This is a genomic window from Commensalibacter oyaizuii (assembly GCF_029953265.1).
Classification (GTDB): domain Bacteria; phylum Pseudomonadota; class Alphaproteobacteria; order Acetobacterales; family Acetobacteraceae; genus Commensalibacter; species Commensalibacter oyaizuii.
Genome location: NZ_JASBAO010000001.1, coordinates 1,387,843 through 1,435,000, shown reverse-complemented (window position 1 = coordinate 1,435,000; position 47,158 = coordinate 1,387,843). Strand labels below are relative to the sequence as shown.

38 protein-coding genes, 4 tRNA genes, 2 rRNA genes and 1 pseudogene (2 of these 45 running past the window's edge) are annotated in these 47,158 nt (G+C 39.4%); 27 read left to right on the top strand and 18 right to left on the bottom strand.

Annotated features, from left to right (window positions below):
* The 3 genes from QJV27_RS06395 to QJV27_RS06385 form a co-directional block, all read left to right on the top strand.
* Positions 1–2,230: ribosomal RNA gene (locus QJV27_RS06395) — 23S ribosomal RNA — on the top strand; it begins 508 nt to the left of the window's first position.
* 105 nt (positions 2,231–2,335) lie between these two features.
* A 5S ribosomal RNA gene (gene rrf / locus QJV27_RS06390) occupies positions 2,336–2,451 on the top strand.
* Positions 2,452–2,726: 275 nt separating this feature from the next.
* Positions 2,727–2,803, top strand: a tRNA-Met gene (locus QJV27_RS06385).
* Between the two features lie 38 nt (positions 2,804–2,841).
* Here QJV27_RS06385 and QJV27_RS06380 read toward each other — a convergent pair.
* Positions 2,842–3,132, bottom strand: a complete 291-nt coding sequence (locus tag QJV27_RS06380; RefSeq protein ID WP_281448110.1) for a hypothetical protein — start codon at positions 3,130–3,132, stop codon at positions 2,842–2,844.
* A 328-nt stretch (positions 3,133–3,460) separates the two neighbouring features.
* Here QJV27_RS06380 and QJV27_RS06375 point away from each other — a divergent pair, with 328 nt between their 5' ends.
* Positions 3,461–3,718 (top strand): hypothetical protein, encoded by a 258-nt coding sequence (locus tag QJV27_RS06375; protein WP_281448109.1) that lies wholly within the window; start codon positions 3,461–3,463, stop codon positions 3,716–3,718.
* A gap of 403 nt (positions 3,719–4,121) precedes the next feature.
* Here the strand turns inward: QJV27_RS06375 and QJV27_RS06370 are convergent.
* Positions 4,122–4,197: transfer RNA gene (locus QJV27_RS06370), tRNA-Thr, on the bottom strand.
* 182 nt (positions 4,198–4,379) lie between these two features.
* On the opposite strand from QJV27_RS06370, the gene QJV27_RS06365 reads away from it, so the two are divergent.
* The 3 genes from QJV27_RS06365 to QJV27_RS06355 are packed head-to-tail and all read left to right on the top strand — an operon-like array spanning position 4,380 to position 8,119.
* Entirely contained in the window at positions 4,380–5,735 is a 1,356-nt protein-coding gene (locus tag QJV27_RS06365; protein WP_281448108.1) for a paraquat-inducible protein A, read from the top strand.
* Between the two features lie 45 nt (positions 5,736–5,780).
* A complete protein-coding gene (locus QJV27_RS06360) occupies positions 5,781–7,472 on the top strand; it encodes a PqiB family protein (RefSeq protein WP_281448107.1) in 1,692 nt (563 codons plus the stop codon).
* A complete protein-coding gene (locus tag QJV27_RS06355; RefSeq protein ID WP_281448106.1) occupies positions 7,472–8,119 on the top strand; it encodes a PqiC family protein in 648 nt (215 codons plus the stop codon). The genes QJV27_RS06360 and QJV27_RS06355 overlap by 1 nt, the downstream gene beginning before the upstream one ends.
* Before the next feature lie 361 nt (positions 8,120–8,480).
* Here QJV27_RS06355 and QJV27_RS06350 read toward each other — a convergent pair whose 3' ends face one another.
* From QJV27_RS06350 to QJV27_RS06325, 6 genes and pseudogenes are all read right to left on the bottom strand, one after another.
* A complete protein-coding gene (locus QJV27_RS06350; protein ID WP_281448105.1) occupies positions 8,481–9,155 on the bottom strand; it encodes a zinc-binding dehydrogenase in 675 nt (224 codons plus the stop codon).
* 491 nt (positions 9,156–9,646) lie between these two features.
* Positions 9,647–9,958 carry a DUF4334 domain-containing protein gene (locus QJV27_RS06345; protein ID WP_346771197.1) on the bottom strand — a complete coding sequence of 104 codons (312 nt, stop codon included), beginning with the start codon at positions 9,956–9,958 and terminating at the stop codon, positions 9,647–9,649.
* Positions 9,932–10,030 (bottom strand): annotated as a pseudogene (locus tag QJV27_RS06340) (GXWXG domain-containing protein); the annotation flags it as partial. The pseudogene QJV27_RS06340 and the gene QJV27_RS06345, both read right to left, overlap by 27 nt.
* A gap of 695 nt (positions 10,031–10,725) precedes the next feature.
* Complete coding sequence (nusG, locus tag QJV27_RS06335; protein ID WP_281448104.1) at positions 10,726–11,256, bottom strand: transcription termination/antitermination protein NusG; 531 nt, start codon at positions 11,254–11,256, stop codon at positions 10,726–10,728.
* 7 nt (positions 11,257–11,263) lie between these two features.
* On the bottom strand, positions 11,264–11,458 hold the full coding sequence (secE, locus tag QJV27_RS06330; protein ID WP_281448103.1) for a preprotein translocase subunit SecE: 195 nt from the start codon (positions 11,456–11,458) through the stop codon (positions 11,264–11,266).
* Between the two features lie 110 nt (positions 11,459–11,568).
* Positions 11,569–11,645 (bottom strand) — tRNA-Trp (locus tag QJV27_RS06325).
* Between the two features lie 236 nt (positions 11,646–11,881).
* Here QJV27_RS06325 and QJV27_RS06320 point away from each other — a divergent pair.
* The 7 genes from QJV27_RS06320 (at position 11,882) to atpC (ending at position 18,254) form a co-directional block, all read left to right on the top strand.
* Positions 11,882–11,955: transfer RNA gene (locus QJV27_RS06320), tRNA-Gly, on the top strand.
* A gap of 111 nt (positions 11,956–12,066) precedes the next feature.
* Complete coding sequence (locus QJV27_RS06315) at positions 12,067–12,429, top strand: DUF7832 domain-containing protein (RefSeq protein WP_281448102.1); 363 nt, start codon at positions 12,067–12,069, stop codon at positions 12,427–12,429.
* Between the two features lie 803 nt (positions 12,430–13,232).
* On the top strand, positions 13,233–13,802 hold the full coding sequence (gene atpH / locus QJV27_RS06310) for an ATP synthase F1 subunit delta (protein ID WP_281448984.1): 570 nt from the start codon (positions 13,233–13,235) through the stop codon (positions 13,800–13,802).
* Positions 13,802–15,340, top strand: a complete 1,539-nt coding sequence (gene atpA, locus QJV27_RS06305) for a F0F1 ATP synthase subunit alpha (protein ID WP_281448101.1) — start codon at positions 13,802–13,804, stop codon at positions 15,338–15,340. The genes atpH and atpA overlap by 1 nt, the downstream gene beginning before the upstream one ends.
* An 11-nt stretch (positions 15,341–15,351) precedes the next feature.
* Entirely contained in the window at positions 15,352–16,269 is a 918-nt protein-coding gene (locus QJV27_RS06300; protein ID WP_281448100.1) for a F0F1 ATP synthase subunit gamma, read from the top strand.
* Between the two features lie 35 nt (positions 16,270–16,304).
* Positions 16,305–17,807 carry a F0F1 ATP synthase subunit beta gene (atpD, locus tag QJV27_RS06295; protein ID WP_281448099.1) on the top strand — a complete coding sequence of 501 codons (1,503 nt, stop codon included), beginning with the start codon at positions 16,305–16,307 and terminating at the stop codon, positions 17,805–17,807.
* A 30-nt stretch (positions 17,808–17,837) separates the two neighbouring features.
* A complete protein-coding gene (gene atpC / locus QJV27_RS06290) occupies positions 17,838–18,254 on the top strand; it encodes an ATP synthase F1 subunit epsilon (RefSeq protein ID WP_281448098.1) in 417 nt (138 codons plus the stop codon).
* 27 nt (positions 18,255–18,281) lie between these two features.
* On the opposite strand, the gene queF is transcribed toward atpC, so the two are convergent.
* A complete protein-coding gene (gene queF / locus QJV27_RS06285; RefSeq protein ID WP_281448097.1) occupies positions 18,282–18,749 on the bottom strand; it encodes a preQ(1) synthase in 468 nt (155 codons plus the stop codon).
* A gap of 128 nt (positions 18,750–18,877) precedes the next feature.
* On the opposite strand from queF, the gene QJV27_RS06280 reads away from it, so the two are divergent.
* The 4 genes from QJV27_RS06280 (at position 18,878) to QJV27_RS06265 (ending at position 22,485) form a co-directional block, all read left to right on the top strand.
* A complete protein-coding gene (locus QJV27_RS06280) occupies positions 18,878–19,705 on the top strand; it encodes a glycosyltransferase family 32 protein (RefSeq protein ID WP_281448096.1) in 828 nt (275 codons plus the stop codon).
* Between the two features lie 136 nt (positions 19,706–19,841).
* Positions 19,842–20,651 (top strand): glycosyltransferase family 32 protein, encoded by an 810-nt coding sequence (locus QJV27_RS06275; RefSeq protein WP_281448095.1) that lies wholly within the window; start codon positions 19,842–19,844, stop codon positions 20,649–20,651.
* A 9-nt stretch (positions 20,652–20,660) separates the two neighbouring features.
* The gene (gene rnd / locus QJV27_RS06270) at positions 20,661–21,836 is read left to right on the top strand and encodes a ribonuclease D (RefSeq protein WP_281448094.1); all 1,176 of its coding nucleotides are present in this window, start codon (positions 20,661–20,663) and stop codon (positions 21,834–21,836) included.
* 82 nt (positions 21,837–21,918) lie between these two features.
* Complete coding sequence (locus QJV27_RS06265; protein WP_281448093.1) at positions 21,919–22,485, top strand: GcrA family cell cycle regulator; 567 nt, start codon at positions 21,919–21,921, stop codon at positions 22,483–22,485.
* A gap of 70 nt (positions 22,486–22,555) precedes the next feature.
* On the opposite strand, the gene QJV27_RS06260 is transcribed toward QJV27_RS06265, so the two are convergent.
* Positions 22,556–23,107, bottom strand: a complete 552-nt coding sequence (locus QJV27_RS06260) for a bactofilin family protein (RefSeq protein ID WP_281448092.1) — start codon at positions 23,105–23,107, stop codon at positions 22,556–22,558.
* A 273-nt stretch (positions 23,108–23,380) separates the two neighbouring features.
* Here QJV27_RS06260 and QJV27_RS06255 point away from each other — a divergent pair, with 273 nt between their 5' ends.
* The 3 genes from QJV27_RS06255 to QJV27_RS06245 all read left to right on the top strand — a co-directional run bounded on the left by QJV27_RS06255 (position 23,381) and on the right by QJV27_RS06245 (position 26,950).
* Positions 23,381–24,409 carry an adenosine kinase gene (locus tag QJV27_RS06255; RefSeq protein WP_281448091.1) on the top strand — a complete coding sequence of 343 codons (1,029 nt, stop codon included), beginning with the start codon at positions 23,381–23,383 and terminating at the stop codon, positions 24,407–24,409.
* A 107-nt stretch (positions 24,410–24,516) separates the two neighbouring features.
* The gene (gene typA, locus QJV27_RS06250; protein ID WP_281448090.1) at positions 24,517–26,337 is read left to right on the top strand and encodes a translational GTPase TypA; all 1,821 of its coding nucleotides are present in this window, start codon (positions 24,517–24,519) and stop codon (positions 26,335–26,337) included.
* Positions 26,338–26,641: 304 nt separating this feature from the next.
* A complete protein-coding gene (locus QJV27_RS06245) occupies positions 26,642–26,950 on the top strand; it encodes a hypothetical protein (RefSeq protein ID WP_281448089.1) in 309 nt (102 codons plus the stop codon).
* Positions 26,951–27,074: 124 nt separating this feature from the next.
* On the opposite strand, the gene alr is transcribed toward QJV27_RS06245, so the two are convergent.
* A complete protein-coding gene (alr, locus tag QJV27_RS06240; protein ID WP_281448088.1) occupies positions 27,075–28,208 on the bottom strand; it encodes an alanine racemase in 1,134 nt (377 codons plus the stop codon).
* A 21-nt stretch (positions 28,209–28,229) separates the two neighbouring features.
* Entirely contained in the window at positions 28,230–29,249 is a 1,020-nt protein-coding gene (locus QJV27_RS06235) for an NAD(P)/FAD-dependent oxidoreductase (protein ID WP_281448087.1), read from the bottom strand.
* 392 nt (positions 29,250–29,641) lie between these two features.
* Here QJV27_RS06235 and tsaE point away from each other — a divergent pair, with 392 nt between their 5' ends.
* The 4 genes from tsaE to trxA all read left to right on the top strand — a co-directional run bounded on the left by tsaE (position 29,642) and on the right by trxA (position 37,115).
* Complete coding sequence (gene tsaE, locus QJV27_RS06230; protein ID WP_281448086.1) at positions 29,642–30,088, top strand: tRNA (adenosine(37)-N6)-threonylcarbamoyltransferase complex ATPase subunit type 1 TsaE; 447 nt, start codon at positions 29,642–29,644, stop codon at positions 30,086–30,088.
* A gap of 9 nt (positions 30,089–30,097) precedes the next feature.
* Positions 30,098–33,148: a double-strand break repair protein AddB gene (gene addB, locus QJV27_RS06225; protein ID WP_281448085.1), complete on the top strand. Its 3,051-nt coding sequence runs from the start codon at positions 30,098–30,100 to the stop codon at positions 33,146–33,148.
* Between the two features lie 5 nt (positions 33,149–33,153).
* Entirely contained in the window at positions 33,154–36,726 is a 3,573-nt protein-coding gene (gene addA / locus QJV27_RS06220) for a double-strand break repair helicase AddA (RefSeq protein ID WP_281448084.1), read from the top strand.
* 62 nt (positions 36,727–36,788) lie between these two features.
* Positions 36,789–37,115: a thioredoxin gene (trxA, locus tag QJV27_RS06215; RefSeq protein WP_281448083.1), complete on the top strand. Its 327-nt coding sequence runs from the start codon at positions 36,789–36,791 to the stop codon at positions 37,113–37,115.
* 7 nt (positions 37,116–37,122) lie between these two features.
* Here trxA and hpnK read toward each other — a convergent pair whose 3' ends face one another.
* The 5 genes from hpnK to dxs form a co-directional block, all read right to left on the bottom strand.
* Complete coding sequence (gene hpnK, locus QJV27_RS06210) at positions 37,123–37,983, bottom strand: hopanoid biosynthesis-associated protein HpnK (RefSeq protein ID WP_281448082.1); 861 nt, start codon at positions 37,981–37,983, stop codon at positions 37,123–37,125.
* A gap of 28 nt (positions 37,984–38,011) precedes the next feature.
* Complete coding sequence (gene hpnJ, locus QJV27_RS06205; protein WP_281448081.1) at positions 38,012–39,436, bottom strand: hopanoid biosynthesis associated radical SAM protein HpnJ; 1,425 nt, start codon at positions 39,434–39,436, stop codon at positions 38,012–38,014.
* A 72-nt stretch (positions 39,437–39,508) separates the two neighbouring features.
* Positions 39,509–40,690: a bacteriohopanetetrol glucosamine biosynthesis glycosyltransferase HpnI gene (hpnI, locus tag QJV27_RS06200; RefSeq protein WP_281448080.1), complete on the bottom strand. Its 1,182-nt coding sequence runs from the start codon at positions 40,688–40,690 to the stop codon at positions 39,509–39,511.
* 13 nt (positions 40,691–40,703) lie between these two features.
* The gene (locus QJV27_RS06195) at positions 40,704–41,369 is read right to left on the bottom strand and encodes an MlaC/ttg2D family ABC transporter substrate-binding protein (RefSeq protein WP_281448079.1); all 666 of its coding nucleotides are present in this window, start codon (positions 41,367–41,369) and stop codon (positions 40,704–40,706) included.
* A 16-nt stretch (positions 41,370–41,385) separates the two neighbouring features.
* A complete protein-coding gene (dxs, locus tag QJV27_RS06190; RefSeq protein WP_281448078.1) occupies positions 41,386–43,434 on the bottom strand; it encodes a 1-deoxy-D-xylulose-5-phosphate synthase in 2,049 nt (682 codons plus the stop codon).
* Positions 43,435–43,852: 418 nt separating this feature from the next.
* Between dxs and hpnH the strand changes: the two genes are divergently transcribed.
* Together hpnH and QJV27_RS06180 are read left to right on the top strand one after the other, a co-directional pair.
* Positions 43,853–45,040 carry an adenosyl-hopene transferase HpnH gene (gene hpnH / locus QJV27_RS06185; protein ID WP_281448077.1) on the top strand — a complete coding sequence of 396 codons (1,188 nt, stop codon included), beginning with the start codon at positions 43,853–43,855 and terminating at the stop codon, positions 45,038–45,040.
* A 259-nt stretch (positions 45,041–45,299) separates the two neighbouring features.
* Positions 45,300–46,589: a hemolysin family protein gene (locus QJV27_RS06180; protein WP_281448076.1), complete on the top strand. Its 1,290-nt coding sequence runs from the start codon at positions 45,300–45,302 to the stop codon at positions 46,587–46,589.
* A 56-nt stretch (positions 46,590–46,645) separates the two neighbouring features.
* Here the strand turns inward: QJV27_RS06180 and QJV27_RS06175 are convergent, their stop codons facing one another.
* Positions 46,646–47,158 carry the 3' end of a lytic transglycosylase domain-containing protein gene (locus QJV27_RS06175; protein WP_281448075.1) on the bottom strand. 1,344 nt of this gene lie beyond the right edge of the window, so only the last 513 of its 1,857 coding nucleotides appear in the window; the start codon falls outside the window, past its right edge; the stop codon is at positions 46,646–46,648.

Genomic DNA, 47,158 nt, shown 5'->3' with positions numbered 1-47,158 from the left:
CAAACAGCTGGAGCCTCATATGGGGTGACAGCGTACCTTTTGTATAATGGGTCAGCGAGTTTCTGTTTGCAGCAAGCTTAAGCCGGTAGGTGTAGGCGCAGCGAAAGCGAGTCTGAATAGGGCATTAGTTGCTGGCAGAAGACCCGAAACCAAGTGATCTAGCCATGGCCAGGTTGAAGGTGCGGTAACACGCACTGGAGGACCGAACCCACGTCTGTTGAAAAAGACGGGGATGAGCTGTGGCTAGGGGTGAAAGGCCAATCAAACTTGGAAATAGCTGGTTCTCCGCGAAATCTATTGAGGTAGAACGTCAAGTATTACCTTGGGGGGTAGAGCACTGAATGGGCTCGGGGGTCCCAAAGACCTACCAAACCTAATCAAACTCCGAATACCCAAGAGTATGAGCTTGGCAGACAGACAGTGGGTGCTAAGGTCCATTGTCGAGAGGGAAACAGCCCAGACCACCAGCTAAGGCCCCCAAATGATAACTAAGTGGGAAAGGATGTGGGGATTCCAAAACAACCAGGAGGTTGGCTTAGAAGCAGCCATCCTTTAAAGAAAGCGTAATAGCTCACTGGTCTAAATAAGAAACCCTGCGCCGAAGATGTAACGGGGCTAAAGTTATCTGCCGAAGCTGTGGGTGCATAATTTATTATGCGCGGTAGCGGAGCGTTCTGTAAGTCTGTGAAGAAGACGGGGTGACCCTCTTTGGAGATATCAGAAGTGCGAATGCTGACATGAGTAGCGACAAACAGTGCGAGAAACACTGTCGCCGAAAGTCCAAGGGTTCCTGCGCCAGGTTAATCCACGCAGGGTTAGTCGGCCCCTAAGGCGAGGGCGAAAGCCGTAGTCGATGGAAATCAGGTTAATATTCCTGAACCTGCTAGAAGTGACGAATACAATATGTTGTCAGATCTTATCGGATTGATCTGGCTTTTGGAGTATTCCAGGAAATAGCTCTAGCATATAGACCGTACCCGAAACCGACACAGGTGGACTGGTAGAGAATACCAAGGCGCTTGAGAGAACGATGCTGAAGGAACTAGGCAAATTACTTGCGTAACTTCGGGATAAGCAAGACCGGGTCGTGGGCAACCATGATCAGGTGGCACAGAGCAGGGGGTAGCGACTGTTTAGTAAAAACACAGGGCTCTGCAAAGTCGAAAGACGACGTATAGGGTCTGACGCCTGCCCGGTGCCGGAAGGTTAAGAGGAGGTGTGCAAGCACTGAATTGAAGCCCCGGTAAACGGCGGCCGTAACTATAACGGTCCTAAGGTAGCGAAATTCCTTGTCGGGTAAGTTCCGACCTGCACGAATGGCGTAACGACTTCCCCGCTGTCTCCAGCATCGGCTCAGCGAAATTGAATTCCCCGTGAAGATGCGGGGTATCCGCGGTCAGACGGAAAGACCCTATGAACCTTTACTGCAACTTTGTAGTGGCATCAGGAAAACGCTGTGTAGGATAGGTGGGAGGCTTTGAAGCAAAGGCGCCAGTCTTTGTGGAGCCATCCTTGAAATACCACCCTGAGTTTTTTTGATGTCTAACCATATCCAGTAAGCCTGGATTGGGACCCTGCATGGTGGGCAGTTTGACTGGGGCGGTCGCCTCCCAAAAAGTAACGGAGGCGCGCGATGGTGGGCTCAAGCCGGTCGGACATCGGCTGTTGAGTGCAATGGCATAAGCCCGCCTGACTGCGAGAGTGACAGCTCGAGCAGAGACGAAAGTCGGCCATAGTGATCCGGTGGTTCCACGTGGAAGGGCCATCGCTCAACGGATAAAAGGTACTCTAGGGATAACAGGCTGATCTCCCCCAAGAGTCCACATCGACGGGGAGGTTTGGCACCTCGATGTCGGCTCATCACATCCTGGGGCTGGAGCAGGTCCCAAGGGTTCGGCTGTTCGCCGATTAAAGTGGTACGTGAGCTGGGTTTAGAACGTCGTGAGACAGTTCGGTCCCTATCTGCCGTGGATGTCGAGACTTGAGAGGATTTGCCCCTAGTACGAGAGGACCGGGGTGAACATACCTCTGGTGTACCGGTTGTTGCGCCAGCAGCACCGCCGGGTAGCTAAGTATGGAAAGGATAACCGCTGAAAGCATCTAAGCGGGAAACCCCCCTCAAAACCAGGTCTCATTACGGGCCGTGATAGACCATCACGTTAATAGGTCAGGTGTGAAAGCATGGAAACATGTGCAGCTAACTGATACTAATCGCCCTTGCACTTACTCTACTAAACACACATACACTCATATCAGTCACTCTTATAAAACTATCCAATCAAATTAACCAACCATAAACTCACAATACCAATAAACAAAAGGGTATATTAGATGACCTGGTGGCAATGGCGGGGAGTGAACCACCCGATCCCATCCCGAACTCGGCCGTGAAAACCCCCAGCGCCCATGATACTATGTCTTAAGGCATGGGAAAGTAGGTCGCCGCCAGGTCTTCTAATATACCCATTTAAAAATTACACTATAATCCAACACGTTAATCACCATCAATTAACCAGCATCCACTCACGGATTATAAATATCAATCTTCATTAATAATTATTCCATTAATGATTAAAAAAATTAACCATCTGAATAAGCCTTCATTAACAATTTAGCGCAATTCAGATCTATAATATAACTGAGCTCACCATCTAAAAAATAACTCAGTTACCTATATGCCATTGGGAAAACTTATGAACCCAAATCACTCAGGCATATACACCCAATGCGGGGTGGAGCAGCCCGGTAGCTCGTCAGGCTCATAACCTGAAGGTCAGAGGTTCAAATCCTCTCCCCGCTCCCATTATAAAAATAGGGCGGAAGAGAGATAGTTAAGTTAAATTAACTCTGTAGTGAAATACCTTCAACAGGCCAGTTACCGATAATACCTGTCACACCACTATAAATCTGTTTTGCAGCATTAAATAACGATATTACATCAAGCGGTGTAAAGCTTTCAATAGCTAGACCAATGCCTTGTCCAAGAGTGGAAAGTGCACTTGTCAAGCTAGTGCTACTTTTAATAAAATATTCAAGGGCTTTTCCAGCAATATACCCCACTCCAGAGCCTATACTTGCGTATATGCCGCTTCCTGAAACGTTTTTGATTTCGTGTGTAGATAATTCACGCATTGTTGCATTCCTAAAAAATTAATCTAAAAAAGCAACTAGCAAAATAATTTTATAAAATCAATATGGTATCGTTACTAAATTTGTAATGATATTTTGTTGTCATTATGGCACGAGTAAATTGTATATTTTTCATCATAAAAAACATAATATGATGTTATTAAAGTTTCATAACAGCTATAATTCTTTTATAATATTACAATCGTTATGATTTAAGAGTGCATATCTTAAAGAAGATTAAAAATTAAGGTATATTGAGTTAATCATGATAATATTGTTTTGACACGCTAAGCATCTTATATTTGGATTATTAAAGAGAGTATATCGATAGGTGTTTTATAAATTAATATTTGTAGGGATTGCCATTTTAATGTTAGGTGGATGTAATCCCGAGATGGGGCGATTGCCATTTGAAAGTGATGTTGGATGTTTGCGCAAAGAACTTTCATCACCTGATCAACCTTCTTTTCAAATGGCTGCGAATTTTTGTCAGAAAACAGATCATGGCGTGCCTTTACCTTTGAATCTTAAAAATGCAATTGATTTACAAATGCGAGCTGAGCAAGCAAATATTGCATATACTCAGTGAGAGTGATCGAAATTGTACGCTTTGCTAGGACGGTGACTATTGTATTTTATTAATATGTTTTAATATTTTTAGTAGCTATATTTTTTAGTTTGCGGGCTATTTTGAATGATAAATAAGGCAAATTGGCAAAGAGCAAATATCATTTATTTTTATATATTTATATTAACTATTTGAAACATTTATATGTTTTAAATATGTTGATTTTGGCAATTAAATTACAAAAGGATCTTGTAAGGATCGAATTTTAAATATAAAGTTCGTTAATATTTAATACGTTTTGTTAACGTAATTTGTGTATATCTTGAATAATGATGAGGCAGCAAATTATTGATGAATCAATATCCCTCAATCTTAAGTTATTGTGTAAGACGAGATAGAAAAATTACTTTAGAAATCAAATATATGGTGCCGACACTCGGAATTGAACCGAGGACCTACTGATTACGAATCAGTTGCTCTTCCATCTGAGCTATGTCGGCATAACCTTGCTGTTTATATAGGAGCTAAGCATATACTTCAAGAGTTAAAGTATTTTTTATGTGTTTTATAATGGAAGAATAAGATACTATTACTATAACTTTGAACCTATCAAATTTTAAAATACTAATTTAATTCAGTATGGCTTAGATTAATATATTTCGTAATTTGCAGAGGAACCCTGGTGTCTGAGAGCAACAAGACAAATAATACAATATGGTTAGTTCATGATGTTATTGAATGTCCTTCTTGTGGACTTGTTCAACAATATCCAGAAATACGGCATGGCGAGTTAACAGCTTGTCATCGATGTGGACGGGAATTGTTTCGTCACCCTGTTACAAAGGAATGGTCTGTTTCATTTGCTTTTGCAATATCATCGTTAATTTTATATTTAATGATGATTTCCTTTCCTTTGCTGTCTATTAATATTTATGGACGAACCAATACATTGGGGGTCTTTAACGGAACAATAGAATTTATTCACCAGGGATGGGGTTCAGTTGGGTTATTGGTAGGGGCTGCGATTGTAGTGTTTCCTATCATTACAATCTCATTGATGATAGCAATTTTGTCATATGCATTAAGAAAAGAATTGCCCAATTTTTTCCCTAAATTGTTGCATATTTATAAGGTAATCAGACCATGGTCGATGGTAGAAGTTTATATTTTAGGGATTTTTGTTGCTTATACTAAATTGATTAGCATGGCACACGTAGAATTAGATTATTCACTGTACGCGGTCATTTTACTTATGATAAGTATGAGTGTTACTGATGCATGCGTTGATTTTGCTGCTTTATGGGCACGTTGCCCTATAAAATCTGTAACTATGACAGATCAAGAAAGGGAATTGCAGATCAAGAAATATCAATCCGCGCAATTTCCTGATAATGATCATGTTATTTCGTGTGAGTGTTGCCAACTGGTATTTGTGACTGAACAACCAGTTGGATACGAAGATTCTGTTGCAACATGTCCAAGATGCGGGACGATGCTTCATAAACGTAAAGTAAATAGTATTAATCGCTCACTGGCATTGTTGGTTGCGGCCTTTATTTTCTATATTCCTGCTAATTTATATCCGATCATGAGTATGACAATGATGGGTAAAGAAAGCAGTCATCGTATTTTTGGGGGTGTTGTAGAGCTGTGGCAAAGTCACATGGTGCCTTTGGCATTATTGGTATTCGTTGCAAGTATTGCCGTACCAGTTTTAAAAATATCAGGGATTGCTATGATGATTGGTGCCAGCTTAATGCGATCAAAACGATGGTTAATCGCGCGCTCTAAGGCTTTTCAAGTTATAAGCTTTATTGGGCGATGGTCTATGATTGATGTATTTATGATCTCAATTCTCATTGCTCTGATTAAGTTTGAAGCACTTGCAAATGTGCAGGCTAATGCGGGGATTGTCATGTTTGCTGCGGTTGTTGTTTTGACAATTTTTGCTGCGGATGTATTTGATCCACGGTTAATGTGGGATCATGCAGGGATGAATGAAGGTGTAAAACCGCAATCGAATCAAGAGTTAAAATAGATAGTGATCATTATCGAATATGTTGTAAAAAATAAGTAAATAAATATGTCTGAAAAAAATACGTATCAAGCGCCACTGGCCACATCTCGTAAAGTAAGATTTTCCCTAGTATGGGTGATTCCGATTTTAGTGGCAATTTTGGCGGTATATCTAGGATGGAAAGCTATTTATAATGCTGGGCCCACCATTACTGTAACCTTTGAAACAGCCGATGGAATAGTTAGTGAACAAACACAAGTAAAAAATAAATCTGTTGTGTTGGGTACTGTCAAAAGCGTTTCATTAAGCAAAGATATGCGTCACGTTGATGTACAAATTGCGATGACCCGAAGGGCTGCACCATTTATTACCAGTAATGCCAAATTTTGGGTTGTGCGTCCTCGCTTTAATGGTGCAAATATCTCAGGTTTGGAAACATTGATTAGTGGGGCTTATATTGCGTTTGATCCCGGTCACTATCAAACGGGTAAACGACAACGTCAATTCAAAGGCTTAGAATCTCCTCCGGGAATTCGATCCGATCAGCCAGGGACAACCTATACTTTGGCAACAGAGAGCCTAGGATCTTTGGGAGAAGGGGCTCCTATTTTTTACCGTGATACCATAGCAGGGGAAGTATTAGATTATCAGATGCCTCCTGGTGGTGTTGGACCCATTCTTTTACATATTTTTCTAAAGAAGCCTTATGATACTTATTTACGTTCTAATAGTTCTTTTTGGAATGTCTCTGGGGTGAAAATTGGTTTTGGACCTTCTGGTGTGAATGTCGAATTGCAATCTATTCAGGCGTTAATGTCTGGTGGGGTTACTTTTGATGTTTTGGATCGTTCGACGATGCACAAACAAGAAGATCCTAATAAAGTCTCTGTGCCTGCTAATACGCAGTTTAAGTTATATAGTGACAAAGATGCTGCAGAAAATGCTCGTTACCAAGATAATGTTCACTTGGTGACGTATGTGACATCTTCGGTGAAGGGACTTGCAAAAGGCAGTCGTGTAACATTGTTTGGCTTACAAATTGGGACAGTACAAGATGTATCATTACAAATTGATCCCAAGGCAAATAAAACACGGGCAAAAATTACAATGGATATCCAGCCCGAACGTGTATTTTCTTTTCGCAGGAAATATAATGCGGAAAGTCTAGCACTCATTACCAAATCCTTAATTGCTAATGGATTACGTGCATCAGTAAGTAGTGATAATTTCTTGTTGGGTAATTCATTAATTGCTTTAAATTTCGTAAAAGTTGATAAATCTGTAATGCCCGCTATGGAAGATAATATGTTGGTTATCCCCAGCCAGGCTGGTGGTATGGATGGTATTATGGCTTCAATGTCAACGGTTGCATCAAAGATTGCGGCGATGCCTTTAGATCAAATGGGCGAAAATCTTAATAATTTGTTGGCACATACTGATAAGCAACTTAATGGTCCTGATGTTACAAAGACATTACATGCAATGCGCGCATCTATGCAAAATTTAAGTGACTTAAGCAATAAGTTAAATAAAGGTACTACACCACTGTTAAAACAATTGCCCGAGATGAGTCGACAACTTGACCAAACATTAAAAAATGCAAATGGATTGTTGGCAAGTTATGGCGGAGATACAGATTTCAACAGAAATCTACAAGGAATGATTGTACAGTTAAGTGATACAGCACGGTCCTTGCGCTTCTTAAGTGATTTTATTACGCAGCATCCTTCAGCTTTTATTACAGGACGTAAACGATAATGACCAAGTTATATTTGAGTAAACAGCCCTCTCGTCGTCAATTGTTACAACTGGCGATGGGTGTCGCAGGGATGGGGGTAATGGGAACAGTATTGACGGCATGCAGTAATGCTGGACCTACATATTATACGTTGACCTCAATACCGGGAAAAGTGTATTTGCAAAGTCCTACTGTTATTGAAGTGCGTAGCCCTTCACTAGCTGGTTTCTTAGATAAAGATCGTATTGTTTCTGAAATTAGTAATAATCAACTTACAATATCAGCAGCTGCTGCTTGGGGTGAAAATTTGGCCACGATGATGGGGCGAGTTATCATGCTTGATTTAGCTCAACGTTTGCCAAATTCTCGTGTGTTCCTACAAAACCAAGCAACTCAAACAACACCACAGGCTTATGTTGAAATAGATGTTTCCAGGTTTAATCAGGATGTGGCTGGTAAAGCAGTCGTCACTGCAGATTTAGTGATCCGTGCGCGCGAGGACAGATCTGCTAGATTCAGTCGTTTGTTAACGCTTGAAAAAGAACCTGCTAATAGTAGTATACAGGCACTTGTTGTTGCCTTGAGTCAAATTTTGGGGGAAATTGCCGATATAGCTGCGGCTAATTTGACAAATCTACCAATACTCTCTTCTGCATTAAGTAAATAGTCATTTTATTAAGGAGGTCTTAGGCTTCCTTTTTTTTGGATATTTAAAAGGAAAGTAGAATTTCTGTAGATAAATATCTTAAACCGTTGGAAGATCTCGTTGTTTTATATGTTAAAAGGTACAGCGACTAAAAGTTATACGAGATCTAATCCTATTTATAATATGAGACATATTATTCATATGGCTAAAGAAGGATGTTTTTGATTACAGATGGGCCATTGAAAAAGATTTTATTTATAAATTATAACTTATAACTTATTACAAATAACAATTTCTTGTTTTATGTAACAAGCCATATTTATAAGCGAAGTTAAGCAATTCTGATCAAAAGTTATTTTAAAATCTATTTAACAAGCGTTCATTATTCATGAGGTCTATAATTTGGGTCAAATACTAAAACAGATTTAATTACTTTTCCTGTTTTAGAATCTTCGAAAGCTTGCTCGATATTTTTGGGATCGTAAAATTGAATCAGCTGACCGAATGGGAATTTGTTTTGTTGCCATAGCTGTATAATTTTAAGAATGAAAAGTTGAGGGACAGCATCACCTTCCACAACCACAACCCCTCTGATGGTCAAACTACGAAGGACAACATCTTTTGTTAAGCTGATTCGGATATCCTTTGTTCCTAACGCGACTGTTATCATTTTTCTATAGTTTTTTAAGCATCTGATTGCATTTAATTCAACTGAATCAATACCCGTTGTTTCAAAACTGTAATCAGCCCCACCATTGGTAGTCTCTTTTATGGCTTCGATTGGATTTTCTTTAGTGCTATTTACAATATGTGTTGCACCTAGTTGTTTCGCCAAATCCAAGCGTGTATCATGAATATCTACTGCAATAATTTGACGATATCCTTGTAGGTTAGCAGCCATTAACGCATTTAGACCAACAGCATCGGTGCCGAAAACAACTAAGCTGGTTCCGAATTCTGGTTTCATAACGTCAAAGATAGAACCAGCACCTATCATAAATCCGCAGCCTAATGGACCAGCATAGCGTAAATCAATATCTGATGGTATTTTTACCAAGCTGCTTTCGTGGGCAACGCTATAATATGCAAATAACAATTATCTGAAAAATTGAGCAATATTTTCATTTTTTTCAGATTGTAAATATTTACCATAATGATTAGTACCCGCGTTATTTGGTTCTGGAAAATGATTACAAGCACCATTTTTAGAAGAAAGGCAGGGATTACAATAACCTCATGATGCAAATCCCATAACCAGTTGGTCGTCAACTTTAAAGTTTGTGACCGCAGAACCACTTTTTCTACAATCCTAGCACCTTCATGTCCTAAAACGATAAGCTTGGGTGGTACTGGTTCGCTTAAAGCGACAAAGTCGGTATGACATATTCCAGAAGCGATCAAAATAGAACTTCGTCTGCTGTTGGGTCACTTCAATTCACCTGTTCAAAGCTAAAACCATTTTCGTCTTGACTTACAATAGCCTCTATTTTTATAAGGAGTTGCCTTTAATAATGGCATAAAATACTGTTTAATTTAATAAAAATAATTTTACAATTGAGGATTATCTGCAAAAGGTAGAGATAATTCTTTTAGTCTTACGAGGTAAAAGAAATAATAGTGTCCATTTGGAATAATACTTGAAATTTCTTTAGTCACATCTTTTCCATTCATAATCCCAAATAATATACTATCGTCAACCTTTCTGAAGTGATCAAAAACAGGGCCGCAGTCATAAAATATTGTTGCTGAAACTTTTCTTCTAAATTTCACTTTCCATAAAGTGGCTTCACTATTCATCGATTTTTTATCAGAATATAAATGGCCATTTTTATCTTTACACAACAGGAAAATAACATCCATTTTATTTTTGTACCATTTCCCAAACCAATTCGTATCAATCAATTTTTGGGATGACCAATGTCCGATATTAAAATCATCCCCTTCTAAGAAGACAGAATTTCATCGACATGTACTACTGGCAACTTATCGTAAAAATCTAATAAAATTTTGTCGTCACTAAAATTCTTTTGTTGCTAGAATTTTTTAAATTGTTCTTTGAAGTTCATTATTATTTTCTATGGTAATATTGCATTATACGGGCTTTATTTCTGAAGCCCTATAATAAGATGATATCTTGGAGTGAGAGTAACGAATCTTTTAAATAAATCACTTATAAGTGCAATAATATTGCTGAAATAATAATAGTGTTTTGCTTATTAGAATAAATTTGTCACTAAACATAGCAGATCATGCTCAATGTGTATATTTTCAATTTATTCGTCAAATGAAAGGGGTGAATTTTGCTTACAGTAATCCAATCTTTAGATTCTTACATGACTTAACACATTGCTATTTAAGAGCAAAAAGGATTGCAACTTTTTCAAGTCACAAGCTGGATCTTTTCATTGCATTTTCAGTTAACATGGATGCTAAAGGATTAATTTAAAAAAAGCGTAATATTTAAATAATTCGATTATTTTAGTTTTGGCTATGTTTCCTACTCACGATAAGTTTTAATATTTTTGGGTTAATATAAAAAATATGTTACTAGGTAAAGATAAAAAAAGCGCTTAAGGTTTATCCTTTAAGCACTTTTAATAAATATAAAGTTTATAAACGTTATGTAATTATAATTTTTCGACTTGACTATACTCTAAATCAACAGGTGTTGAACGTCCAAAAATAGAAACACTGACCTTTAATCGACCTTTTTCTGTATCAACTTCTTCAATAACGCCGTTAAAAGATGTAAATGGTCCGTCAGCCACCTTAATTTGTTCACCAACTTCAAAATTAACAGAAGGACGTGGACTTTCCATACCCTCTTGGGCTTGCTTCATAATTTGCTCGGCCTCTGCATTTGAAATTGGAGAGGGGCGCATTCTGTTGCCTAAAAATCCTGTGACTTTCGGTGTATCTTTGATCAAATGCCAAGCATCATCGGTCATTTCCATTTTGACAAGGACATAACCTGGAAAGAATTTACGTTCTGTATGGATTTTTTGACCACGCTTAACTTCAACAACTTCCTCAGAAGGGACCAAGATCTCTTCGATTTGATCGCTTAGCCCTTTTTGTTCTGCCTGTTCTTTGATTTGTTGAACGATTTTTTTTTCAAATCCAGAATAGACGTGAATGACATACCATCTTTTTGCCATGACTGGCTTAACCTCCTAAGCCAAACAGAATTTGAATACCATAGCCAATGGCTTGGTCAACAATGAAGAAAAATGCAGACGCACCAGCAGCCATTGCAAGTACTGCGGCGGTTGTCATTAATGTGGTGCGACGTGTTGGCCAAGTAACTTTCTTGGCTTCATTGCGAACATCGCGCAGAAATTTCGTGGGATTGACCGGCACGAAACACCTTTCCTATTCAAAAAAGCCAGATATATTATAACATAATATAAAAGGACGGTTAAAAGGATATATGCAATGTTATTGCATTCAATAATCTATGTACAATTAATTGGCAGGGGTGGAGGGTCTCGAACCCGCAACCTCCGGTTTTGGAGACCGGCACTCTAGCCAATTGAGCTACACCCCTGCATTTTTATTTATTTTAAACAATAATGAAACCATTTGCAAGTTTCAGTGTTTAAAATCTTGATAGAGAGAAAAAGCAACGGATTGAGTAGAAAGTCAAGAAAAAAAAATATAAAAAGCTTTTTTTATAGAAAAAATTAGAAAAGTAAAAAAAAGACTTGATCTGAAAATTAAATTTGCTAAAAGAGTGTTACAAATTAGATAACTCTTAACTTTACAGAGTGTCCTTAGATATAAGCGGGCGTAGCATAGTGGTAATGCAGTAGCCTTCCAAGCTTCTGAGGAGGGTTCGATTCCCTTCGCCCGCTCCAAAAATCCCCTTACAATTAAAACTATAAAATATGTATTAATCAATCTTTGCATTTTTATATTGATTCTGACATTATTTTTAATGTCTAGGTAATATATTAGCACTTAGTATAATGGCATATGATAAAGCCAAATATCATTTTGGTGCAGACTTGTTGTCCAAGGTAGAACAACAGTCAGAAGATTATTCTGTATTAGATCTGTTGTTTGATCTAAATGATAGCGTTCTAATGGACGAGGATTTTAATCAAGATGGTGTCGAATTCGCTGATGCTTATTATAACGACACCTCATTATTTTTCAAAAAATATGAACGTTATCTGCAAGATTATAATGGGTTAGATCTAGATTTTCTGGAAGGTGCTAAAGAGCATAGTTATTATTATGTGCAGTTTTCAGATCAAAATTATGAAAAAGTAAAAAAGTTGCTAGATCAACGTTATCAACATTTTTTAGAACTGGAAGCTAAAAATTGATGGGTCATATTTCAATGTCAGTATGGAATATACTTTAGCTTTTGTTTATATCTTGACATTTAAATGATACTTTCGCTTAGACAATTAAATCCACTTTATTGCTCTACTATAATTTAATAGAGAATTAGTCTCTAATCTTTTAACTATGTTTAAAAAGAGAAATGTTTAAATATCCTTCTCTCAAAGATGTTTTTAAAAATACAATCTTTTATGCTTTCTTATCCCTAATGATTTGGTCTGTCATTCAACAGAATCGTTTAGAGAGAACGAATGTTGATTTAAATATTTTACTAAGTGTAGAAAAATTTGGCATTTTAAATGAGATATCCATAAAGGTCTCGTTTAATACAGCAACCGCATATCAATTTATCTAATAGTCACATAATATTCTATGTTACTATACTGTTTGCATAAGGCAGGCGTGTACGAAGCGTTTCGTTCTGTTACTTAAAAATCAAGTTATAAAATAATTTATTATTTATTAAGAATCTATCATATTTTGGGCATCCTAGGGCTTTTCTTTTTGTCAAAAATCTTTTATTTAACACTCAAGTTAAAGTTACGGGTTTTATGGTTTTGTGATGGGATGTGTTTATTGGGTCGTACAGACTTGCAACAGTTCGGCATTAAACGATGAGCAAAGTGCTTTTTGATTTTTGTTTTTTATATGATTTGGTATAGAGTACATTCTTTACAAATATCTATAACCATAATTGTTGGTAAGGTAAAGAAAGCTATATAGCTTTGTTACACTATTCTAGAAGAGAAATGAAAGAATAAACGAAGTGAGTACCGATGCAACAATGGCTGCTGGCGCGGCATCGACTTTTACGGAAAATGACCTCAAAGGTCGCTATGCTACAGCTCTTTATGAATTGGCTGAAGAAGGGCGCGTTTTGAATGAAATCGTTAACGAAGTTGGCAGTCTGTTAAAAATCATCAATGAAAGCGAACTGTTAAGAGCGGTCTTAAAGAACCCTTCTTACGATACAGCACAAAGCCGTGAAATCATTGTTGGCACATTAAAGCAAGCTGGCTTTGGTCAGTTATTGCAAAATTTTGTTGGTGTAATTGCGAATAATCGCAGACTGGCCAACTTACAAGCCATTTTAATGGCCTTTTTTGCTTTGGTTAATCTTCGTCGTGGGTTGGCAGTGGCAGAAGTGATTACTGCCCATCCTTTGACAGACATTCAGCGTGCTCAGTTAAAAGATCGTTTAGCTCAAGCAGGTTATGAAAAAGTTAATCTTCAAGAACGTATTGATACAAAGTTACTAGGCGGCTTTGTCATACGTATTGGGGCTCAGCTCTATGATGCTAGCCTTAAATCTCGTCTTAATCGTCTACATAATGTTATGAAGGGAGCCGCGTGATGGAAATCCGTCCCGCAGAGATTTCGGACATCCTTAAAAAACAAATTGCGTCCTTTGATAAAGAGTCTAACGTTGAGGAAACAGGAATTGTTTTGTCTGTTGGTGACGGTATTGCATTGGTCTACGGCCTGCAAAATGTCATGGCAGGGGAACTTGTTTCTTTTTCAAATGGTAATTTAACTGGGATGGCCTTAAACTTGTCCAGTGACCATGTTGGTGTTGTTATTTTTGGTAGTGATACATTGGTTCGTGAAGGGGATACCGTTACTCGTACAAATCGAGTGGTGGATGTGCCTGTTGGTAAAGGGTTATTGGGGCGTGTTGTTGATGGTCTTGGTAATCCAATCGATGGTAAAGGGCCATTAAAGGACGTTGAACGTCGTTTGGCTGATGTCAAAGCACCAGGTATTATGCCACGACAATCCGTATGTGAATCCATGTTAACAGGGATTAAAGCCATTGATGCCTTGGTGCCTATTGGGCGTGGTCAGCGTGAATTAATTATTGGGGATCGTCAAACGGGTAAGTCAACTGTATTGATTGATACCATGATTGCGCAAAAGAAAATGAATGCGCAAAATGATCCAAAGAAAAGCCTTTATTGTATTTATGTAGCGATTGGTCAAAAACGCTCAACCGTTGCACAAGTTGTTCGCACCCTTGAAGAGCAAGGGGTGATGGATTATTGTATTGTTGTTGCTGCAACAGCATCTGATGCTGCGCCAATGCAATATATTGCACCTTATGCGGCAACTGCGATGGGTGAATATTTCCGTGATAATGGAATGCACGCGTTGATCAGCTATGATGATTTATCGAAACAAGCTGTCGCTTATCGTCAAATGTCTTTGTTGTTGCGTCGTCCACCTGGACGTGAAGCGTATCCTGGGGATGTGTTCTATTTGCATTCTCGTTTGTTGGAACGTTCTGCAAAAATGTCGGACGAACATGGTGGTGGCTCTTTGACCGCATTGCCTGTTATTGAAACGCAGGCTGGTGACGTATCTGCATATATTCCGACCAACGTGATTTCAATTACCGATGGTCAGGTTTTCTTGGAAACAGAATTATTCTATCGTGGTATTCGTCCAGCGGTTAACGTAGGGACATCAGTATCTCGTGTTGGTTCAGCTGCTCAAAGTAAAGCCATGAAACAAGTTGCGGGCAGTATTAAATTGGAATTGGCACAATATCGTGAAATGGAAGCGTTCTCTCAGTTTGCTTCTGATCTTGATGCTTCTACCCGTAAATTGTTGGAACGTGGTGCACGCTTGACAGAATTGTTAAAACAACCTCAGAATTCTCCATACACAATGGAAGAAGAAGTTGTTGTTTTATATGCTGGAACACGTGGATACACGGATGAAATCCCTGTAGATAAAATTGGTCATTTTGAACGTCAGTATATTGAAGTTATGCGTACTTCTGGTGCTGAGATTCTGAATGGAATCCGCGATGCAGCTCAGATAACGAAAGAGCTTGAAGAGAAATTAGCGGCATTCTTGAAAGATTTTGTTCTTAAGTTCAAAAAAGCTTAAGGGGCGTTATAATGGCTTCTTTAAAGGAATTGCGCGCTCGAATTAATAGCGTTAAATCGACTAAAAAGATTACCAGTGCGATGAAAATGGTCGCAGCTGCAAAAATGCATCGCGCTGAAAAACGCTCACGTCAAGCTCAACCTTTTGCGACAGCGATGCAACGTATCTTGGTTAATTTAAAAGAATCTCTTGGTGATCGCCCTGGTTTGCCACCTTTGATGGCAGGAACAGGAAAACAAGATGTTCATTTAATTATTCCTATGAGCAGTGATCGTGGTTTGGCAGGTGGTTTTAACGGAAACATTAATCGTACGACACGTAGTTTGATTGAACGTCTTCTTAAAGAAGGTAAAAAAGTCAAAGTTTGTCCAATTGGATTTAAAGCATATGTGTATTTTCGTGGGGAATATCCTGATTTGGTCGTTGGGCCAGAGGGGGGAACCCATCGTTTAGGAAATGTATCCTTTGAAACTGCTGAACAAATGGCAAGTTATATTGAAACCTTGTTAGAAGATCAGCAATTCGATGTTTGCACTGTTGTTTATAACCAGTTTAAAAATGTGATGTTGCAAGTTCCAACAGAGTTACAGTTGGTTCCTTTGAATATTGCGGTTAGCAGCAAAAAGACCGAAACATTGGATGATAAGTTGGCCGTTCAGAAAGAAGAGGTAAAGGCGGATTACATATTCGAACCTGAGGGTGAAGAGTTACTTCGTCGTTTATTACCTCAAAATTTACGTGTGCAGTTATTTGCAGCAATGTTGGAAACCAATGCTGGTGAACAAGGTGCGCGTATGACTGCGATGGACAGCGCGACACGCAATGCTGGTAAAGCAATTGATAAGTTAAGCCTGCACTACAACCGTACGCGTCAAGCAAACATTACGAATGAACTGTCTGAGGTTATATCAGGTGCAAATGCTGCCTGATTGTTATAATTATTCTGCTAGGAGCTGACCCTATTATGTCGGAAACCGCAATTGAAGAAAAAAACGCAGCACACACTGATTCATCAGCGGGGAATCAGGCTGCATCTAAAAGTAATTCTGTAGGTCGTGTCACCGAAATCAAAGGTGCTGTCGTCGATGTGCAATTCACAGGTGATCTGCCTTATATTCTAAACGCATTAACCTGTAAAATTGGTGATCGTACTTTGGTAATGGAAGTCGCCCAAGAAGTGGGTGACAATCAAGTTCGTTGTATTGCAATGGATTCCACAGACGGAATGGTTCGTGGAATGGAGGTTGTTGACACAGGCAACCAGATTCGTATGCCTGTTGGCAACGAAACATTGGGCCGTATCTTGAACGTTATTGGTGAACCTATTGATGAATTAGGTCCCGTTAACGCAAAACATTATTCATCCATTCATCGCGAAGCCCCTTCTTTTGAAGAACAAGGAGATGCAACAGAAATTCTGGAAACAGGAATTAAGGTTGTTGACTTGCTTTGCCCTTATTTGCGTGGGGGTAAGATTGGTTTGTTTGGTGGTGCTGGTGTTGGTAAAACCGTTTTGATTCAAGAGTTAATTAACAATATTGCAATGGGACACGGTGGTGTGTCAGTATTTGCGGGTGTTGGTGAAAGAACTCGTGAAGGTAACGACCTTTATCACGAAATGAAAGATGCCGGCGTTATTAAGGTTGACGGTAACAGCACTGAAGGCTCAAAAGTGGCCTTGGTTTATGGTCAAATGAATGAACCCCCTGGGGCACGTGCACGTGTTGCGTTATCTGGATTAACTGTTGCTGAACATTTCCGTGACGAAGCAGGACAAGATGTTTTGTTCTTTGTGGACAATATCTTCCGTTTTACCCAGGCTGGTTCTGAAGTTTCTGCATTGTTAGGTCGTATTCCATCAGCCGTGGGGTATCAACCTACCTTGGCAACCGAAATGGGAAATTTGCAAGAGCGTATTACTTCAACGAAAAAAGGATCTATTACGTCTGTGCAAGCAATTTATGTGCCTGCTGATGACTTGACCGATCCTGCACCTGCAACAACGTTTGCGCATTTGGACGCGACAACAGTGTTGAATCGTTCTATCGCTGAGCTTGGAATTTATCCCGCTGTGGATCCATTGGATTCTACCTCTCGTTCTTTGGACCCACGCATCGTTGGTGAAGAACATTACGAAGTGGCTCGTAAAGTGCAACAGATTTTACAAAACTATAAATCATTGCAAGATATCATTGCCATTTTGGGTATGGATGAATTATCTGAGGAAGATAAAAAAGTCGTTTCTCGTGCACGTCGTATTCAACGTTTCTTGTCGCAACCTTTCCACGTCGCTGAAGTCTTCACAGGGATGTCTGGTAAATTGGTTCCTGTTAAGGATACCGTACGTTCCTTTAAAGAAATTGTTGACGGTAAGCATGATGATCTGCCAGAAGCAGCATTTTATATGGTTGGCACCATAGATGAAGCTGTTGCAAAAGCAGAGAAAATGAAACAAGAAGGCAAATAAGCGTCTATATGGCTGTAAAGGAAGGCAGTAATGTCGATACAACTTGAAATTATCAGTCCAGAGGAAGTTGTCCTTTCTCAGAACGTCGATATGGCTGTTTTACCCGGTTTAGAAGGTGATATTGCTGCAATGGAAGGTCATGCACCGATGATCTTCCTACTTCGTGGGGGTGTGATTAACCTCTATGAAGGCGATAAAATTACGCAAAGTTTCTTTGTTGAAGGTGGTTTTGCCGAAATGAAGGAAACACAATGCACAGTACTTGCCAAGGAAGTAACAAAGCTTGATGCGCTTTCTGAAGAAAAAGTACGCCAGCGTTTGGCTACTTTAGAGGAAAGCTATAAAGAGGCTGCTAAGGGTAAAGATGCTGATAAACAGCGCGAGCTTATTGAAGATATACAAGGAGCTCGGGTAATGTTAGAATTGGCTACTTCTGAAAAGAAATAGCCAAGATATTATGGAGGGGGATAGGAACTATCTTCCTCTATAGGATGGGACTTCCTGTTTGGGGATCCAAACATGCTTGGGTGGGTTATCTGTTTGCCAAAAGACATCGATTGGCATTCCCCCCCTGGGATACCAATATCCCCCAATTCTTAACCATTTTGGTTTAAGCAATTTTACCAAGGTTGCACCAATTTCAACGGTACATGCTTCGTGAAATGCACCATGGTTTCGAAAACTGGATAGATAAAGTTTTAATGATTTGCTTTCTACAATCCATTTCCCTGGAATATAATCAATTACAAGATGTGCAAAATCAGGTTGTCCAGTAATCGGACACAAGGACGTAAATTCGGGCGCAGTAAAGCGCACAGTATAGTCATATTCTTGATAAGGGGCAGGAACACGTTCCAACTTGGCGTCCTGTGGGGATTGAGGCAGAGGGGTGTTTTGCCCTAATTGTGTTAGATGTTCTTTTAAATCAGATTTATTAGACATTTTTTTTCAATATAATAATGGAAAGACTGTAGTATTTTGCTGAAGACGTAATATATTATTATCAATAGGTGTATCCTTGCTTTGATATTATTGAATTATGCTTGCTTGTGCAAGAAAAGGCTCGGTTGATGTTTACCCAAGAGGAAAAAGAAAAAGCAAAATATTTTAAATATGCTCTTCATCCCTTAAACGAAGTCGAACATTATTTAAATCCACGATATTTTTCAATGGTGGATACAGCAAGTCAATCAAACCAAAATTATCACGCTTTGGACAATATTCCTAAACATATCTGTCTTTTTTGGCACCAACGAAAATTACCCCAAGACGTAAAAGAATCAATTGATAAGATCAAACGATATAATTCTGCATATCACGTGACGCTGTTCAATTATGACAGTGCACATGCTTTTATTTACGAACATTATGGGGCTGAGTTAAGCGCTTTATTTGAACGGCGTTGTGTTCATCCCTCAATGCAGTCAGATTTATTTAGGATTTGTTATCTGCTACAAAAAGGGGGAATTTATGTAGATGTTGACATTGAATGTTATGCTTCATTAGATCTTACCTTTCCTGTTGCTGAGTTTGGGTGTCTTTTGTTTTATAGTCGAGGCAAACCCTGTTGTATTGACAATGACTTTATTGTTTGCGCACCACAAAACGAGATTATCGCTGCGATATTGCAAAAAATGCAATCACATTTGACTGCTGAACGCAGTTTTGCCAACGTTTGGGAATGCACAGGGCCAGGAGCGGTGAGTTTAGCAATTATGGAATTGTTGATGAACGCCATTATCAATGATTTGCCTAAAGGTTATGGATTGGGTCAGTTATTATTAGCGGATCATCAAGTTGCTATAAAAGCATATCGTCACGCAGAGTTAGGATATAAGCAAACACAAGAAGGAAATTGGCGGAGTTTTCAGTTCCCCAAACATTTATATCGATTATGAAACTATTTATTCTGTAGTAATTCCTAGCATATGATAAATTGCTGATGAAGTTTTTCTGAAATTCAATAATGTGAAGAATGAAAATTTCATATTTTAATATAGATATAATTTTGAAGGTTAAAGAGGGGACGGGCTGATGGGGCCAGCAAAAATTAATACTGGTGGAGGGCATTTAGTGTGGAAATTGACCCAATATCTCAAGGCAGGTCACTTTTCTTTAGTTAGCGATGAGACGCCTCCAACGATCACCAATAAAATCCCTCATAACATTCCAAAAAAGATTATTATGTTTTGGCATGATAAAAATCCACCCCATGATGTTCAAGTATCAATAGAGAAAATCAAACAAAATAATGTGGGATATCAAACCATTCTTTTTGACGCTGAAATGGCACGTGATTATATTTATGATCATTATGGTGCAACATTGTGTAATCTTTATGATAGACGTTGTATACATAAAGCGATGCAAGCGGATTTTTTTCGAATTTGCTATTTGTTAGGAGAAGGAGGGATATATACGGATATAGACATTGATTGTCATGCTAGTTTGGATAATATTTGTAATTTTCAGGATTTCGGTTGTTTTTTGCTTTACACTTTCGGCAGTCCCAGTTGCATTGATAATGATTTTATAGTTTGTGAGCCTAATAGTCCTATCATATTGTCTGTCCTTAACCAGATACAGGTACACTTAACAACACCACAGCGTTTTACAAACGTATGGGAATATACGGGACCTGCTGCCGTTACGATAGGTACTATGAGGTTGTTATTTGAACAAATTGCGTATCACGGGAATATAGAGTATTTTAAAAAGCACTTGAAAATAGGAGAGAGATTTTTAACTGCACGTGCATTTCATGGTGCTACATTTGAATATAAAAATACTTCTGAAGGTAATTGGAAAAAATATAGACTTCCAAGTAAACTATATGAACTATAATAAATATATATGAGTAATTTACAGAAATTTTCACAACCTGTGATGATAACAGATAATGCATCATTGCAGTCAATGGTGACTTCCTTATTAACAGAAAAGTTCGTTACAATAGATACTGAGTTTGTTAGGGAACGGACTTATTGGCCAGAGTTATGTTTGGTGCAAATTGCAGGTGCAGGATCTGTTTATATACTGGATGCATTGGCAGAAGATATCGATTTGTCGCTGTTGGTACCGTTATTATCAGCCCCAACCGTTGTTAAGGTGTTTCACGCAGCGCAACAGGATTTAGAAATTTTCTTGCACTTATTTAATATTTTACCAGCACCTATTTTTGATACGCAAATTGCTGCCATGGTGGCAGGGTTTGGTAATCAAATCGGATATGATAGTTTGGTCGAATCGTTGTTAGGGCATAATATCGATAAATCTCACCGTTTTAGTGATTGGTCAATGCGTCCATTGACCGAAGCTCAGCAGAGTTACGCGGCGGCTGATGTTACGTATTTGTGGGATGTTTATCTTGTTTTACAAAAACAATTACAGCAAACGAATCGCTTGGAATGGGTTGCAGCTGAAATGGAAACCTTGTCGGATCCCGTTTTCTTTTTGCCCCCTTTGGAAAAAATTTGGAAACGACTGCGTCCACGAACTCATAATCGGCGTTTATTAGGTTGCTTATATGCCGTTATTCAATGGAGAGAGCAAGAGGCCCAGCGATTGAATATTCCCAGACAGCATTTGGTGCGTGACGAAAGTATTTTGGCAATTTCCGCAGCTTTACCTGACAATATTAAGGCGTTAAGCCGTGTTCGTGGAATATCTCAGGGCTTTGCAGATAGTAAAGAAGGGTTATCTTTAATAGCTGTGATCAAACAGGTTAAAAATACCCCTGTGGAAGAACTTCCTTTACCAGTTACGATCAAAGTAGAAAAAGCAAAACCTTCGGAAGCACTAGTTATGTTGTTGAAAGTGTTATTGCAAGCCAAATGTGAGACCTATAAGGTTGCGCCAAAACTGGTTGCCAGTAGTAAAGATATCGAAAAACTAGCGATGGGAGAGCGGAAATTATCTGTACTGTCAGGATGGCGTAAGGAGGTATTTGGTCAGGATGCGGTCGATTTATGTGACGGGCATTTGACTTTAGGTATTCGTAATCAGAAAATAGAATTCATAAAGCATTAGTGTATTAAATACTTTATGATGATTGGATTCTAGGTGATAATTAATTAACTGCGTTTAAAAAGGAAATGAGGTAACAGAGTTTATGGAGTGGAATGAAGAAATTGTTGCTCGGTTGCGTGAGCTATGGGCACAAGGGCTATCAACTGCTGAAATTGGGCGGCAACTAAACGTTACAAAGAATGCAGTTGTTGGCAAAGCACATCGTTTAGGATTAGAGGGTAGACCATCACCGATTCGGAGATCTGCTGCTAAGAAAGAAAAAACACCTGCTAAAACCGAGGTAAAGCCTGAAAATACTGTAACGAAAGCCATCAAAGAGCCCAAAGCAAAAGTTGCAGAAAAGCCAAAAGATCAAATTGTACATGTTGAAACGCCATCGCCACAAAAGGAAACAGTTAAAGAAAACGATATCTTAGCTGGGATGCCAAAGGTTGAGATTAAGCCTAGAAAAACAAAGATAGAATTTATGACGCCAGCAGAGTTACCTAAAAGGCGTTCAAATTCAGAATGTTGTTGGCCAATTGGCGATCCTGGGACGAAAGATTTTCACTTTTGTGGGGCACAGGCGATCCCTGGTAAACCTTATTGTCTAGAACATGTACAAATTGCTTATGTAAAGTTGAGAGACCGCAAAAACAACGTGGCTTGAAATTTGATATTCGCTTTTAAAAGGTTCAAAGTATAGATCTCTTAATATAAAAATATTAAGAGATTTTTCTTTATAGTGTTTCCGATGTATCGCTGGTATTTAACAATGTATCTGCCAGAGAAGTATCGCTTTTCTCTGTTGTTGGTTGGGATGGTTCAGAAGGGGTGGTTGGTTGTTTAAGCTTATCAGCGGTAATCATTTCAATTTGCCCAGTGATTTGTCCACCATCTTCAACCTTTAAGCGTCTACATTTTGCCTTGCCTAGTAAACGTCCTGTCGCAGTAACAGTCAGGTTACCTTGGGCTACAATATTCCCTTCTAATATTCCTGTAATTTCAACATCTTGGGAATCTACTTCACCGCGAAATGTGCCATTTCTTTGTATAAGCAGTTTTTTAGTTTTGATCATGCTTGTTTCAACAACACCTTCAACAACCAAAGTTTCGATATCTTCAAGTGTTCCTTGTATTTTGATTCCTGAACTGACGACTAAGGTTCTGCGGTGGGCTGCGGTATCATGATGGGTTGAGTTGCTCATATTCAAAGATCGATCTGAATTTGTTAAAAGAGTATTACGATTAATAAGTTTTTTCTCCAAGACTGGGGGTAAATTATTTGACATAGAGGTAGAGCCTTCATCATGATTAAAGAAGAGAAAGAAGATGTGATTTAATTATAAAATCTTAACTTTTGTATAGTTTATTAAGGTTAAAATTGTAAATCACCATTAATAAATATATGAGATAATGTTACTAATTATGATTTATAAGAACTTATTAAGAAACTGCAAGCGAAAGATGAGATAAACAATTTTATAAGATTTTTTGCAGGAAAAAAGTATTTAAGTCGAAAAAACGTGTTTATTTTTATAAATATGAACGGAGTACAGGGATAGATGAGAAGTTTTAGAGAATTATTGGGACATAAAAAGGGGGACGATGCTGAATTTGATATTGTCGGCATTGGTAATGCCATTGTTGATATTTTGGTGCAGGTCGATTCGGATTTTTTGGAAAAGCAAGGTATGGTGCCTGGGACTATGGCATTAATTGATGCTAAACGCGCACAAGAATTAAAAGGATTAATTAAACCTGAAAAACAAATGAGCGGTGGATCTGTTGCTAATACTTGTTTTGTTGCTGCATTAATGGGTGCAAAAACTGCCTATTTGGGCAAGGTAGCTGATGATAGTTTGGGTAAACGTTTTGGCGAAGATATTCGTCAAGGGGGTGTTTATTTTCCTTCCAAGCCGTTAAAAACGCGCATTCATCCAGATCTATATACTGCTCGTTCAATTATATTTGTAACCTCTGATGGTCAACGTACAATGAACACGTATCTAGGGGCTTGCACTCAGTTTCAACCAGAAGATGTTATTGAAGATGTGATCAGTGCTGCTAAAGTAACATTTCTAGAGGGGTATCTGTTTGATGGGGAATTAGCACAGAAAGCTTTTTATTTAGCCGCAGATATCGCCCACAAAGCTGGGAAAAAGGTAGCGTTAAGTTTATCTGATCCCTTTTGTGTTAAAAGACATTTAGCACGATTTAAAGATTTTGTATCTTCTCGTGTTGATATGGTATTTGCTAATGAACTTGAAATTTGTGCATTATACGAAACGGAAGATTTCGAAAGTGCAGTTACACAAGCTGTCCAAGATGCTTCAATTGTTGTCGTGACACGGGGTGAAAAAGGCAGTGTTATTTTAGCCAATGGCGAGCGGATAGAAGTTGCTTGTGTCCCAACAGTTGTAGTAGATACAACAGGGGCAGGGGATGCTTATGTTGCAGGGTTTTTAGCTGGATGGACAACGGAACGATCTTTTGCTGAATGTGGACGCTTGGGCAGTGTCGTCGCCGCAGAGGTTATCTCTCATTTTGGTGCGCGACCTTTGCCAGAATTGAAAGAAGTTATGAACTTCTAAAATAAAGTTACCTTTTATGAAATATTAATGAGGTAATTTAAGAAAAGTAATCTATATCTTGGAAATGGGATATAAGAATTTAATATTGTTGGAGAAAATAGAGTATTATGGAAATCCGTAACATTGCCATTATTGCGCACGTTGACCATGGCAAGACAACCTTAGTGGACCAATTATTACAACAGTCAGGAACATTTCGTGAAAATCAACACGTTGTTGAACGCGCGATGGACAGTAATGATTTGGAACGTGAACGTGGTATTACAATTTTGGCAAAATGTACATCAGTTGTTTGGAATGATGTACGGATTAATATTATTGATACCCCAGGCCATGCTGATTTTGGTGGTGAAGTCGAACGTATTTTGTCGATGGTTGACGGTGCAGTTGTGCTTGTTGATGCTGCTGAAGGGGCTCTACCACAAACAAAATTCGTAGTTGCCAAAGCATTAAAGCGGGGTCTGCGTCCAATTGTTGTGGTAAATAAAGTTGATCGTTCCGATGCACGGGCTGATGAAGTGCATGACGAAGTTTTCGATCTATTTGCAGCACAAGGTGCCAGTGATGAGCAACTGGATTTTCCAATGTTGTATGCTTCTGGTCGTCAAGGATGGGCTGATTATGTTGTTGAGGGGCATAAAGAAGATTTGAGCGCGTTATTTGATTTAATTGTCAAGCACGTGCCTGCACCAAATGTGAATAAAGATGCACCTTTTGCAATGGTCGCTAGTATATTAGAATCTGATAATTTTTTGGGTCGTATTCTAACAGGACGTGTTGAACAAGGAACTGCCAAAGTCAATATGCCAGTACGTGCATTACGGATGGATGGTACTGTTGTGGAAACAGCGCGTGTTAGTAAATTATTGGCTTTTCGTGGTTTGGAACGTGTTCCCGTTGATGAAGTTCAAGCAGGCGATATTGTTGCGATTGCTGGTCTTTCTGAGGCAACAGTCTCTGAAACCATTGCTGCCCCTGAAGTTACCGAAGCCCTTCATGCTGAACCAATTGATCCTCCAACTTTGTCGATGACCTTTCGTATTAACGACGGTCCTTTAGGGGGACGTGAAGGGAAAAAAGTAACATCTCGTCAGATTCGTGAACGGTTGTTCCGTGAGGTGGAAAGCAACGTTGCAATTAAAGTAACAGATAGTAATGAAACCGATGCATTCGAAGTTGCTGGACGTGGAGAGTTACAATTAGGCGTGTTGATTGAAACCATGCGCCGTGAAGGATTCGAATTAACCATTGGTCGCCCCAAGGTACTGACACGCATTAATGAAGAAACAGGCGAAAAAGAAGAACCATACGAAGAAGTGTTGGTTGACGTAGATGAACCTTATTCTGGGGTTGTTGTTGAAAAATTGTCTTTGCGTAAAGGGGTAATGCAAGACATGAATCCATCTGGTGGTGGCAAGGTACGTTTGACCTTTGCGATTCCATCACGGGGATTAATTGGATATCATAGCGAATTTTTAACGGATACGCGCGGCACGGGAATCATGAACCGCTTATTCTCTGGTTATGGTCCGTGGGCTGGTGCGATTGCTGGTCGTCGTAATGGTTCTTTGATTTCTGCCGAAGATGGGGTTGCTGTTCAATATTCCTTATTTTCTTTACAAGATCGTGGAACTTTATTCGTCAGTCCTGGTGAAAAGGTTTATGTAGGTATGATTCTTGGTGAACATTCTCGTGAAAATGATTTGGATGTTAATCCTGTCAGAGAAAAGAAGTTAACCAATATTCGTGCTGCAGGTAAAGATGAAGCTTTGTTATTAACCCCCCCTCGTAAGATGAGTTTGGAACAAGCAATTGCGTATATTGAAGATGATGAATTGGTAGAAGTAACACCTTCAGCTGTTCGTATTCGTAAATTATATTTAGATCCACATGAACGTAAGCGTCATTCAAGACAAAAAAATGATTAATCTTTGTAACTAAATGTAAAAGCCACCCTAGTTGAATTTAGGGTGGCTTTTTTTTGTAACAAATTGTATAATGGGTAAGACAGTATATTTGCTGCATTTTTTGAAATTATGACAAAAAGATGCATTTTAGTTGCCCAGTCATACCAGTGATTTGGATCAAAATAAGGCAAACTTGTAACAAATTGCAAAAAAGATCAAATTAAAATGTAAGACACGACGAAAATCGTATGCTAGGTTTTACTCATATCGGATAAAACAACTTTCGATGAACTTCTTACATAGTTTTTCAGTTTGGTGATTAAAAATGAAATTATTTTCTAGCCTTTCAGCTGTTCTTTCAACAGCAGCAGTATTAGCTTTCGCAGCTCCTGCTTTTGCACAAGATGCACCTCCTCCACCTCCTCCATCAGCTTCTGCACCTGCACCACAAGGCCCACAAGCTGGTCCACAAGGTCCAGAAGGTCAAGGTCCTGCTGCTCATCATGGTAAAAAAGGCTCACACCAAGGTAAAAAAGCTCACCATGGTAAAAAAGCTCACCATGGTAAAAAAGCTCATCATGGTAAAAAAGCTTCAGCTCCAGAAGCAGCACCAGAAGCTCCAGAAGCTAACTAATTATCGATACTCTTAAGAGTATTAGGAAGGGGAAACGATTGGATGATCGTTTCCCCTTTTTGATGTGTTTACTATTGATTGTATTATATTGCTTTTGTGTTTAGAACTTTGATGAGATTATATTTTAACTTGTGTAAATTCGGTGATATCGATCACCTAAAGCAGTTAATATTTCGTAACTAATCGTGTCGATTGTTCTTGCAACATCATTAATAGAACACGATTTACCAATCAATTCAATTATATCGCCTGACTGTATACTATTTTCAGGCAAGTTGGTAACATCAACACATAACGAATCCATTGATATTCTGCCCAGTAATGGTAGGGGGATCTCAGGATATTTTGGGCTTCTGGCTTGTAATTTCGGGCTAAGAGATCGGAAAAAACCATCCGCATAGCCAATTGAAAGGGTAGCAATTTTCATAGGGCAAGGGGCAACAAATGTGGCACCATATCCTATAAAATCCCCTGTGTTAATGGATCGTGTTTGTAAGATTTTTCCTTGTAATGTAACAACAGCACGCATTGGATTAGGAGCATTTGGAGTTGGGTTCCCACCATATAAAGCAATACCTGGACGGACCAAGTCGAAATGAAAATCCTTGCCTAGAAATATCCCGCTAGAGGCCGATAAACTGGCAGTGGTACAGGGAATTAATGCTTTTAGGGTATTGAATCTTGTTAATTGCTGTTGATTGGCAGGATGGTCGGGGGTGTCAGCACAGGCAAGATGACTCATGGCAAGACAAGGGCGAAAGAAATCCCAAGAAATTTGGGATAGTTGTGCTAATTCATCTTGCCCGATGCCAAATCTTGACATTCCCGTATCAAATTGTACTGCTGCTGGATGGTTCTTTCTTTGATGATTACAAAGTTGTGACCATGATTTTAACTGCTGGATATCGTTTAAAATAGGGGTTAAACGATTTTGGATAAATAATGCCTCTTGGTTTGGAATGAAGCCGTGCAAAATATAAATGGTACATTCTGCATTTAACACGCTTCTTAAGGCAATTCCTTCGTCAAGATGGGCAACAAAAAAGTGACGACATCCAGCCTTATATAAAGCTTTGGCCACTTCGACCATGCCAAGTCCATATGCATCTGCTTTGACCACCCCACCACATTGTGCAGGGGCGACTTTGCTTTGTAAATAAAGATAGTTTTGCGTAATAGCAGATAAATCAATATGAACTTCTGCCCCAGCCCTGTGGGTGAAGAGTTGGGGGTCAATAGACATATAGGGATTAGACATATAATATGCTTTCAGGCAAAATTATTTGCTAGGAATTCCTTGGGTCGTGGAATGTTCAAAATGCAATGCCATATCTGGATACACAACAGAATAGGCCGCATGAGCTGCCATTGCACCTTCGCTGAAACCTTGCAAGATTAGTTTTAATTTACCAGGATAGGTGGAAACGTCGCCAATCGCGTAAATCCCCTCTTTGTTGCTTTGGCATGTTGAAGGGGTGACGGGTATTCTGCCTTGGTGGGTTTCAATGCCCCACGATTCTAATGGCCCCAAGTTGGTGGTTAGTCCAAAAAAGGCCAGTAAATGATCAGCTTTTAACGTTTTAACCACACCGTCCATTGAAATCACATCGATGCTATTTAAGCCGTTATGATCGCCATTTAATTGGTGTAATTGATAAGGAACCATTTTATGAATTTTTTGTTCAGTGATGGCACAATCTAGACGGCATAAACTTTCTGGTGCAGCACGAAAACGATCCCTGCGGTGAATGAGGGTAATAGATTTGGCTTTGTTTTTTAAAGCCAAAGCCCAGTCTACCGCCGAATCACCACCCCCAGCAATAACAATGTCTTTGTCTTTAAATTGGTCACTATATCTGATGTAGTAATGAACATTCCCATAACGTTCGTAAAGTTCAATATTTTCTAAAGGTGGGCGATTGGGACCAAAAGAACCCGCGCCAGCCGCAATAATAACCGCTTTGGCGTGAATTTGATCGCCTTTATGGGTAGTAAGGATAAAATTACCCTTTTCCCCTCGCAGTTCTGTTACGGTTTTAGATAATAAACGTGGCACAGAAAAGGGTGCAATTTGTTTTTCTAAAGAGTCGATTAACTCTTGAGCTGTAATCTTGGGAAGAGCTGGGATATCGTAAATCGGTTTTTCAGGGTATAAAGCAGAACATTGTCCCCCGACGTGATCCAATGTATCAATTAATACGCAGTTCATTTTTAACATGCTGCATTCAAACGCAGCAAACAGTCCAGTTGGACCTGCACCAATAATAGCAACATCAGTCGAGATAGAGGATTTTGTCATAGCTTTTAATTCTTCACAAGTTAACAGACTGTAGATTGTAATTTACGGTTTTCAAAACGGAATATACTTTAGAATAAGAACTTTATAAACAGTCTACAGTTATAAAAATTTCGTTTACCGTAGGATTTAACTTAAAACTCATGACATCTTTATTTTTTATGCGGGTTTAAAGAACCTTAATGTTTCAATTTTGTTACGTTTTGGATACGGGGCGTTGAAAGCAATCTGAACCGAATAAAAATATAAGTAGTAATATTTTAATTAACTTGTTCAAAAAATCATTTGATAATCAGTATTATTTATATGTCATAACTATTGGTAGGTGTTTGTTTAATTTTCCACTATATATAGCTAATATAATTACAATATAAGATAAGAAAGTGGTCACTTAAATGGATCAATTAACGTATTCCTTGCCTGATTTACAAGCAACCGAAGCGTTGGCCAAACGAATTGCCCCTCATGTTCAGTGTCAAGATTCTATTTTGTTGTTTGGTGCGTTGGGGGTGGGTAAAACCGCTTTGGCTAGGGCATTGTTACGCTCAATTTGCCAAGATCCACAAATGGAAGTTCCCAGCCCATCTTTTACCCTCGTGCAAGTTTATGAATCCCCTAAATTTTATTTGTACCACTATGATTTATGGCGATTAGAGGGGGCAGATGAGATAATAGAGTTAGATTGGGAAGATGCAACAGAAGGGGTCGTTATTGTCGAGTGGCCAGAACGTTTAGGTGACTTAACCCCTTCCGATAGTCTTGAAATTCATTTATCCATTCAATCAGATACGATACGTATTGCACATTTAAAAGGTTGGGGCGATCGTCTTAGATTATTATAAGGTAAGGAAATGAAACTAATTTCTATACCGTTCAATATGCCAGTTTTAAGGCTGGTAGCCATGCGATGGATGGACGAAATTAATAATCGACTAGATGTTCAGCATCACGGAATGATTATTGTCCCCAATCAACGAACCGCCAAGGCATTAATTGAGACTTTCTTGCAAGTAACTCAAGGAAAACCAGTTTTATTGCCCAGAATTGTATCCATGGGTGCCATTGATGAATCGGCTTTGGTATTAAGAGGCGACAGTAATCTGACCTTACCCCCCGCGGTTGATCCAATAAAACGTCTATCAATTTTAACATTGTTGATCAGACAAATGGATACAACTTTAGATCATCAAGAGCAGGCGGGGGAAGCATGGAAATTGGCAACCTCATTGGCAGAATTAATGGACGAGGCTGAATGGGCGGACTGTTCGTTACAAGAGTCTTTGCCAAAGGCCGTGGATGGGGAATATGCACAACATTGGCAACATATTTTGAAATTTTTAAGCATTATTACCGATATCTGGCCACAATGGTTGGCGGATAATAATGTTATGAATCCCGTAGCCAGAAAGGTTGCACTGATAAGGGAACAAGCTCAATTTTGGCGAACGGCTGGTAATGATGAACCGGTTTGGGCAGTGGGGTTTATTGATGCCCGTCCAGCAGTGGTTGATTTGCTATCTGCGATTATTCATTTACCCAACGGGAAATTGATCATTTCAGGAATTCAAGATAATTTACCAGAAGCTATTTGGAATGATTTAGACCTAACACATCCTTACGCTGAAATGGCTAAAATGCTGATTAGGCTTGGGATAAAGCGCAAAGATTTTCAGTTATGGAATGATCCACACCTCAAGACAGTAAATATGGAACGTGTGCATGTGTTTCAACAAATGCTTTTACCCGCAGAATTATTGGATCATTGGCTAAATGATCGTAACAAGGTTTGTTTACCACATTGTTTTTTTTCAGAACCGATTGATCAGCAACAAGAAGCAGTATCGATTGCGTTGATGATTCGAGATGGTCTGGAAAACCCCGAAAAAAGAATCGCACTAGTTACCCCAGATCGAAATTTGGCAATGCGTGTTGCTTTGGAACTAGGACGCTGGGGGGTTATTGCCGACGACAGTGCTGGTGAACCTTTATACAAAACCCCAGGTGCAATATTGTTAAGTTTGCTATTACGTGCCTGTATAGAACGGTTTACCCCTGTTGCTTTATTATCTTTATTGAAACATCCCTTGATTTGTTGTGGATATGCTCAGTCTGAATGCCGCAAATTAACGCGTTTGTTAGAAGTAAACGTGTTACGACAATTTGCAGCGTCGGGATTATCCACAATCAGATATGCAATTCAGCAAAAATGGAATGATCTGGGAGGGATGCAAGGCATTAAAGGTGAGGGAAATATTGCTGATTTTTTAGAGAATACTCAAGATATTTTAAATCTAATATTTGTATTAGAGGATTTATCAGTCCCTTTAACCCAAGGTGCTAAGAAACGATCTTTGGATCAGTGGGTTATTACATTGGTTGAATGTATAGAAGCACTGACCTCTAACAGTGAGCATGCAGGTGAAGAGGCATTATGGTCGGCAGAAGAAGGGAATGCCCTGGCTGAACATTTGCGTAATTTGATAGCAGAGGCACAGCTGTTATCCGAAATTACATTGCAAGAGTTTGAAAGTATTCTAAACGCATCTTATACGGGAATTATTGTTCACACTCGCCGGGTCTTAAGGGGGCGCAAAGATCAGGTATTACATCCAAGAGTATATATCTGGGGATTGATTGAGGCCCGATTGCAAGCGGTCGATATGGTTATTTTGGGTGGTTTAGCTGAAGGCGTATGGCCGCCTGTCATTGATTCTGGCCCGTGGTTAAGTCGGCCAATGCGTAATAAAATGGGTATCCCCCTACCAGATGCAGAGGTTGGCAGGGCTGCGTATGACTTTATGTTAACGTGCTGTTCAGTTCCAGAAATTGTTTTATCCGTTCCTTTACGCAGGGATAATGCGCCCGTGGTTCCATCGCGATGGGTTACACGGTTAAAAGCATGGTTAAAGGGCAGACAAAGCATTATTCCTTACCATCCTGCCCTAGAATGGGCACGTATGTTGGATCATCCATCAGGTGCATCACAACCTGTTACCCCACCGCAGCCTAAACCTCCATTGTCCTGGCGACCAACGACCATGTCTATTACAGATGTCGAATATTGGTTGAAAGATCCATATGAGATTTATGCAAAACGTATTTTGAAGTTACGAAAAATCGTTGGATTGGAAGAAGATCGTTCGGCCAGTATTTTTGGTAATGTCGTGCATGAAGGATTAAAACAAGCTTACGAAGAGCGGCAATGGGATTTAAAAAAAGTAGAGATGTGCTTGTTACAAGCTTTGCAGGCAAGACAGGATATTGTGCCATCTTTGCAAAAATGGTGGCGGGCGCGGTTGTTGCGTATTGCAAAATGGGTTTTTGAAACTGAACAACAAAGGCGGACACAGGGGGCTTATGGTAAAACTTATTGTGAAATCAAAGGACAATATGATTTCTACCAAGAAACAGGTCAGTCCTTTACATTACGAGGGATTGCCGATCGAATTGATTTGAATCGGGATGGTTCAGTAAATATTTTTGATTATAAAACTGGGAATGCCCCGTCCATTACCCAAGTAGAAGGTGGGCATGCCCCCCAATTACCCTTAGAGGCGGCAATGGCTTATCGTGGGGCGTTTGGGCGGGAATTATCGCAAAAGCCTATTACCCAGCTTTATTATTGGAAATTAAAAGGGGGAATTGATAATGATCAACAAGTTGGTATTCCCAGAAGACTAGCCTCAGATTGCATAGATAACGCAGTTTTCGAACTGATGGATCGGTATTGGCAGTCTTTGATTCGGTTAATTGAATTATATCGTCATGAACAACAACCTTATTTATCAAGACCCCGCCCTTATTTATTTGATCATTCCACGGGGGGTGGGGTGCCTCGCTTTGGGGATTATGCCCATTTGGCACGGGTGTTAGAGTGGGGATCAACTTCGGAAGGTGAGTAATCATCATGCTTAACAAGTCATTAGGGATTACCCCTGTTGATGAGGCCAATGAACAACAACGTTTAGCTGCAACCCCTGAAATATCAGTGTTTGTTTCAGCATCTGCAGGCAGTGGTAAAACAAAATTGTTGGTTGATCGATTGTTGCGGTTGATGCTGCCCCGTTTGGGTAAAGATGGCAAAATCCACCCAGGAACCCATCCACAACGAATTCAATGTTTAACATATTCCAAAGCTGCCGCTGCTGAAATGGCAATTCGTTTACAACGTAAACTGAGTGAATGGGTTGGGTATTCTGATCCTGAGTTGGACGAGGCATTGCAGGATTTACAAATCTCACCAGATGATACCATGCGCAAAGCGGCACGTGCTTTATTTGCCCAAGTTTTGGATCTGCCTGGTGGTATGCGTATTGAAACCAATCATGCCTTTTGTCAGTCGATCTTACGCCGTTTTCCCCTTGAAGCAGAAATTAACCCCCAATTTAAAGTAATTGAAGAAGGGGATAATATTCTTATTTTTAAGCGTGCTTTTGATGAAAAAATAGATGAAGCATCCTCCAGTGATGTAGAGTTTCTAAGTCCTGCAGTAAGCAGTCAGAATTTTTTAGAAATATTACAGGAATTACAGCAATTTCAGCGATTTTTACCTCCTCTTTTTCACTTGATTGACCATCAAGAATTTGCCCCTTATTTACAAAAATTATTGCGTCTGCCTTGTGCCACTAAGGCAGAATATTTGTATATGGTCTGTAATGAATGGCGTGACGAGGAACAATTTAGATCTTGTTTGAACCAAGCCGTATCTGCAGATAGCAAAACCTTAAAACGATTGGGTGAGACGGCACTGACATGGTTAAATTATGACACACAGCAACGCTGCGAGCGTTGGAACGATCTAGTTTATTGTTTTTTAACCCAAGAAAAAAAACTTAGAAGTATTAAAGGTACCAAAACAGATAACCCTGAAATTGCAGACTATTTAAAATCGCAAGGTGAATATATTCTTGAAGTCTTGGATCATCTGAATAGTTATTTAGTTTACGATTATACCCTTGCCTTGTTTCGTGTGTTCACCCCAATTTGGAAACGATATCAGGAAATTAAACGCACACAAGGCGCCCTATACTATAATGACCTTATTGTTTCTACCCTAACCTTATTAGATGATCCAGGGGCTGCGTGGGTATTATATAAACTGGACGGCGGATTGGATCATATATTGCTAGATGAGGTGCAAGACAACTCTGCCGAACAATGGAAGATTGCAGCTGATTTATCGAACGAGTTTTTTTCAGGTATTGGTTCAGATGACCATTTGCCCCATCCTAGAACGGTCTTTGCTGTTGGGGATTACAAACAATCAATTTATTCGTTTCAAGGGGCAAAACCACAGGAATTTTTATTTTGGCACAAAGATTTTCGGCAAAAGGTACTTGATGCGGGCCAGTTATGGCGTGATCCGCAATTGCGTGTCTCCTTTCGATCCAGCCAAGTGATTTTGGATTTTGTTGATCAAGTCTTTTCCCCTCATCAAGGATTAAAAGGCCTGACGGGGAATTACGATCAGTCTGGAAATATCGAACTTATAACCCATCGATCTGCTAAGACAGATGCCCCAGGTCGGGTGGACATTTGGCCCCTTGTTCAGGTTGATTCAGCTGATACAGAAGAGGAAATGGAACTATGGCAACCCTTGAAAGAAAATCAAACATATTTAAGTGCTGAATTAATATTGGCTGACAGTTTGGCTGAATGGATTAAAAATCAAATCGGCAAGATTCCCTCTTATGGGGGGGCACCTATTGTAGCAGGGGATATTTTAATCCTTATTCGTAAGCGGTCAAATTTTTCCAAGGCTCTTATTCGTTCTTTGAAATCTAAAAATATACCTTTGGCCAATTTGGTTCGGACACAATTATTGGATCAACTTGCGGTGCAGGATCTGCTTATTTTGTGTGAAATCTTGTTATTACCCCAAGATGACTTAGCATTGGCATGTGTTTTAAAATCTCCATTGGGTGGACTAGACGACGAGAGCTTGATGCAACTTGCCGCTCCTAGACGAGAGGGGCAGAGTTTATGGGGGGCATTATATTTACGACACAAAGAGCGACCAGAATGGTTAAAAGTCTGGAAAATGTTATCCAGTCTTTTTTTGCGCATTGATTATGTTACCCCCTATGCTTTGCTGGTCGAGATTTTAGGTGAGCATCATGGGCGTGCAAAGTTATTAGCACGACTGGGGGGGGAGGCAGTAGAAGCCATTGATGAGTTATTATCCCAAGCCTTGCAATACGAAAATTTACATACCCCGTCCTTACAAGGGTTCTTATACTGGTTAAAACAGTCCGAACGGATGATTAAGAATGAAGCTGAAACAAATTTGGACATGGTGCGAATTATGACGGTTCACGGGGCCAAGGGGTTGCAAGGTCGTTTAGTTATTTTACCAGATACGATGAATGTTGCATCACCCCGGGGCGGCTTTCAGGTAAAAAATATTTTGGCATGGAAAGAGGACTTGCAACAAGGGTTAATGGTTCCTTTATATGTTCCTAGAAAACAGTTCGATTTGGTCGAAAATGCATCATATCGCGAAGATAGGAAACAAACAGAAGAAGAGGAAAGTAATCGTTTGCTCTACGTCGCATTGACCCGGGCCAGTGAGTGGTTACTGATTTGTGGTTGGCAAAAACCATCGAACCATGACAAAAGCATTGATGAACTTCCCCAAGGGAATTGGTATAAACATAGTTTTTATGCCATTCGACAATTAAATGCACAACGTCAATCATTTATCGGCGAATGGTCTGGAGATCATTGGTGGGTTGAGCAGGGGCAGCCGCAAGTTTTACAAAAAGAGAAAGTAGCAGAGAAAGAAAATAATATAAATCCTGTAAGCTTTCCGCAATGGATGGGGCGTGATAAAGGGTGGATAGCACGATCCTTGCCATCAGAAGATCGTTCAGCGACGGCACATTTAACCCCCAGTCGCCCAGATGGAGTCGAATTTGGAGAGTTACCTTCGGTTGTTTCCCCTTTGCAAACGAAGGTTGAGAAAGATCCTTTGCAACGTGGAAAATTGGTTCATCAGCTTTTACAATATTTACCTGACTGCCCTCATGAAAAGCGATATTCAATTGCTTTGCGCTGGTTACAACAATTGCAGAATAATTATTCCACAGCAGAGATAGAGCGATTGGTTCAACAAGTGCTTAGAACGATGGAGCACCCAGATCTACAATTATTATTTGATTCGAAAAGTTTGGTTGAGCAACCCATAGTTGGTCAAATTCATGATGTTGTCATCACTGGACAGGTTGATCGAATGCGAATTCTTGATAATCAGATTATCTTTTGTGATTTTAAATCGGGTCGTAGGATTCCCAAGAGTGTTGAAGAGGTACCTATAACGTATTTAAAACAAATGGCAGCATATTGGGCATTGCTGCGTTCGTTATATCCAAAACATCAAATTAAACCTTTAATTATTTGGACTGATATAACTAAAATAATGTTTTTACCTGAACATTTGATGATACAATATTGCCCAGAGAGAAAAGAGAACCTTTCTTGATTTTAGTGAAACGAATATTATCTATAGTTTGAGAATGGTTATTATATTGAAAAGGAATCATTATGGGTAATTTTACCAAAGCGGTAACAGACGCTACTTTTGAACAAGATGTTTTACAATCACAAGAACCTGTTTTGGTTGATTTTTGGGCAGAATGGTGCGGACCATGTAAAATGGTTGGCCCGATTTTGGAAGATCTAGCACAGGAATTTCAAGGCAAGCTAACAATTGCCAAAGTAAACGTAGAGGATAGTCCCAAAGCACCAACAGATTTTGGAGTAAGGGGCATTCCTACGATGATATTATTTAAAAATGGCCAACCTGTTGCCACCAAGGTTGGGGCTTTACCCAAAGAAAAGCTGAAAGCATGGATTGAAGGTGCTTTGTAGAGCCCAGTTAAATAGCATTATCCCAAGTAATTGGGATGATGTTATTTTCTTTTAAAATCTCAGGGAAATCTGGGTGACATAACGTTTCTAGTTCTTTGGTCGGTTCGTAATCTGGCATTAATTCATTATACAAACCAGAGTGGCTGATAGAAGGGTGAAAAAATATTTCTGAACGACCATTTGGGAAATGATTCAACAAGTTTGAAATCCGTTCAAACGTCATATGCCCACACCAAGATAATCCAAAACACCAATCCATACAGCGCATGTTGGCTTGTTTAACTTGATAACGTAAAAATTTAGTCCAATATTGTACTAATAAATTACCTATATTTTGGTTCAAAGGGGTGTGATCAACCGCTCTTAAAATATGAACGGGTTCCGTGGGAACACGAATATTTTTTAAATTAAACTCCCTACCAATCTCAATTAACATCTTGCCTATACTGGGATGCAGGTGCATGTGTTTGTGAACATCGACATGATCAAGGCTTAATCCCGTATTTGCAAAAGCTTGTAATTGTGCACGAATTTCTTTTCTTAATTGTTGTTGTACAGATTTTCTAAAAAAATAATCTATCCCCATTCTAAGTTGATTGGATGGGAATAGATTTTGGTGATTGACCAATAATGGTATTTCAGGATGAGATAGGACAGAGGGTCCCTCGATAACCACCAAATGTAACCCGACCCTTAGATTGGGCAAGCGTTTTGCACGTTTAATGGCATCTTGGGCGGCATCACCTGCGATCATCAGATTTGCCGTGCTTAGCATTCCTTGACGATGAGCAATTTCTATTGCCTCATTGACCTCAACAGAAAGTCCAAAATCATCGGCTGAAATTAAAACATACTTGTTGTGGGTCACGAGGCCTCTGTTACTCCTATAGATTAAATTAAGATGTGTGTCTGTCGCGTAAGAATTGGAAGAACTCAACCCCTTCACGTAAACGACGTTTCATCATTTGTGGGCTGGTAATCATTTCACCAACGATGGATGCAATCTTTGGCGCGCGGAAATAGAATTTTTTATAAAATGTTTCCACGCTGTCAAAGATCTCAGTATGTGATAGATGGGGATAATGCAATGGTGCAATTTGAACCCCGTTATCATCGATCAGTTCAGCGTGATTGGCATCAAGCCAGCCATTTTCAAGGGCTTGTTGGTGTAAGAAAGTTCCAGGATAAGGGGCTGCCAAGGAAACCTGTAGCGTGTGAGGGTTAATTTCGGTTGCAAACTTAATCGTTTCTTGAATGGTTTCTTTGGTTTCACCAGGTAATCCAAGAATAAAGGTTCCGTGGATTTTAATTCCTAATTCATGGCAGTTTTTGGTAAATTCACGTGCAACCTCGACCCGCATCCCCTTTTTAATATTGTGCAAAATTTGCTGATTGCCACTTTCATATCCCACCAAAAGCAAACGTAATCCATTGTCACGTAGTACTTTTAATGTGCTGCGCGGAACATTTGCCTTGGCATTACAAGACCACGTAACCCCAAGCTTGCCCAATTCTTTGGCGATGGCTTCTGCACGGGGTAAATCGTCGGTAAAAGTATCGTCATCAAAGAAATATTCTTGGACTTGTGGGAAATATTGTTGTGCTAGGCGAATTTCTGCGGCCACGTGTTCTGGACTGCGGGTACGATAACGATGTCCGCCAACAGTCTGTGGCCATAAACAAAATGTACAACGGGATTTACAACCACGACCCGTATACAATGAAAGATATGGATGTTTTAAATAACCGATGAAATAGTCTTCGATACGAAGATCTCTTTTATAAACTTCCGTAACAAAAGGCAAAGAGTCCATATTCTCGATAATAGCGCGATCTTTGTTATGCACGATTTTACCGTTTGCATCCCGCCATGAAATACCATCGACGTCTTTGAAATCCATGCCTTCAGCGATATCTTTGATGGTAAAATCAAATTCATTACGGGCTACAAAATCGATGACATCTCCTTTTTCAAGGCTTTCTTGGGGTTGGACGGCTACTTTTGCGCCAACCATTCCAATTTTAAGAGAAGGATTGGTGTCCTTTAACATCTTTGCCACTTTCACATCAGAAGCAAAAGAGGGCGTTGATGTATGCATGATGACCAAGTCACGATTTTTAACATCAGCTAGAATAGGTTCCATCGTCATTCTGGCAGGGGGGGCATCAATTAAACGACTATTAGGAATTAATGCTGCAGGTTGGGCAAGCCAGGTTGGATACCAAAAAGATTTAATTTCTCGTTTGGCTTGATAACGGGAACCTGCCCCACCATCGAACCCTTCGAAGGAGGGGGGTTGTAAAAACAGAGTCTTCATCATGATCGAAGTCATCCTTTGATTTTTACCATTACGGTTGAATTATATATTATTTTAGGTATTTAAATGATTTTACTATTTATCATTATATGTTGTTGATTGGAATTCTGGATGTTTTTTTATTGTCATTTTTTGCCCGCGCCATTTTACATCGTTACCAAAAAAACTCTTCATCATAATCAGTGCGGACAACCAATCCCTGTAGGGTAATAGGGATAAAACTGATTTTGAATCAAGGTTTAATTTTTTGTTGATTATTGAACAGCATAGTGCTTTTACGAACCAGCACAGTACAAAACATACCCACGATCCCCATTTAAATGGATTAAACAAGATGGCCAGTGTTGCCCAAAATAAAGGCAGCTGCAAGAAAGATAAACTATATCCGACAGGTTCAAGGGCCAAGGTGGTACGATTCCAACGTAATTCATGTTCATATACTGCAAATAAATTATTTTCAGTAATGGTGGTTTTTACGATGCTGGGGGAAAGAGCAATATCCAAATTGCGAGATCTGACCAATCTTCCGATCATGGCATCATCTGCAATATGAGGTAAGAGTGCCGTAAATCCACCAATATCATTTAAAAGTGATCTTTTTATTGCAATTGCTGCCCCTAGGCAATCTTGTCGATCCAAGTGACGTGATAAAAGAACCCCTGGCATGAAATTATAGTTGATATGGGCGCTGGCTAATAATTGAATTTTTGTCGAAGCAGAGGGTAAACCACTATATAACGAAGTTACTAGTCCAACATTCTTTTTGCATAATTCAGCCACCATTTCTTGCAGATATTGGGGGTGTGGGGCATGAATATCAGAGTCCGATATAATGAATATTTCATTTTTGGCCAAAGGCTGCATATTGATTAGATTGGAAACCTTGCGATTGATGCCGTGGATGGTGCCATTAATAACAATTTCAATATCAAGATGTGCATATTGTTTTTGCAGTTTTTCTGCAATTTTTTTTGCAGGATCTTCGGAATCCTGAAGGCCAAATATAATTTGTAGTTCAGGATAATCCTGTTCACAGAAACTTTTTAATGCCTCAAATAATAAAGGTTCACTGCCAGATAATGGTTTAAATAAAGTAACTTTTGGCAGTGTATCTGAAGGGTGTCGCGGCAAAGAGGTGGGTTTGCGATTAAAGAAATGAACTAGCAGGGAGCCAATCCCTGCTTGAACACATCCTAATGCAGCGCAAGTGAAAAAGAATTTATTTAACTTTGTAAACTTAGGAAATAACAATGACATAAGATCAGCAAAGTTATTTTTTAGAAGAAAATGACTGAGTTTTCTTATTTAACATGTCAACAAGCGCGGTACTTCCCCCCTGACTGAGAGTAGAGTTGAAATCGTTATGTTGTACAGCAACCTGACTGATATGACCGTTTAACAATACATCAATAATTTTCCAACCCGTAGGGGTACGACGCACTAAATAGCTAATTGTGGTTGGGTCTTGTTTATCCCCAATGGTCGTAGAGACGATTTTATCGTCCCCTACAGAGGCTGGTTTTACTTTAGCATCGATAGTGAATTTACTATTCGTATCCCCTGCAAAGCTGGAAATATACCGTGCGGTTGTATAATTAACAAAAGCGGTCATCAATGATTCTTTGTCCGCAGGGGTCAACGTGTTATAGCGGTAACCAACGGTATTGCTTAAAATAGTCGAAAAATCATAAGCACTGATTAAGGCTTTTTTCAACAGTGCATCTTGTTGTTCAAATGTACCGCTGTTGCGTTGTTGAATTGTATTTAATGCTTGATATAAAATTGCAACGGGGGCTTTGGGACTATCTTGTGTTTGTACAGTTCCTGCATTAACCGCTGCGGTGCTGGTAGAGGCAACAGGTTTAGCTTGAACTTGATTGGTTATTCCTGTTAACGCTGTGACGCCACATAAGAGAATAAAACGTGTTAATTTCATTGTATAACCTGCATGATTAGTTAAAAAGAGATTCAATAAAAGTATTATCCGCACCAACTGCCTTTAGCGCAACCTTAACAATAGATGGTGCATCTAGACCTGCCTCGGCATATTGGGCATCTTGAGAATTATGATTAATAAAGTAATCAGGAATGACCATAGGTCTAAAACGAATATTATCCAATAAACCGTTATGGGCCAAATGTTCCATAACAAAAGCACCAAAACCACCTCTGGAGCCTTCTTCGATAGTAATAAGTACTTTATGATTTCGTGCAAGTTGATTAATAAGATTTGTGTCCAAAGGCTTAGCAAATCGAGCATCAACAATAGTAGGGGAATACCCTTGCTGTGTTAATGTTTCAGCTGCTTTAAGACATTCAGTTAAGCGCGCACCAAAAGATAAGATGGCGATTCCGCCTTTTTCTTTTCCAGTTTGCGTTCCCATTTCTTGAATGATCTTACCTTTACCGATTTCCAAGATTTCAGCTTGGTTTGGTAGTTGTAAACCCAATCCTGGGCCCCGTGGAAATCTAAAGGCAATCGGGCCTTCATCAAATGCTGCGGCGGTGGCAGTCATATGCATTAATTCAACTTCATTACTAGGTGCCATTAAAACAATATCGGGCAGACATCCCAAATAAGCAATATCGTAAGTTCCCGCATGGGTTGCTCCATCGGCACCAACCAAGCCTGCGCGGTCAATAACAAAGCGAACGGGTAATTTTTGTAAAACAACATCGTGCATAACCTGATCGTACGCACGTTGCAAAAATGAAGAATAAATTGCACAAAAAGGACGAATACCTTCGGTGGCAAGCCCCGCAGCAAAAGTTACGGCATGTTGTTCGGCAATTCCAACATCGAAATAGCGATCAGGGAATTCAGCTTCAAATTTATCTAAACCTGTTCCTGTTGGCATTGCTGCTGTGATAGCAACAATATTTTCATCTTTTTTGGCACATTTTAAAAGTTCTTTGCTAAATACAGATGTATAAGAAGGTGGGCCTGGGGGTGCCTTGGTTTGTTCCCCAGTAATAACATTGAATTTGGATACTGCATGATATTTGTCCCCTGATTTTTCAGCAGGTTGGTATCCATGCCCTTTCTCTGTAACGATATGTAATAAAACTGGGCCAATATGTTCTGCATCACGTAAGTTACGCAAAACAGGTATGAGCTGTTGCAAATTATGCCCATCAATGGGCCCAACGTAATAAAACCCTAATTCTTCAAATAACGTGCCGCCCGTCATCATTGCACGAGCGTATTCTTCGGCACGTTTTGCACGTTTTTCAATGCTTTCAGGTAATTTGCTGGCCACTCTTGCGGCTAAATCACGAAGGCCAAGAAAATGACGTGATGACAAAAGTTGGGATAAATAAACTGACATTGACCCAACAGGTTGCGAAATAGACATTTCATTGTCATTTAGAATGACAATTAGTTTTTCTGCACCTGGGCCTGCAACTGCTGCGTTGTTCATGGCTTCGTAAGCCATTCCTGCAGAAATTGATCCGTCACCAATAACCGCGATAACACTGCGTTCTTTAAATTTTGGATCGCGGCGTGCTTTATAGTGATTGGCAACAGCGATCCCTAATCCTGCAGAGATAGAGGTTGAAGAATGTGCTGCACCAAATGGATCGTAAATACTTTCAGAACGTTTTGTAAATCCAGAAAGGCCACCAGGTTGACGCAATGTACGAATTAAATCTCTACGACCTGTAAGGATCTTGTGTGGATAGGCTTGGTGACCAACATCCCAAATTAACGAATCTTGGGGTGTATCAAAGACAGCGTGTAGAGCAACCGTTAATTCGACGACCCCCAAAGATGCCCCTAAATGCCCCCCTGTTGTAGAGACAGCGTCGATCGTTTCAGCGCGCAGTTCACGCGCCAACTGTTCTAATTGTTCAACAGAGAGATTGTTTAAATCGACTGGATGGCGAACCCGATCCAGTAAAGGAAAACGTCCATAGGTCGGAATGGATTTGATGAAATCTGTCGATTCATTTCCTGCCAGATTTTCCTGATTTTTAGGAGTTTGGGTTCGTTCATCCATGTTTTATTTCGTCCGTTTGTTACATAAGAATATAAATGAGCGGAACATTTACATTATAAAGTAATTAGGTTTTAGTTTATGTTGTCTAATAGTAGATTTAAAGTTTTACTATACCAATTTTAATTTTACAAACAGTCTTTGTTATAAAAAGAGCATTGATTTTTTTTCCAATCTAACCCAAATTATGTTACATAATTATCACTTTCGCTTGATAAAGAGGATGTTTTTTTGGGAAAAAGCTCCTTTTTATTTGGAACATACATTATGGTGCCTGCTAAATGGTTATGTATAGTATATAAGATTTGATTTACAAATACGTTTTATGAAAATAATTCTACATGCTGTAGGTTTTATTTGTCATATTGAATATTAATTGTTGTATTTTTAATACCGGTTTTTCCGGTTTGGGAGCTGAAAAATGGCTGTTCCTCTGATGCAGGCGGTTCGAGTCGGAAGTTATGTTGTAAAGCAACATCTAAAAGGTCGAAAAAAATATCCGCTGGTTTTGATGTTGGAACCTCTATTACGTTGTAATTTAGCTTGTTCTGGTTGTGGAAAAATTGATTACCCAGCTGACATCTTAAACCAAAGATTAAGCGTGCAAGAATGTCTGGATGCAGATGCTGAATGTGGTGCACCCGTCGTTGCTGTTGCTGGCGGTGAACCTTTGTTGCATAAAGATATGCCCAAAATAATCCAAGGATTAATAGCGCGTAAGCGGTATGTGTATTTATGCACAAATGGATTATTATTGGAAAAGAAAATTGATGATTATAAGCCATCTCCGTTCTTTTCTTGGGATATTCACTTGGATGGTGATCAATTAATGCATGATGCTTCTGTGTGCCAAGAAGGCGTTTATGATAGGGCAATTGCTGCGATTAAATTGGCCAAATCAAAGGGCTTTCGCGTTTCTATTAATTGCACCTTGTTTGACAATGCAGAACCCAAACGTGTCGCAGAATTTTTTGATACCGTAATGGAAATGGGTGTTGATGGAATTATGACAGCACCTGGATATGCGTATGAACGTGCACCAGATCAAGAACACTTCTTGAATCGTCAAAAAACCAAACAACTATTCCGTGATATTTTTCGTCTTGGTAAAGGGCATAAATGGCGATTTACACAGTCGCCTTTATTTCTTAACTTTTTAGCTGGTAACGAACAATATCATTGTACTCCTTGGGGAAAACCTTTAAAAACAGTTTTTGGTTGGCAACGACCTTGTTATTTATTGGGCGAAGGATATGCATCAAGTTTTGAAGAGTTAATGAATGATACTCAATGGGATTTGTATGGTACTGGCAATTACGAAAAATGTGCTGACTGTATGGTTCATTCAGGTTATGAATCAACGGCAGTAAAGGATGCTATACAACGTCCATGGCATATCGCAAAAGTTGCATTAACTGGACCTCAGGTTGATGGACCTATGGCCCCTGAAATTGATTTGTCTCGTCAACGCCCCGCTGAGTATGGGTATACTCAACAAGTAGAGGGATTATTGGCAAAAATTCAATCAACTTCGCCCAGCAAACGTTCAACAACTATTCGTCGTATTAAGACAGTTAAAACCACAGAACAGGTTAAAGAAGCATCTTAATTCGATTTGAAATTTTTGAAATATCACTTAGAGCGAGCACTTTTTAACAAAAGGCTCGTTTTTTTTATGGAATAAAGTAACCATTCCATTGTTGGATTAAACGTAGCTTGAGTTAGTTGCGTCAAGCGTCTTGATCCAGATACGCAATGAATTGAATTGTTGTTCAGATCGTATGAATCGGTTGTGCTATTATCTTGTAAAACAATATGATATTTAGTTGTTTTGGCTAATTTTTCTTAAGGTAGGTTTTATAACAGGCATGATTATTTCTATTCTTGTGATTATCTGTTTGATTTTTTTAAATGGCATTTTCGCTATGGGGGAATTAGCCTTAATTTCCAGTCGTAAAACACGTCTCGTTACGATGCAGCGCAGTGGCGTGCGTGGGGCTGATCGCGCACTGCGTTTAATGGATAATCCACAGAGTTTTTTACCAACCATCCAAATTGGTATTACATTGGTTTCAATTTTTGAAGGTGCTTTTGGAGGTGCTAAGATTGAGGCATATTTGGGGGCTTGGCTGCGTGGATTGCCCTTTGTTGGGGCATTTGCAGATGATTTATCAATATTCATTGTTGTTTTATGCATCACTTTTTTTATGTTAATTTTTGGAGAGTTGGTTCCAAAACAAATTGCATTACAAGAACCTGAATTAATTGCCGTTAGATTGGCATGGATATTTGACATAATGTCGCGAGTTGCATCCCCAGGTGTCTGGATATTAGGTCAGTTTTCAGGGTTTATTTTAAAATTATTTGGACGTCATAAAAAAGTTCGAGTTTCAGTAACAGAAGAAGAATTAAGAGCCTATATCGCCGAAGGAGCACAGGCAGGTATTTTAGAAGTAGAAGAACGAAATATGATAGAGCGTCTTTTACGACTGGCTGATCGTCCTGTACGCGCTGTTATGCGACCACGCACTGAAATTGCTTGGGTTGAACGAAATACAGTTAAAAATGAATTAAAAGATACGTTGTTAAATACGTCTCACACACGTCTAGTCGTGTGTGAAGGGGGGATTGATAATCCAGTAGGTATTATTTCAACAAGCGATGTTTTAGGGACATTATTACGTGGAAAGGAACTATCTATTGATTCTTGTCTACAGTTGCCTTTGGTTGTGCCAGATAGTATGTCCGCCTTAGATACATTGGAAAGGTTGCGCGCCGACGTGATCGGTGTGGTTTTGGTTCTAGACGAATATGGATCTTTTGAAGGGATCGTAACGGTTTCAGATATTTTTAAGGCTATTGTTGGTGAAATTAATCAGCCTTTAGACATTCCAAGATTGGAATCTGGGGTAATTAATGAATATATTTTAGAAGGTACCACTTTGGTTGATGGGGTCAAAGATCAATTACATTTAGATGATCTACCTGCCGAGGGCAGTTATCACACGTTGGCTGGATTAATTTTAGCACTTTTACGCCGTGTTCCCGTCAAAGGGGATAAGGTTGTTTTTTCAGGTTGGTTGTTTGAAGTTATTGAAATGGATGGAAGGCGAGTTACCAAGGTCAAAGCAAGCCGTCAGCCAGTAGCTCAAAATTAAAAACTATAAGTCATTAAAAAAGCTTTCTCTTAGATATTTAAGAGAAAGCTTTTTTATCAGTGAATGGTAATTTTTTGTGTTAGTTGTTTTTCTTCAGAAAAACTGGGCCACTCATTTTGTGCCAAGGTTTGTAGTGAAGGGGTTGGTAAATCCAGCTCTTTTGAATAAATCCATAAATACGTTAAAGACTTATGCAGGTAATTTCTGGTTTCTTTAATAGGGATACTTTCTATAAATAATAGTGGATCCTCTTTATTTGTAGTGATGTCCAGCCATTTGGAAATAACCGAGGGGCCCGCATTATAACTGGCCAGCATGTGAAGCAAACTTCCGCCTTGGATATTTTTATTAGAAGGCAAACCCGCCAGATGAATTAAGTATAATTGCCCAATTTCCAGATTTAAGGCTGCATTTTGTAATTGGTTGGGGCGGTTTAAGGAAATATTGTCCTGCTTGTTGGCGATATATTGCGCTGTTACGGGCATAATTTGCATTAACCCCATTGCTCCGTTATGGGAAACAGCCTTGGTATTAAAATTTGATTCTAGACGTGTTAATGCATAGATTAA

Excerpts from the sequence above, each read along its gene's own strand:
- atpH (WP_281448984.1), top strand. The coding sequence starts at position 13,233 with ATGGCTGCTGGCGCGGCATCGACTTTTACGGAAAATGACCTCAAAGGT.
- QJV27_RS06265 (WP_281448093.1), top strand. The coding sequence starts at position 21,919 with ATGGAGTGGAATGAAGAAATTGTTGCTCGGTTGCGTGAGCTATGGGCA.
- addA (WP_281448084.1), top strand. The coding sequence starts at position 33,154 with ATGCTTAACAAGTCATTAGGGATTACCCCTGTTGATGAGGCCAATGAA.
- tsaE (WP_281448086.1), top strand. The coding sequence starts at position 29,642 with ATGGATCAATTAACGTATTCCTTGCCTGATTTACAAGCAACCGAAGCG.
- QJV27_RS06315 (WP_281448102.1), top strand. The coding sequence starts at position 12,067 with ATGGCATATGATAAAGCCAAATATCATTTTGGTGCAGACTTGTTGTCC.
- hpnH (WP_281448077.1), top strand. The coding sequence starts at position 43,853 with ATGGCTGTTCCTCTGATGCAGGCGGTTCGAGTCGGAAGTTATGTTGTA.
- hpnI (WP_281448080.1), bottom strand. The coding sequence starts at position 40,690 with ATGTCATTGTTATTTCCTAAGTTTACAAAGTTAAATAAATTCTTTTTC.
- QJV27_RS06260 (WP_281448092.1), bottom strand. The coding sequence starts at position 23,107 with ATGTCAAATAATTTACCCCCAGTCTTGGAGAAAAAACTTATTAATCGT.
- QJV27_RS06355 (WP_281448106.1), top strand. The coding sequence starts at position 7,472 with ATGACCAAGTTATATTTGAGTAAACAGCCCTCTCGTCGTCAATTGTTA.
- rnd (WP_281448094.1), top strand. The coding sequence starts at position 20,661 with ATGAGTAATTTACAGAAATTTTCACAACCTGTGATGATAACAGATAAT.
- QJV27_RS06280 (WP_281448096.1), top strand. The coding sequence starts at position 18,878 with ATGTTTACCCAAGAGGAAAAAGAAAAAGCAAAATATTTTAAATATGCT.
- dxs (WP_281448078.1), bottom strand. The coding sequence starts at position 43,434 with ATGGATGAACGAACCCAAACTCCTAAAAATCAGGAAAATCTGGCAGGA.
- atpC (WP_281448098.1), top strand. The coding sequence starts at position 17,838 with ATGTCGATACAACTTGAAATTATCAGTCCAGAGGAAGTTGTCCTTTCT.
- QJV27_RS06345 (WP_346771197.1), bottom strand. The coding sequence starts at position 9,958 with ATGGATGTTATTTTCCTGTTGTGTAAAGATAAAAATGGCCATTTATAT.
- queF (WP_281448097.1), bottom strand. The coding sequence starts at position 18,749 with ATGTCTAATAAATCTGATTTAAAAGAACATCTAACACAATTAGGGCAA.
- QJV27_RS06380 (WP_281448110.1), bottom strand. The coding sequence starts at position 3,132 with ATGCGTGAATTATCTACACACGAAATCAAAAACGTTTCAGGAAGCGGC.
- QJV27_RS06255 (WP_281448091.1), top strand. The coding sequence starts at position 23,381 with ATGAGAAGTTTTAGAGAATTATTGGGACATAAAAAGGGGGACGATGCT.
- trxA (WP_281448083.1), top strand. The coding sequence starts at position 36,789 with ATGGGTAATTTTACCAAAGCGGTAACAGACGCTACTTTTGAACAAGAT.
- QJV27_RS06235 (WP_281448087.1), bottom strand. The coding sequence starts at position 29,249 with ATGACAAAATCCTCTATCTCGACTGATGTTGCTATTATTGGTGCAGGT.
- QJV27_RS06300 (WP_281448100.1), top strand. The coding sequence starts at position 15,352 with ATGGCTTCTTTAAAGGAATTGCGCGCTCGAATTAATAGCGTTAAATCG.
- QJV27_RS06275 (WP_281448095.1), top strand. The coding sequence starts at position 19,842 with ATGGGGCCAGCAAAAATTAATACTGGTGGAGGGCATTTAGTGTGGAAA.
- QJV27_RS06360 (WP_281448107.1), top strand. The coding sequence starts at position 5,781 with ATGTCTGAAAAAAATACGTATCAAGCGCCACTGGCCACATCTCGTAAA.
- alr (WP_281448088.1), bottom strand. The coding sequence starts at position 28,208 with ATGTCTAATCCCTATATGTCTATTGACCCCCAACTCTTCACCCACAGG.
- atpA (WP_281448101.1), top strand. The coding sequence starts at position 13,802 with ATGGAAATCCGTCCCGCAGAGATTTCGGACATCCTTAAAAAACAAATT.
- QJV27_RS06245 (WP_281448089.1), top strand. The coding sequence starts at position 26,642 with ATGAAATTATTTTCTAGCCTTTCAGCTGTTCTTTCAACAGCAGCAGTA.
- typA (WP_281448090.1), top strand. The coding sequence starts at position 24,517 with ATGGAAATCCGTAACATTGCCATTATTGCGCACGTTGACCATGGCAAG.
- nusG (WP_281448104.1), bottom strand. The coding sequence starts at position 11,256 with ATGGCAAAAAGATGGTATGTCATTCACGTCTATTCTGGATTTGAAAAA.
- hpnJ (WP_281448081.1), bottom strand. The coding sequence starts at position 39,436 with ATGATGAAGACTCTGTTTTTACAACCCCCCTCCTTCGAAGGGTTCGAT.
- QJV27_RS06180 (WP_281448076.1), top strand. The coding sequence starts at position 45,300 with ATGATTATTTCTATTCTTGTGATTATCTGTTTGATTTTTTTAAATGGC.
- QJV27_RS06195 (WP_281448079.1), bottom strand. The coding sequence starts at position 41,369 with ATGAAATTAACACGTTTTATTCTCTTATGTGGCGTCACAGCGTTAACA.
- addB (WP_281448085.1), top strand. The coding sequence starts at position 30,098 with ATGAAACTAATTTCTATACCGTTCAATATGCCAGTTTTAAGGCTGGTA.
- atpD (WP_281448099.1), top strand. The coding sequence starts at position 16,305 with ATGTCGGAAACCGCAATTGAAGAAAAAAACGCAGCACACACTGATTCA.